Here is a 57,671-nt window from a genome sequence, read left to right on the forward strand (position 1 = left end):
GGGTATAGAAGCTTTCGGAAACACCCAAGCATGACCGCGGCCTACTGCAAGTTCCAATCTCCCACCTGTTAAGATGTCTGTAACCGCCACTTGTCCGGCCAATACCATCGGATTATGGAGCGGAAGCACGTGAGAGCAAGTTCGAAAACGTATATTTTCAGTACGCTGTGCTGCCGCAGCATACAGTGCCATCGGGTTAGCAGAAATGGAAAACTCTTCAAACCAGTGATGTTCTAACGTGTTAAACGTACTAAATCCTCTTTTATCTGCATGTTCAATTTGCTCAAGAATTTCCTGGTAAACTTGCGCATGAGTTTTTTTATTACGTTCTGGGTTTTGTAATTCTGCATATATTCCGAAATTCAACAATATCCCCCTTTCAGAAAACAGTTGAAAATGGACGAATATAACGAAAGAAATTTTTGAATATTTTATTTATACTCACAGTTTATTGGAGACGTTCTTTCTAAACAATAAACGTTTATGTTTAAAAATTTATAATTTTTAAACCTATCCATACTAAATGTTGCTTGACGCTGCTTTCTTATTGAAAACGTGTGCTAAGATAAACTTGATATTTTACTATTATCTTCAGAAAGGATGTTTTTTTGTGATAAGTAAAATGGAACACGTCGCAATTATCGTGACGGATATCGACCGCTCTATTGATTTCTACACAAACTTATTTGGCTTCAGGTTACGGTTGCGTGGCAAAAACCCAAATCGAGAGATGGCGTTTCTGTATTTAGAGTCCCAAAAAGACATGGAAATTGAACTGATTCGGGATATTCAACCACTTGATGAATATAGTAAAGATGGAAACGTCAACCATCTCGCTTTTACTGTTGAAGACATAGATAAAGCGATACTTTATTATAAAGAAAAAGGGATTGAATTTTTATCAGGAGAGCCGAAACCAACACTGGAAGGGGGAAGGATGATACTATTTCGCGGGCCTGATGAAGAACTGCTTCAATTTGTGGAAAGGCTTTAAAAAATAGATTCTTTATGCTCATATGATCGTATACACAATAAATTTTTACTTTATTTAGCTATCGATCATACGAGCATAATCAAACTCCTGCTGCTTTGCTCATATCTAGATAAACTATTACTCCATAGCAACAAAGGTAGCTGTTGTTACACTTAACAACTCCTGTCTATCATTTTCCACCGTACCTTCTGTAAACAATACCTTCTTTCCATCTTTAACAAAGCGAGCTTTCGCTGCTAAGCAACCTTGTGTTTCAGCTTTTAAAAATGACGTTTTAAATTCTACAGAAACGTAGAATTTTTCTTTATATTTTGATACTAGATATCCGAATGCAGTATCCACCAAATAGGCATGAACCCCGCCATGAACAATCCCTGCAGGATTTAACATCGTATGCTTAACGGGACAGTGTATGATACTTTTCTTAGCGTCTTCATCAAAAGAAACCTGAAATTCGAGTTGCTGAAACAAGGAATTATTCTCATATTCATTTATATCTATGTTCAAGTAGAATACCTCCTAATTTAATAAGTTAGGAATAAATAAGCTTATGGAAGTAATGTAAGTTACAAGTAACAATACCAGCAGCATAGCTAGTATAAAATATTTTAAAAATGGCAGCGTCTCAACCAGCCTTGTATTACCCACTTGACAAGCTGTCAACAATACTGACGCAACCGGAGGTGTCTGCTGTCCAATAGCAAGATTGACAGTTAAGATAATCCCAAAATGCACGGGATCTATCCCGATCTGGTTAACTAGTGGCATTAAGATAGGCACTAACATGATAACCGCAGCGGAGGCATGCAAGATCATCCCCACCATCAAGAAAAGGATATTGATTATGATCAATATAAGTTGTTTGTTCTCAGTTATAGCAAGTACCGACGCTGCCACTTCCTGAGCAAGTTGAGCATTAGTAATATACCAACCCAGAAGAGCGGATCCTGAAATAATCATCATTATTACTGCTGTATGCTTGGCAGAGCCGAGTAAAATAGATGGCAAATCACGCCATTTCAACTTTTTGTAAATAAATACCCCTATAAGTAAGGCTGTAATTACTGCAACCCCTGCCGCTTCCGTAGGAGTAAAAATACCGCCTAGGATCCCCCCTAAAATTATTATAGGAAGCAATAAAGCCCAAAATGCTTCTTTAAAAGATTGCCACACATTTTTTAAAGAAAAAGGTGCTTCCGATCCAAAATTATATTTCTTAGCGTAAAAGTAGGATAATACCATAAGGGTAAGCCCTACTAAAATGCCGGGTATTATACCCGCCATAAACATTTGGCCAATATCTACTCCGGCAATCACACCGTACAATATTAGATTCATACTAGGGGGTATTAATATCGCCATTGTCGAAGCACAAGCAACAAGCGTAACTGCAAAACCCGCTGGATAATTTTTCTTTCTCATCTCTGGTATCAAAACGCTTCCCAGTGCTGCTGCGTCAGCAGTTGCCGATCCGGAAATCTCAGCAAAAAACAAGGATGTCAATACAGTAACATGTGCAAGAGCCCCTCTCATAAACCCAATCATACTAGTAGCAAAATTTATCAAGCGCCGTGTCAAATCACAAGCATTCATCAACTCTCCTGCAATCATAAACAAGGGAATCGCAAGAAGAGGGAAGCTGTTAACCCCATCGAACATGACAACAGGGATAATCTCTAGTGAAACGGTACTGAAAAACAGTAAAAAAATTAAACCAGTAATCGCTAATGCAAACCCTATAGGCATACTCATTAGCACCATAGCAAACAAAACTGTAACCACTATGATTATCATTTGCTCACCTCCTATCTCCATCCCTTAATCTAATGAACAGAATCCGCTCTTTCAGTGAATAATTGAATGGCCTGCTTAGCAAAGCCGCTAAACATAATAAGACCGCTAATAGGTATAACACAGTACACCAAACCCATAGTGATCGGTAACGTTAATGCCTTGTTGTCTAGATTATCAATCGATACAATCGTTCCAAAATATACAAGTAAACAAGAAAAAATTAATAAACTTACATGTACGCCAACTTTAATTATCAGTTGAAGAGAAAATGGGATAGTTTTTGTTAAAATATCTACATTAATGTGCTTTTTCTCGATTACAGCCCATGAAGAACCAAGAAACGTGACCCAAACGAGAATATAACTGGATAACTCTCCTGTCCATGAAGCAGCATTATCTAACACATATCTAGTAAACACACCGTAACCAACTGAGAACACCATCATAACCATTAATAAAATTAATGTTCCTTTTATCAGACGAGAAAATAATGTAATCATAGCCATTACCTCCATTGGAGATGGTAACCTTCCCGGAAACGAAAACCGGGCCGTCCGGGAAGGTTAAATATAAAAAACAAACAACTACTTCTCCATTTACTTTGCTGCCTCAACGACTTTATCAACAAATTCAGGGTCTATTTTATTTTTTATAATATCTATAACAGGATCCATTTCTGATTGAAATGCTTCCACATTGGCTTGATTCACTTCCATTCCCTCCTGTTCAAAATAATCCAATAATTCTCCATCTAATTCTTCGGCCTGTTTTCTAATCTCGTCACCAGCATAACGCCCAGCTTCAAGAATGATCTTCTGATGTTCACCGGATAAGCTGTCAAACCACTTTTTGCTTGCTATCATATAAGCAGGAGAATATACATGATTTGTTACGGAAAGATATTTTTGAACTTCTTCCATTCGAGCACCTTTCGTATTAGATAATGGACCCTCTTGACCATCAATGACACCTTGCTGCAATCCTGTAAACACTTCGCCGAAGTCCATAGCTATAGGATTAGCGCCAAAATGAGAAAACAATGCCATGCGGATTTCACTCTCAGGCACCCTTATTGATAAGCCTTCTAAATCCTCCGGTTCTGTAATGGGTTTTTCATTGTTCGTTACTTGCCTGAAACCTGCCTCCCAGAAGCCGATCCCAACTAAATCCTTTTGCGGTAACATTCCCCTCAAATCTTCTTCCCAAATTTCTCCGTGAGCAATTTGCTCTACCTTCTCACGATTAGCAAACAAAAAAGGGATATCGAAAACACCAAATTCAGGCACTAAACTCGTTAAGGCAGTAGATAATAATGTGCTTTCAATGTTTCCTTGTCGCAAAGCATTTAATACCGAAGTGTCAGAGCCAAGTTGGCTATCTGGAAACAACTCAACTTCAATTTCTCCGTCTGAATGCTCTTCCACATAATCTTTAAACAAAACTACCGTATCATAAGGTAAAGAACCTTCTCCAGGTCCGAACGCAACTTTCATCGTTGTTGTTTCCTCCGCGGTCGCTGTTTTTTCTCCTTTTTCATCACCATTACCGCCACTGTCTGCTGTGGAAGTCGTTTCGTCTTGTCCCCCGCAAGCACTAATAACGAACATCATGGCCACAATCAGAGTAACCAAAAATAAAAACTGTTGAGATTTCTTCACTTGAATCCCCCCTATAGATTTTAAGAGACAATTATCTATTAAAATTCGGCTTTCTTTTATTTAAAAAAGCAGTAATTCCTTCTTGATAATCTTCACTATCAAAAGAATCATATATTCGTCGGTTCATTTCATCGGTTTCATCCTGCACTCCATCACAAACATCTTGAACAATCTTTTTAGAACCTTGTATGGAAGTCAAAGAATTAGCGGCAATTCTTTCAGCATACTTGTAAACCTCTAATTTTAAATCCTCAGGGGGATATATTTGATTTACCAGTCCCATGTTTTTTGCTTCTTCAGCTAGTATTTTTCTCCCTGAATACAATATGTCTTTCGTGTGAGCTGGCCCTACAAGATCAACAAGCTGCTTAATACCGAATAAGTTATATACCATCCCTAATTTTGCAGGAGTTATGGCAAATATAGAATCACTTGATGCAAAACGTAAGTCACATGTGAGCGCAATTTCACATCCTGCCCCTATGCAATAACCTTGAATCATAGCGATTGTCGGTTTATTTAAATGGAGGAGAGCCTGTTCAACCTTTTCTGCAAAAGTATTGTATTCTTTGGCTAATTGCGAGGATGCACGCACAGAGTTAAACTCACCGATATCGGCACCTGCAGAAAATGACCTTTCGCCTTGTCCTCTAATTACTACAGCTCTCACCTTGGAGTTATTTCGCAGTTCCTCTACAATTTCTCCGAGACCTTCCCACATTTCTATCGATATGGCATTACGTTTTCCGGGTCGGTTCAAATAAATTGTAGCTATTGATCCCTCTGTCTGTGCATAAATACAGTCCCCCATCAATTTACCTCCTTATATTATTCCTTTTTCCTGAAGATTTTGAATCTCATCGTCATGCATCTGTGTGTGTTCTCGTAGTATTTCAAAATTGTGTTCTCCTAACATGGGAGCAGCCATTCCAACACCACCCGGGGTTTCTGACATTTTTGCTGGAATCCCAAGTACGTCCAGTTTACCTATAGTGGGATGATCAATTTCTTGTACCATGTCCCTAGCTAACACATGCGGATCGGACAAAGCTTGATCATACGTGTTGATCGGGCCACCTGGAACACCTGCTTCGTCTAACTTTTCCACCCAAAAATCAGTACCTTCCGTAACAAGTATCTCTTCAATAAGCTTTTCTAGAATATCTACATTTTTTATACGATCATTTGGCGATGCAAATCTTGGGTCTTGCACCCACTCTGACCTATTGACAACATGGTAACAAAAACGTTCCCAGTTGCTTTGATTGGCGCCTCCCACAAGGACATACCCATCTTTTGTTTTGTAAGCTTGATATGGAGCACTTATCCGATGTCTTGAGCCGGTTGGTTTCGGTACGGTTCCTTCAGCAAAATAAGAAGCTGCTTCCCATATCGTCCAGGCTAATCCTGCCTCCATGATGGAAACATCAATATATTGACCCACACCAGATTTAAGTTTGTAAATATACGCAGCTAATATAGAGTATAAAGCTGTTACCCCCCCTGCTAAATCGTTAATGGCTATTCCTACTTTCACCGGCCTCCCTCCCGGTTCACCTGTCATACTCATTAACCCCGTCATTCCTTGTGCCATAATGTCAAACCCTCTTTTATCCCGATATGGGCCTGTCTGCCCAAACCCAGAAATGGAGCAGTAAATAATTTCTGAATTCACTTTTTTAACATCTTCATATCCTAAACCTAGCTTAGACATAACTCCGGGACGAAAGTTCTCCACTATTACATCTGCTCCTTTTGCCAACTCCAAAAAAATCTCTTGTCCCTTCTTTTCTTTCAAATTTAATGTTAAACTTTTTTTGTTACGATTAATTTGCATAAAGTTAGCGCTTTCCCCTTTAATAAATGGTGCAGTTGACCTTGTATCATCACCTTTTTGTTTTTTTTCGATTTTAATTACTTCTGCACCTAAATCACCCAGCACCATTGTACAGTAGGGGCCTGCCATTACTCTGGTTAAATCAAGAACTTTCATACCCTCTAATGCCTTCATGTTTTACGCTCCCCTCCATATTTTAAACTTCTTATTACTGAATAGTTGAAATTCTTTAATTTATGATATAATTAAAAACAATCTTTCTGTTATGAAAAAATGGAATCGCTAAATTAAACATACCCGAGAGGAGTCTGCTATGAACATACATGACTTAGAGATTTTATTAGCTGTTTCAAAAGAGAAGAGTTTAAGATCAGCAGCTGAATCTTTGAATTTAACGCAATCAGCCATTAGCAAAAAGATCAAATCTATAGAAAAAGATCTGGAAGTTACCTTATATAATAGAAATAACCGAGGAATTACCCTTACTGATGAAGGCCGTGAGTTTTTACAATATGCTAATCGGGCTTTAGATATATTAAAGGAAGGCATACATACAGTAAAGTTAAAACATGGGCATAACAAAATAATAAAAGTAGGAGTAGCTCCACCATTGATTTCAATGGTAGAGAAATTCTGTCACTTTTTCTTAAGCAAGCAAAACACAGTTGAAATTGTCACTTCAAATTCACCTAATATCATTAAAAAACTCCATGAAGGGGCATTTGACTATGGCCTATTCGGATCCCACTTAACACCCGGAAAACTTAATGCAGTACGGGTTCATCAACAATACTTTTACTTGGTCGGAAAACGTATTTTTTTGAAGGATTTTGAGAAGTTTAATGACCTAACATTAACATTCATTCGTGCCGATTTTATTAAAGCTTTATCAACACTTCCGATGGTTTTACCCCAAAGAGGAATAAATGTAAGAGAAATTATAGATGATATGTATGACCATGAACTGATACAGAATCCTTACGTTGTTGCGGAAGCAGACACATTAGATTTAATTGAGTACTTTGTAAAACACCAATATGGCTGTGCGTTTGTTCCCCAAACAAAATTCAACCCATTAAACGATTGCCTCCCCACTGATGATGCCTCCACGAGGCTACGTATACAATCAAACAGCAAAAACGATTTATATCGAGTGCCTGTTGATTTTCTTTTCCCAACACGATACGTTTATTTTGCCCAGGCACCCCATATTAAAGAAGACATCGTAACAAAAGTGCGTCTGACTTACAAACATAGCTACATAAAAGATAACCGTCTCTGGAAGGATTTACAAAATGAGAACATACCCTAACAAAGAATCTTTTTTGTTGAAAAGTGTTTTTAAATGTTTGGCTGTGAATCAAGCTGGAAATAAGCACATATAAGAGCAGCATGAGGGAATAATAAAATTGTCTGTTCAAGGAGGGAAGGAGCTTTATCATGGAACATGTAAAAGCATTGCTCTTTAAAGGAGTTATGACTTTCTTCGCATTGTGGCTTATTTTGACGGTCGGCTTTGGTGTTACGGTAGGAAACGTTCTCATTCTCACGGTTATAATCGGTGCCATTTCTTATCCTTTCGATTTGTTTATTTTGCCGAGAATTTTAAATTTCCCGGCGACAGTTACTGATTTCGTCGTTTCCTTGTTTATTATCTGGTTATTTGGCCTCGCCTTTTTCACACCAGACATTCCTACTATATATGCTTCCTTACTTGTAGCTCTTGTCCTGGCGTTTGGCGAGTATTATTTTCACACGTATCTTGCTACACACTTGCTGCCGTCCAACAACCGTCTGCGCATGGATACCCAATAGCGCGATCAAAAAAATGAGTTTTCCTTCTAGATGCACAGGGTATTGCATGAAAGAAAGCTCATTCCTTGTTAAGGAGGTTCGCCAGCCATGCAAAAGAAAATTATCGGCGGTGTATTCCAAGATCAGCAAGACGCCATCAATGCAATTGAGGCTTTGAAAATGGATGGTTATGCGACGGAAGACATTTCGGTCTTTTCAAAAAATGACAATGATTTGGATGCACTTCGTAATAAAACAGAAGCGGAATCTTTAAACCGGTCCACTGAAACTGGAAAAGGCAAAAACGTCGGTAAAGGTGCAGGTATTGGGGCTGGCAGCGGTGGTATCCTTGGCGCCATTGTCGGTCTGGGGTTAATCGCTATCCCAGGCTTCGGACAAATTGCTGCTGCAGGACCGATAGCGGCTGCCCTTGGCGGTGCAGGAGTTGGTGTCGGCGGCGGCGGAATTGTCGGTGCTCTCGTCGGGGCCGGCATACCGGAAGAGCACGCAAAAGACTATGAAAGCTATTTAAAACGAAATTATATTGTAGTGCTTGTGGAAGCTGATACGGAGAATGAATCCGGTGTTTATGATACCTTTGCAACCCACCGTACAGCGAACACCCATATGTACCCACAAGATTATCACGGCGGCGGGCATATGCGTTAATCCCCCTCCCCTAGTTGACCAGGCTTGATTCACGCCTGGTCATTTTTAATGATTTAGCTCATATTGTTTTCACTGTTTCTTTATCATTGCTACACTAGATGGGAAATCTAAATTACTATATCAATGAAGGAAGTGGCAAGACCATGGCTCGAATCAGAAGCGAGAAACGACTTCAAGATATTCGTTTTTCGGTCCTTGACCTGTCGTCCATTAAGGAAAACAGCACGATCTCCGAATCGTTTCAGCATACGCTTGAATTAGCACGCCATACGGAGAAGCTTGGTTATCACCGCTTTTGGATGGCTGAACATCATAATATGCCATTTATCGGTAGTTCAGCCACCTCTGTTCTTATTGGCCATGTCGCAGGCGGTACTTCCACCATCCGGGTAGGTTCAGGTGGCATCATGCTCCCCAATCATGCCCCGCTCGTAATTGCAGAACAGTTTGGAACACTCGAGTCACTCTACCCCGGCCGTATTGATCTTGGGCTCGGGCGCGCCCCTGGCACGGATCAGCTGACAGCTCAGGCGCTTCGCCGCAATAGCAATAGTGGCGGTCATGATTTCCCGCAACAGCTGGAAGAACTGCGTACCTATTTTGATCCATCCCGCTCCTCTCAACCAATGCCAATCCGGGCTTTTCCCGTGAAAGACATTGATATTCCAATTTGGCTGCTCGGATCAAGCGGCTTCAGTGCCCAGCTAGCTGGCCAGCTCGGCCTGCCGTATGCGTATGCGAGTCATTTTTCACCTGACAATACTTTGCCGGCTCTGGACCTATACCATCGCACCTTTCAGCCATCAGACGTGCTTTCTGAACCGTATGCGATGGTCTGCGTGAATGTAGTGGCAGCTGAAACGGACGAAGAAGCAGCCTTTCTCAGTACTTCCTTGCAGCAGCAATTTCTAAATCTAATTCGGCGTACCGAAAAACCCTTGCAACCACCCGTTGAAAACATGGAAGAAATGTGGAATGAACAGGAAAAAGCAGCACTCCATCATCAACTTGGAACCTCTATTATTGGCAGTCCTGAAACAACCGCACAAAAATTGCAGGATTTCGCAGATGACACCTTGGCAAATGAATTAATGATTCATTCACAAATCTACGACCATCAGGCGCGGCTGCGTTCTTACGAAATTGTCGCGAACATTTTTCACGAATAAGTTACTTCTGTAAAAAGGAGAGCGGTACGCATGCCATTTACAAAAATAGTAGACCTTTCCATTCCACTAACGAGTGACACTATTGTCTATCCCGGAGACCCGGAACCTGATATTTCACAGGCCGCCTCTATTGAAATAGACGGATACAATGTCAGCAAACTCATTATTGGATCTCATACTGGTACCCACGTTGATGCCCCGTACCATATTAATCCAACGGGGCACCGAATTGATGAATCACCTTTAGAGCAATTTATCGGGGAAGGGGTGCTGATCGATGTCACACATAAAGCACCGGAGTCAGGGATTTCCTTTAAGGATGTAGAAACATATTTACCACTGTTGCATGCAGGGAAAATAGCTCTTTTCCACACAGGCTGGTCTCAGCACCTTGGTACGAAACACTATTATAATCATCCCTACATTACAAAGGAGGTAGTAGAAGCGTTCTTGAAGCGGGGCATTCGTACTTTTTTTATCGACGCTTTAAACATTGACCCACCAGATGGGAGTTCATTTGCTGCCCACGACGCCATTACGAAAGCGAATGGCATCATTGGAGAGAACTTTACTAATTTTGCTGAAATCGACTTTGACAAACCGCTCATCATCGCTCTTCCTTTAAAGCTAACAGGTTTGGATGGTTCACCTGTTCGCGCAATAGCGGCCAAAACTAAATAAAGGGTCTAACGTCACAGATGGCCCTTAACTGAAAATAGTTCCAAATATTCAAAATAGTATGTTGACAAATCTAATGTAAGCGCTTTATAATGAAATCAACAATTTGAATACTGAATACTTTCTCTAGGGTTCCGTTCTATCACTTCAGATGAAGTCTGGTCCGAGGGGGAATGTTATGACACTTGGAAGGAAAAGTCCGGTGAAGAATATTTATTCTTGCCGGGCTTTTCCTTTTTCTAAGGGGGTGAAATCTAATTTCTGTTGCAGTGGCTATTTGGTTCACCTTTATTCAGAATAATCAAAATAAGGAGGAGTTACTATGGGTTTGAAAGATAAAGAGTTTTCTTTGGAACCTGTCCCTCAGTCGCACCGTAATGGTTTTTGGAAAATGCTGGTCGTCATGCTTGGTTTGACGTTTTTTTCCGCTAGTATGTGGTCAGGAGGAACACTTGGCGTTGGTTTAACCTTCACGCAATTCATCTTGGTCGTATTGGCCGGAAATCTTGTGCTTGGCCTATATACAGGCTCACTTGCATATATCGCTGCCAAAACAGGCCTTTCCACCCATCTGCTCGCCCGCTACGCTTTCGGCGAAAAAGGTTCTTATCTTTCCTCGTTTATGTTAGGCGCGACTCAAGTCGGCTGGTTCGGAGTCGGCGCTGCCATGTTTGCCCTACCCGTTCAAATTGTGACCGGCATCAATGAATACGCTCTTATCTTTATAAGCGGAATACTCATGACGGCCACTGCCTACTTTGGAATGCAAGCTTTAGCGATTCTCAGCTTTATTGCCGTTCCTTCCATTGCAATTTTAGGCAGCTTCTCTGTATTCAAGGCAACGGATAACGTCGGTGGCTTTCAAGGCCTTATTGATTATCAGCCTGCTGAATTTATGGGACTGGCTGCAGCTGTAACTGTCTGTATCGGTTCATTTATCAGTGCAGGCACCTTAACCCCTGACTTCACCCGTTTCGCAAAAAACAAAACATCAGGTGTGGTAACAACACTCATCGCCTTTTTTATCGGTAACTCCCTTATGTTTGTCTTCGGTGCAATAGGGGCTATTTCCACCGGTGAATCAGACATTTCAGAGGTAATGTTTACACAAGGTTTAATTATCCCCGCGATTATCGTATTAGGTTTTAACATTTGGACGACAAATGATAATGCCCTTTACGCCTCCAGCCTCGGCTTTTCCAACATCACGAAAATCTCTAAAAACAAAATTGTTATTTTTAACGGGCTTATCGGAACTGTGTTTGCGATGTGGCTCTATAACAACTTTACAGGTTGGTTGGACTTCTTAGGTACCTTCCTGCCACCAATTGGCGCGATTATTTTGGCAGACTTTTTCATTGTCAATAAGAGAGCCTACAAAGCATACCAAGCGATGCAGTTTAAAGCAGTCCGCTGGTCGGCGCTTTCCGCTTGGGCTATTGGAATCCTAGCCGCCCATTTTATACCGGGGATTGCGCCAATTAATGCCTTAATTGCATCAGCCCTCTCATACGTTATCATTGTAAAAATAACAGAACGTAACACAAAAATACCGGAAGAGGTACACCCTCCTACTACAGAAAAAGATAAGGTGATGTAAAAAATGATCATTACGAATGCCAAGCTTCCACAAACAGAGCAATTGGTAGATATTTATATGGAAGACGGTATAATCGAAAAAATAACAACAGCGGGTAAAACTAATAGAGATAATACACTGGATGCAGACGGGAGATTAGTGCTTCCGCCATTTGTCGATCCACATATTCATCTCGACTCCACATTAACAGCCGGACAGCCAAAATGGAATAAAAGCGGCACCTTATTTGAAGGAATTGAGAGATGGTCCGAACGCCGTCAGTTACTGACAAAGAAGGACGTGAAGGAACGTGCAAAAAGAGCGCTGGAAATGGAAATTTCATATGGCGTCCAACATGTACGAACTCATGTGGATACGACAGATCCTGAACTAACGGGGCTTCACGCTTTATTAGAGCTAAAAGAAGAACTTGCTTCTTGTATCGACTTACAACTAGTTGCGTTCCCGCAAGAAGGTATTCTTTCTTCGGAGCAGGGGCAAGATCTTTTAGAAGAGGCACTTCGGTTAGGTGCTGACGGTGTAGGTGGGATTCCGCATTTTGAGTATACGCGGGAGTACGGTGTTGAATCAGTAAAAATTGCCTTTCAATTAGCCGAAAAGTACGATCGTTTTGTGGATATTCATTGTGACGAAACGGATGACGAGCAGTCTCGCTTTATCGAAGTAGTGGCCGCTGAAGCATTGCGAACAGGCTTAGGAAAGCGCGTCACGGCAAGCCACACAACCGCTATGCATTCGTATAACAATGCCTATACAGCTAAACTTTTTAAACTACTGGAAAAAGCGGACATGAACATAATCGCGAATCCTTTAATAAACATCCACTTGCAGGGTCGTTTTGACTCTTACCCAAAACGACGAGGAATTACGAGAGTAAAAGAGCTGATGGAGTCTGGTATTAACGTAGCATTTGGCCATGATAATATCTTTGATCCGTGGTACCCGTTAGGAACGGGGAACATGCTGCAAGTCCTTCATATGGGCGTGCATATTTGTCAATTGCTCGGCTATGATGAGATTAGCAAATCCTTCGATTTAATTACAACAAATAGTGCGCGTACCTTGAATATAGAGGATAATTACGGGATTACAGAAGGTAAACCTGCCAATCTTATTATCCTCGATGCGGGCGACGAATTCGAGACACTACGCCGCCAAGCCGCCGTCGTGTATTCAATCCGCCGCGGAGAAATCATCTCCGAAACAACACCAAGTAAATCCTCTATCATACTAAGAAAAGAGGACGAAAGCAGTTCACACTAGTTTCTATTTTATAAGAAGAGGCAGGGTCAAATCTAAAAATGGTTATTGAAAAGTCGAACAACGTGATGAAAGTATATTCTACGTGTAGTCAAAATCCTGTGGGAACAGCATGAGCCGAAGACTATCTAACCAAGGCGATGGAACAAAGGCTAAGATCGCCACGTCCTGTGGCAACGCCTTTGTGACCCACATCCTGTTGGCCCGAGGCCGTGACCGCGGAAAGCGAAGTATGTTGACGGAACGACATTAGCTTACTGCCTTAACCAAATAATCCGACCGTACTGTATTCAACCGTTCGGATTATAAGTATGGTAAAATGTTGTACAGATCTTCTGTCGAGAGTCTGAACAAAACACGGAAAATCAAACTCATATAGAGGGGAATATCTTCATGAATGGTCAAAAACGAGAACGTATCCGCCCCGGTATTACAGTAGACATCGTACTAAAACAAGACCAACGTTCCGGGAAATTAACGCGCGGTGTTGTAAAAGACTTGTTAACAAAATCCGCTCATCACCCACATGGCATTAAGGTAAGATTAGAAGACGGAAACGTAGGACGAATCAAACACATCGTGGAATAATTAATAAAGCAAGGCGCAGGGCTCGTTAAAATGTACCCTATAGAGTAGACAGTTAAAAAAAGTCTGCCTATAGGGTGCTTTTTTATTCCTCCCAGAAGAGGTCATCCAATGTTTTGGAGAGCGTTTTGCAAATAGCTACACAGAGCTTAAGGCTAGGGTTATACTTCCCTAATTCAATCAGCCCAATCGTCTGCCTCGACACGCCGACATGCTTCGCTAACTCTTCTTGAGACAAATCTTTCTCGACTCGTGCTGTTTTTAATTTTAAATTTTTCATGCGTCCTCACCACGTCTCATCGCAGTCGTCCAGCTCTTTTTTCATGGCTTTATCGCTCTGCCTCTTGGCCGTATAATAACTAATCCCCATTACTGCTGCCAGAAACGGTACATAGATCAAAAGAGCTACCCCAAAAACCGAAATAAAATAATAGAAGGACTGCCGTGTGCCATCCGCATACATGACCGCACTATGAATTCCCATGTAGAGCGCCATTCCGACTCCAAGGAAAAGGCCAATCAAGAGCTGCTTTTTCCACATTGGTATTTTCTTCTTCCGGTCATGCATCTCCACCTCTGCCGAGAACAATCCCAATTGTGAGGAGCGAACACTGTAATAAATACCTTGCGCAATCAGAATGACAAATTCTGTGGCCACGTTACGGAACTCCACTCCGTAAAGGATAAACTTTATTACTGCTGAAGCTGTTACTACCGCGAATACAACCCAATACATTTCACGGTAGATTTGATTCTGCATGTTTGTAACCCTTTCATCTCTTTCTTTCATTTTTTCTCCCCCAGTCTTCCTTTTTCCTGTTGTTATGTCCATTATACAAAATAGTTAACTTTTTGCAATATATATGTTGCATTTTAACAAATAAATTTAACACTAGCGGACCGACATTCTTTTCCTGTAAAATGGAATTAATCATATAATGGAGGAATTTGTTATGGATTCCATAATCGAGCGTTTTCATCTTTTAAACTCTGAAATTGACATATACAAGCGTCTGCAGGATATAGATAAAGTGGTGGAGCTGTGTGAAAAAGGGATGAAAGAACTGCCCGCCGTGATCAGCCGCTTCCAAGACGATGTCCCCCGCTTCATCCCGTGTCGCGATGTACTCATTCAATCATTTGCGATGCTTGACCAGTTTAAAAAAGCACGGGATGTGGTGCTTCGCGCTTACCAGGCTGGGGCTTATACGGCTGCGCAAAATCAAGCAGTACTTACACGTATTGATGAAATGGAACGGGCACACAACTGTCTAATGGCATGTGTTGCTGACAATCCCGGCATTTCCAAAGACCTTGTTCAGCAGCGGCTCCGTTGTGAACCGAAAGCATTGACGTGGTATATACATAACAGCCAAACAATCCGTAGAGAAACCGATTTTACCGGCGTCGAACGTCTGTGGCTCGCTCATGAACAGGATGCGAATTTATATCAAGGCAAGAAAGTGGCTATTGTCGACGTGGAGACAACCGGCCTCTCTAAAACAAGAGATGAGATCGTTGAAATCGGAGCGTTACTTGTCCGTGTCCACGAAAAGAGCGGGGCTGTTATGGAGGTGATGGAGGAAGCGAATGAACTGAACGAGCCGACTTTTTCCATTCCTGAACGTGTATCGAGAATTCACGGTATCCGGGATCACGACGTTCGCGGGAAGTCACTCGATCGTCCGCGTTTTGAACGTATTTTCTCAGAGTCAGACTTGATTACCGCACATAATGCTGGATTTGACAGCAGCTTTATTCAGCGTTATTTCCCACGTACGAAGCAAATCCCCTGGCATTGCTCAGTACGTGGTATTGACTGGAAACAATACGGGTTTCAAACGAGGAAATTACTTGATCTCTGCCGCTGGCACCGTATCAGTGATGAACAAAATCACCGTGCCCTGGACGATGTAAAACTAACACTTGCCCTATTGCAGAAAAAGAATCCGAAGGGGGATTATTACTTAAAAGAATTGCTACGGCATCCCTTTTACGTACCGGACAAGACGCACAAAGAGCATGTTATCAGTGAAACGTGAAAAAAGCTTCCCGTCTTTGGGAAGCTTTTTTCTCGCTTTATTCTGCTGCGCCGACTGAGGGCTGGCTCATTACTTCCACGAGCCGCTCCATTCCTTTTTCAATTAATTCCGGCTCGGCATTTGTAAAGTTGAGACGCATCGTATTCTGGGCGGGCTCGGTGACATAGAATGGCGCACCTGGCACGAATGCGACTCCGTTATCCACCGCATGGTTTAACAACTCGGTCGTATTTACATGTTCGGGCATGGCTACCCAGAAGAACATGCCGCCTTTTGGCATTTTGTAGCGAATCGGAAGCGCATCCCCGCCGCGATCAAAAATATCCTTCATCACATGCATTCTTTCTTTATATGCTTTGCGGAGCGTCCGAATGTGCTCGTCCAAATCCATCTCATTCAATAAGTGAACGAGCGCATGCTGAGCAAGCGAATTCGTGTGCAGATCGGTCGCCTGCTTCGCTTGGGCCATCATACGAATTATTTGGTAAGGGCCGGTAATCCAGCCTGTCCGCATCGCCGGCACGACCGTTTTTGAAAAGGTGCTCGTGTACAGGACGTATTGATTATCGTCCAAGGAGGCGATCGGTACGACTGTTTCTTCTTCTTCAAACTGAATATCACCGTAAGGATCGTCCTCGAAAATAAGGGTATGATATTTTTCAGCCAAACGCAATAAATGTTTACGACGTTCGAGCGACCACACTTTTCCGTCTGGATTCGAGTACGTCGGCACGACATAAATGCACTTTGGCTTCAGTTTTTGGATTTTTTCTTCTAAATCTTCTTTCAGCATGCCTTCTTCATCCGACTCGACGGGTACGATATTCACCTCGTAGGACTGGAACACTTGAAGTGCTGCCAGGTACGTAGGATTTTCCGTTAAAACGATGTCCCCCTCATCAAACATCACCCGCGCAAATAAATCAATGGCTTGCTGCGATCCAGAGGTAATCAATATATTGTCCGGACTGCGGTGAATATTTTTCTCGGCCATCCGCGCCGCAAGCTGTTCACGTAATGCAGGCACCCCTTCCGTTTCCCCATATTGAAAAACTTTAGGATTAGAGGACAGCGCCTTGTTGAAAGCCGTTTTCATCTCTTCAACTGGGAAGAGCTTCTCATCAGGAAGTCCTCCAGCAAATGAAATAACATCCCCTCTGTTAACTACTTTCAAAATATCCCGCACTGCTGATGACTGCATATGATTCACACGATTGGCAAACCCGTACTTCATCTTTATTTCCCCACCTAACTATTTCACACAAAATTTTGATAGATTGATTATAACATATTTTAGAGAATTATAGGGTACGAGCGAGCTAAAAGCATGTTTTTGACCGTTTTTCACGTGATATGGACTATTTTTGAAAGAAAACATGCCGAGCCTGCATTTCTTCGCCCAGATGAAGGATACCGAATGAATAGTGAGGCAGCTTTCGTTTTGCTGTCGGTGACCCTGGATTAAACAACATCGTTTTTCCTTTATAACGAAGCAACGGTAAGTGAGAATGCCCGAAAATAATGATATCTAGGGGTTCTGTAAATGCCTCTACTGCACGTTGTTCGGTTGTTTTTTTATTCCCGTGACCGTGAACAATGCCTATTTTCCAACCATTTACTTCCATTATTCTTTTTTCCGGTAAAAGGCTTTTCATTTCTTCACCATCAACATTTCCAAACACCCCGGTTACTTCCCCGTACTTCTTTAATTCTGCATACACAAAGGTACTCTGCCAATCACCTGCATGGATAATGACATCCGCCGTCTGTAATTCTTCAATCAAGCGAGACGGTAGTTTCTGCTCTCGTTTTCGCATATGTGTATCTGCTATCACAACTGCTTTCATCGTCTCCCTCCTTTACACTTGAGTTGGAGTCTATGTCCTTTGTCCCTTATTTTATCCTCTCTAACCTACATTCCCTTAGATGGCATTATACCTCGATGTTTTTTATCTGAAATAGGCGAGAAAACCCCCCATCTTCAAGGAATGTGAAGGGCGAAGTCCAATGAGTAAGTGGGGGATGAATCGCCTTCGGACAAGGGATAGCTTCAGCTATCTCGATTGTCCGACTGTTCGAGAGCGTATTGAATGAGGTAGATAATTGTTTGGGTACGAGTCGTAAAACCCTTTTTTTCTTTAAAATCATCAATTCGTTTCAATAGTTCTTTTGGATAACGCATATTTAAAACCTGTGACATTTTAGACCTCCTATGTTGTGTATTAAAATAACATATAGTATAATTATTGTATATTAAAATAATACATGAAAGGGAGGTGAAAATCAATGTTAGCAAAAAAAGCGTACAAATTCCGCATCTATCCAAACAAAAAACAAATTGAACTGATTAACAAAACGATTGGATGTTCTCGCTTTGTATACAATTATTTTGTCGGAAAACAAAAAGAGAAAGATGCGTATTGGTATATCGTGAATGAAATGGTGCAGAATGGTCAACTTACTGAAAACAGTTGGAAGAGTGAATTCTTTAATAAAAATCAATCCATTAAGGCGGTTCGTGAACTAAAGAAGCACTATTCCTTTTTAAAAGAAGTTGATAGTATCGCCCTACAAAAATCCGTTGAAATTGTAAATGATTCTTACACTCGATATTATAAAAAACAAAATGGTGAACCACATTTTAAATCAAAAAAGAATCCTATTCAATCCTATACAACAAAGTGTGTAAACGGGAATATTGGTGTTTTGGATAAGCATATTAAATTACCAAAACTCGGTCTTGTTTGTTTTGCTAAAAGTCGTGAAGTGGAAGGGCGTATCATGAATGCAACGATTCGACGTAACCCTTCGGGTAAATACTTCATTTCAATTTTAGCTGAAACAGAAGTTGAACCATTAAAAAAGACAGGTTCATCCATCGGGATTGATGTAGGATTGAAAGACTTTGCCACGCTTTCAAATGGAACGGTATATGCTAACCCAAAATTCTTTCGTACATTAGAAGAAAAATTAGCAAAAGCTCAACGTATCCTTTCAAGACGACAAATAGGCTCTTCTAATTGGAACAAGCAAAAAATAAAAGTGGCTCGCCTTCACGAAAAAATTTCAAACGCAAGAAAAGATATGTTAGATAAAATCTCTACCGATATTGTCAAAAACCACGACATCATTGGGATTGAAGATTTGTCTATTAAACATATGTTAAAAAATCATAATCTTGCAAAGGCGATTAGTGAAGTCGCATGGTCAGAGTTTAGAACAATGCTCGAATATAAAGCGAAATGGTACGGAAAACAAGTCGTGACCGTAGCTAAGAATTTTGCTTCAAGTCAGTTGTGTTCGAATTGTGGTCACAAGCATAAAGACGTTAAAAATCTTGCTTTGCGTGAATGGGAATGTCCTATGTGCAAAACGCATCACCAAAGAGATATTAACGCAAGTATGAATCTTCGTAACGAGGCATTACGATTAACCGCAGGAACTGCGGGGATAGCCTAATCCATAACTAACCGTTAGGTTGGTGTTCTTAGGAATCCCCCACTTCAATCAGACCGTAAGGTCGATAAGTGGTGGGTAGTTCAAAATAATTGTAATAGACAAAAACAGGAGGCGTTCCGATTGTCCAAAGACCATCAGCTTAAGACGAATTGTATCCAGCTGGTCCCTATTTTCCAAAATTTGGATAAAGAAGAGATGGTGCGAATTGCTGCTCTCAGTCATGTGAAAGATTTTCAAAAAGGAGAAATGGTCTTCCACGCCGGCGATGAAGAGGAATTTCTTTATATCGTTCATAAAGGGAAAGTAAAAGTCACCCATCTAACGGATAACGGAAAAGAACAACTTCTCCGAATCCTTGAGTCAGGTGATTTCATGGGAGAATTATCTTTATTTGCGAAAAACATTCACGATAGTTACGCACAAGCCTCCTCTGCTGCTGAAATTTGCGTGATTCCTCGGCGTACTTTTCAGGACGTTCTTATCAAGCATCCTGAAACAGCAATGAAGGTGTTGGAAGAAGTCAGTCGCCGCCTGAGTCAGACTGAAAGATTAATTACTCAATTCAGTTCACAGGACACAGAACACCGTGTCGCTTATTATTTACTGGAAACAGCGGAAGAACAGAAGACGACTAACCTTACCCTGCCAATGAGCAAAAAGGATATTGCCTCTTATCTCGGGACGACCCAAGAAACACTCAGTCGTAAGCTGACCGATTTCCAAAAACAAGGCTGGATTGAACAACACGGCCACCGGCGCATTCGCCTGCTGGACAAAATTTCATTACGGCAAATTACAAATACATGATAGGCGCTATGGAATCCTGAAAACAGTGAAACGGAGAAACCACGACATCATAGTACTTGTATGAGGCCTTGAAAACAACGATTTGTTAAAAAAACGACCTCATAGGGGTACTATGGAGTCGTGAAAACGTATAGTCAGGAAAATAGCAGCACTATAGCACGTGTATGAGGTTCTAAAAGCCGCGAATCATTATAATAACAACGTCATAGAACCCGTATGCAGTTGTTAAAACAGCAAACACCCGAAATAACAGCTTCAAAACGGTTCTATGATGTTGTGAAAACGGAGACCAGCAAAATAGCAACATTAAGATTCCAACGATGCTGAAAAAAGCGAACTCTCAAGGAAGGGTTCGCTTTTAACTAGTTTTTTATTTTGTCAGCTGCAATAAAATGAAGTACGTTCTCTGCAAATTTCAAGCACTTCTCCTTCTGATCTTCATCATGAGGAGAAAGTTCCACCTTCAAGACAGGCTCCATGATTTTACCACCTTGCTCTTGAACCCGTTCTTCAAATAAAACAGCCGCATTACAAAAATCCACATACAACGTATCACCGCTTCCGAAACAAGCAAAATTTTTCCCTGTCAAATCCATATTTTCCAGTTCCTCGTAAAAATCTTCCGCCTCAAATGGGATGTCGCCGTCATCATACGTATACGAACCGAGAAGGATATAATCATAGTCTTCTATAATCTCCGCTTCGGTATTGTCCATCATATACACATCTGCTTCGGCGGCTGTGTTTAACGTGCTTGCTAATATATCCTTAATTTCTTCTGTGTTTCCGGTCATACTTGCGTACACGATACATATGTTTCCCATTCCCTCCGCCTCACTTTCTTTCCATTTTTACTCATCTCCATTATGTGTAATCCCCCCGACCCTTTCCTTGACGTACGTCAAAAAACGAAAGATTTTTATTTGACGCATGTCAAGGTATATTCACCCGCTTCTTCTTATAATAAAGATAGCAGCCCAGCAAAGGGGGAATGGTTCGTGAGATTACTTATTTTTCAACTTATACTTTTTATTCATATATTTCTTGGCATAACATGGGTGGGAGGGGTGATGTTTGTCGGATGGGGAGTGTTCCCTGCTATTTCTAGCCTGACATTTTCCGAACAACGAAATGTCCTCGCAACCGTCATGAAGAAAGCGCACCCATTATTTATCTTGGCTGGAATTGGTGTGATAGTAAGTGGCCTCGTTCTTGGGACTATACTAGGCCCACTTCATCAGTGGGGCGATATTTGGAATACTTTATACGGGAAGCGTTGGGCTGTTGCCTTTATTACTGCCAGTCTTTCATTAATTTGGGGAGCTTCTATCAGTTTCAAAAGTATGATGGCTGTTTTAGCAAATAATACCCTGTGGCAACTTGCCGATAAAGGGATTACTACCCCATTAAATAGATCGCTGCGCTTTGCTAAATTTCTTGCCTCATTCGAAGTCGCGGGTTTTATCGTGGTAATCATGGTAATGGTCCTATTGTGACGACCAATTACGAAAGGAGGTCATCATTATGAGCCAACCACACGCTAACACATTTGTATATCGTTATTCTTGGATCCGCCTTATTCGGCCACTCACTTTCACGGGTTCTATTATGCCTGTTCTAGCTGCTACTGGGCTGGCTTTTCGAAAAGGATCTATCGATTTTGTAAATTTTGCTGCTTTTCTATGTGCCCTCTTGCTCATTCAAGCAGCTGTCAATATATTTAACGACTACTATGATTTTCTGCATGGTCAGGATGCCGAAAAATGGCTTGTACAATCAGCGAACGAACAAACCCACGGCCTAGCGCCGGCTACTGTACGAAATACAGCGTTGTTATTACTTGTAGCAGCAGCCACGATCGGTATTTGGCTCGCATGGCAAACTGGTTGGTGGATATTGGGGGCTGGAGCTGTCGGCGTACTGGCAGGTTACTGTTACTCTGCAGGTGCTCCCTTGTCAGCTCTCGGCCTTGGGGAAGGAACAGCTGCCCTTTTCCTTGGCATTGTTCCGTTTTCCCTCGCTTATATCGTGCAGGGACTTGTCCCCAACCTACAAATTTTGTTTGTTTCGCTTCCTTTTGCGGTACTGATCGCCACGATGATTCTTACAAATAACATAAGAGACATTGATAAGGATCTTCCCTTTCGAAGCACCTTACCAATCAAGATTGGAAAAAGAAACGCTATTATACTATTAATGGTGCTGTTAACCCTATCTTATCTGCTTATTTTTATCATGATCGCTGGGGGTATACTTCCTCTCCTTACCTTGATAACGATTCTTGCCGTGCCCCTCGCTGTACGACTTGTTTATTTTTTTTCGCAAAGAGAATTCCCGTGATGAAGAGATGCGAGCAATGAAATGGGTCGCCTTACACCATTGGACATTCGGCTTCCTGCTCACTATTGGAATTTGGCTTTCTCGCTTATGGATGTAATTGTCCTGATGAACCAAAGGAAGTTATGAAAATATCGTTTATCCGATCACAATTTCCGGGAATGAGGAAATTAATATTGAAACAAGGAGGCTATTAGTCATTATGGCTGGGATTAAAGCGTTATTTTTAAACACGTCACTGAAAGCATCTTCGGATACGTCCAATACAAGTGCCCTCCTCCAAAAAGCCGGGGAGTGGCTGCAGAAAGAAAATGTGTCCGTTGAAGAAGTGCGGATTGCTGACTACGAGATAAAGCCGGGGATCGAGCCGGATATGGGAAGCGGAGATGAGTGGCCCTCTATCCTGGATAAGGTGAAACAGGCAGATATCATCGTGATTGGAACGCCGATCTGGTTGGGCGAGTTAAGTAGTATCGCCAAGCGAGTGATCGAACGTCTCAGTGCCTCAAGCGATGAAACAAATGAGAAAGATCAAAGCATTTACTACAACAAAGTAGCCGGCGTTGTCATCACTGGAAATGAAGACGGCGCAAAAGATTCAGCCCGTTCGATTTTGTATGCCCTCCAGCACATTGGATTCATGATCCCGCCAAATGCCGACACGTACTGGGTCGGGGAGGCTGGGCCTGGTCCTTCTTATATTGAGGCCGGGCAAGACAGCGAGTTCACAAAGAAAAACACGAGAACGATGGCGTATAATTTAGCGCACTTTGCCCGCATGCTAAAAGATCACCCGATCCCGGCAGAAGGTAACACCGTAAACAGCTAACGGAACAAATAAAAGAAACACATCCTCTCTGTTCAACCAGATGGGATGTGTTTGCTATAATGACGTCGCTGTTTCGCGGATCAACCATTTTCATGACTTCATTGAACGGCTATGACGTCGTTATTGTCGAGGGGAACACTTTTCACGACTTCATTCACCCCTTATGACGTCACTATTTTTGCGGTTTTGTATCTTCACGACGCCGTACGATCATTATGATGTCGCTGTTTTGGCACTTTCTTCCTTTCACAACTTCATACGACTTCTATGAGGTTGTTATTTCTGCATTCTCTGTCGTTATCAGCGAAGCCAACAATCAGCTTATAAGCGGCCTACTGTCCCAAGGGGTGATCACTGCTTTTTTCTCCCCGTTTTCTTCTTCATATACATAACGTGTTAATTCCCCTACATTGCCGCCATAGATGTGAACGGCAACACACGGGATGTCAGAAGCGCAGCTTACTTCGTGGATATCCTGGTCGGAACTGCAACATACTTTTACATCCCCCGATCCCAGGTGGTATTCTCCAGTTTGTTCAAGTCGATGCGTATGCTTCTGATACTGGATTTCGCGTTCGCTTCCTTCGACAATTCCGATCACACCCCATACTCCGTGATCATGAATAGGAGTCGACTGACCGACATCCCAGACAGCAACAGAGATTGAAAAGTTATCAGTGTCCGAAACAAATAAAGGATAAAGTACATATTTATCAGGGTTGGCGCGTTTGTATGACACTGGTATCTCGTGTGGATATTTTTTTATAAATGCGGCTAAGCGATTCGATACTTGTTCTGTGATGGATTTTTCTTCTTCATACTCTTTGATAATTTCGTTGACCTCTTTAATAAGCGTTGCTAATCCGGGATAGTTTTCTGCTGTAATCACCGCTCCCACCCTTTCGCCGTTACTTTTTCTTCAGCCGTTCCAGGTAACCTGCAAACCGCTCTTGGAAATCCCCTGTTACTATGGAGTCTCTTGTCAAATCAGGTGGTGATCCCGCTTTCTGCCCGTTAGTGAGGCTCTTTATCGTACCTGTCGTATGTTCAGGCACACGGGTGATGGCGTCTGCTACTTGACATGCGTACTCCGTCAGGCTTTCCTCCGCGACCTTTTCTTGAATGATTCCTAACTGAAGTGCTCTATTTGCATCGATCAGCTGATTCGTCAGTGCTAAAAAACGGGCCTGCGCGGGACCAATTTCATCCATAAGACGCTGCGTACCGAGGACTACTCCGAACTGGGGTCCTGGAAAACGAAAAGAGGCTCTCGTTGCACCAATTCGTATATCGCAAGCTAAAGCAAGATCCGCCCCGGCACCGAACGCATAACCATCCACCGCGGCAATGGTCGGGAACGGACAGTGAATCAACCATTCAAAAAATTCCGCCAGCTCAAAGAAAAAATTTCCCGCCTGTTCATTCGATAATCCCCGAACATAAGATACATGAATTCCGGCGCAGAACGCTTTCTTAGCAGTGCTTGTAATAACCAAAGCTTTTATATCAGAAGCATCCATTACATTCTGATAAGCTTCCCTCAGCTCCGCTAGTAACCTATCATCCATTGCATTTAGTTTATTAGGATTGTTTAGTGTTAAAACGGCTACTTTCTCCCTTTTTTCTAATAAAATATAAGAAAAATTAAAATCATCCCAAAGCGTATTAGCGTTCACGTTAGCCTCCCATGAAAGATTCAAAAACTTCTATTAAATATACGCTCATTTTAGTATTGATTACTGATCATGTCAAAAATGTCTTCTTCACATTCTAAACAGGGTAAACAGCATGCTTTCTCTCGGAAAATTTCATGTATTTACTTTTATATACAGCAAGACGGTTTATGAGCTCTTGCCGTAGGTCATTGCCGTTTACTATATCATCGATCACCATTTCCGAAGCGAGCCGGTAAATATTGATGTTTTCTTTATATTCGCGACGCTTTTCTTCAACAAAAGCTTGTCTTTTGTCCTCTGGGAGAGCAGCAATCTTGTTGGCGTACACAGCGTTGACTGCTGCTTCCGGCCCCATTACGGCTATCTGTGCACTTGGAAGCGCAAGACAGCAGTCCGGTTCAAAAGCAGGCCCCGCCATCGCATAAAGCCCAGCCCCATATGCCTTACGAACAATAACCGATAACTTTGGCACGGTGGCTTCAGACATCGCGGCAATCATTTTTGCACCATGCCGGATAATGCCAGCTCTTTCAACGTGGGTGCCGATCATAAATCCAGGTATGTCTGCTAAAAAAAGCAGCGGAATATGGAAGGCATCGCACAGCGTAATAAAACGGGCTGCTTTGTCAGCAGAATCAGGAAATAACACGCCGCCCTTTACTTTCGGCTGATTGGCAATAACTCCGATTGCTTGTCCGTTTAGTCTCGCAAAACCAGTAATTAACTCTGGGGCAAACAATTCCTTCATTTCAAAAAAGCTATTATTATCTATAATTCTTTCAATAAGCTGGTACATATTAAAAGGAACATTTTGATTGTGTGGGAGGATTTCTTCTACGGATGTTTCAAAAGCTGCCGGTTCATGAGCAGTCGATTCGGGAGGCTGTTTCTTATAGTTCAGTGGCATATACGACAAATAAGAACGTGCTTTCTCAATTGCAGATGTCTCATCACTTACGAGGATATCCCCACACCCCGATACCGAACAATGCATGTCAGCTCCGCCCATTTCTTCAAGAGACACTTTTTCCCCAATTACCATCTCTGCCATCCGCGGTGAACCTAAATACATAGAAGAGTTGCCCTTCACCATGATGACCACGTCACAAAAAGCCGGGATATAAGCACCACCTGCAGCCGAGGGGCCAAATAAGATACACACTTGTGGAATTCGCCCGGATAACTTTACTTCATTGTAAAAAATTCGACCTGCACCGCGCCTCCCGGGAAACATTTCCACCTGGTCTGTGATGCGGGCGCCCGCGGAATCAACAAGATATAGAAGTGGAACATTTAATTTTTCTGCGGTTTCCTGGATACGAATGATTTTCTCTACCGTCCTCGCTCCCCAAGATCCTGCTTTAACTGTAGAATCATTTGCCATAAAACAGACCGTGCGACCGTTCACTTTCCCTGTCCCGGTAATGACTCCGTCAGCCGGCAGCCCTTCCGCGTCTTCATTCGCAAATTTCCCGTCCTCGAACTCTATGCCGTTGTCTAAAAGAAGGGCTAAGCGATCGCGCACAAATAATTTTCCCTTCTCTTTGTTTTTCTCGTGATACTTAAAGTGACCACCTTTTTCAATTTGTGTCACTCTATCTTTTAGTTCCTTTTCCCAACTCATAAGTAGAACCCCCGTTTTCCTTAAGCTTTGTTCTTTCAACCTGAAGCACTTTGCTGGCTAAAGGTTTTCCTATTTTCCGCTCGATAAACAAAGCCGCATCAAAAACAGATTTTTCATCCACGTCCGTCTGAATTCCCATGCTGTGAACTAAATATAAAAGTTCTTCCGTAGCAATGTTACCGGAGGCACCTGGTGCATAAGGGCAACCGCCAATCCCGCCACATGAGCTGTCAAGCTTAGCAATTCCCATCTGCAAGGAAGCAAAACAGTTTGCAGATGCTACCCCGCGTGTATCGTGAAAATGCATCGCGATTTTTTCCGAAGGGATGCTGTTCAATACGACGGCAAGCATTTCTCGAACCTGCTGTGGGCCTGCAACACCGATTGTATCCCCTAGCGACAATTCGTCTACTCCCATCTCGAGGAGCTTATAAAGAGACTTTTCTACTTGTTGAATTTCTACCTTTCCTTCATAGGGACAGCCAAAAACCATCGAGAGGTATCCTCTGACTGTCTTACCGGCTGCCTTCCCTTCTTTGACAATTTCCCTTAATAAGGGATACGTCTCGTCTATTGATTTATTTATATTTTTACGGTTATGCGTTTCCGTGGCAGACATGAAAACGGAAATTTCATCGACATCGGCTGCAAGCGCCTCCGAAAGTCCTTGAAGGTTCGGTACCAGCGCCGCGTACGTCACCCCTTTTTTCCGACGGATTCCCCGCGCTACGGTCCGTGCGTCTGCAAGTGCGGGGACCCATTTCGGCGATACAAAAGAGGTAATCTCTACATATGAAAGCCCACTGTCTGCTAAACGATTAATCCAGTCTATTTTATCTTCTGTCGTTAACCGAACGTTCTCATTCTGGAGACCGTCGCGTGGTCCCACTTCTCTGATCCGCACCCGGTCAGGCAGCTGCACGTTCATATCTCCCCTTTTATCAATGTTCACTATCGTAACTTGATTAAGATATCGCCGCTGTTAACGAATTCTCCTTGTTTTTTTACTACTTCGGCAACGAACCCATTTTGCTCAGCGGTTATGGGGATCTCCATTTTCATAGATTCCAAAATGGCCACCTCGTCATCTGCATGTACCTCATCACCCTCGTTTACGAGCATCTTCCAGATAACACCAGCAATCGGAGCCGGTATATGACTCATCAGACTGCCTCCTTTTGTATTAAGCTATTTTAAAATGACTCGCGGGGTAGTATTCTCATTTCTGGACGGCTAGCACGAATATTGCGGTCTCCCCTCAAGTATGGATACCTGCGACTGAAGTATGGATTCGGAAACTTCATGGATGGATACCTGCACCCGCAGTATGGATTCCACCTCTTCAAGTATGGATATCTGCACACGAAGTATGGATTCCGCCCTTTATAAACTGTCACAACCAATCTGCCTGGCGATGACGAGTCTTTGAATCTCCGATGTTCCTTCACCGATTTCCATTAATTTCGCATCGCGAAGCATCCGTTCTACTCCATACTCCCTCATGTATCCGTACCCACCGTGTATCTGGATCGCTTGATTACACGTACGCGTTGCCATTTCAGAAGCAAAAAGCTTTGCATAGGCCGATTCTTTCGTAAAAGGCTTACGGTTATCCTTTAGCCAAGCCGCTTTTAATACCATGTTGAGAGCTAGCTCTATTTCCATCGCCATGTCGGCGAGTTTAAATTGTATCGCTTGGAAATTAACAATGCGTTTCCCGAACTGTTTTCTTTCTTGAGCATATCTTTTCGCTTTTTCATAAGCTCCCTCTGCAATACCGATAGCAAGCGCCGCAATCGAAATCCTCCCGCCATCAAGCGTAAAAAGAAATTGCTTGAAACCGGATTTCGGATCACCGAGTAGATTTTCCGCAGGCACTCTGACATTTTCTAAGATAAGCTCACACGTATTGGAAGCACGCACCCCCATTTTGTCGTAGGGGTTTCTTATGGTGAAACCTTTCGCGTCTGTCGGAACAATAAGCGCCGAAATAATGTTTTTCCCTTGACTGTCCCTTCCTGTCACAGCAGTAACAATGACCGTCTTTGAGTACTGAGCATTCGTTGTCCAGCATTTTTCACCATTTATGACATAATGACCGTCTTTTAAAATCGCTTTTGTCTCGGTTCCACCAGCGTCCGAGCCAGCATTCGGTTCCGTTAGGGCGAATGCACCGAGCGTTTCTCCCGAGGTAATCGGGACGAGGTATTTTTCCTTTTGTGCTTCTGTTCCGTAATAATAGATCGGACTTGCACCGAGCGAAACAGCCGCAGCATAGCTTAATCCTGTGCCGCCGCATGCCCTGCCTATTTCTTTGACTGCCAGCATATAAGAAATGTTATCAGCGCCAGCACCACCGTATTTTTCAGGGAATGGTATGCCAAGGAGTCCCATTTCCCCCATTTTATGAAACGTCTCCTCTGGAAAATGGGCGCTACGGTCCAGCTCTTGAGCTTTTGGTGCGACTTCCTGTTGCGCAAAGTCTCGTACCATATCACGGACCATTGTTTGTTCATTCGTCAACTCAAAATTCACTCTCTATCACCTCGGCTCGTCTCTTTAAGATGCAGCACAGAACGTGTCTTATTCATTTATATTCCTGACAAGTAGTTTCTAGCACTTCTAACATGCAAAAAGAGCAGCTAGAACCTATATCGTTCTAGCTGCTCTTTCTAGTTTGCACTCCCAGATTCAGAGACTTGTAGCTGCTTGTTCGTTCTCTTATACCAACCAGCTGCCAAAAGCACAATGAGGAGCAAAAACAGCTGCGGTAGAATGGTTTCGAGAGTCGGGAAAAAGCCGATTGCATTAATAATAGGCAGCTGTTGTACCTGGGTCGTGCTGATATGTTTGGTTAACTGGAGTGCATGAATGCTTACTCCAAGAATTTTAAATGCTAAAAGGTAAATAAGTACGGTCGCAATTTTAAAGAAAGGCGCAATAGCAATTTTTGTGCTGTAGCGAATAAACAAAAAGGCAAAGATGCCTAATAGCCCGATCGCAACTAAAATCCCGAGAAGGAGTTTCGCTGTACTGATGGAAGGTGCCATCCCTGCGTAAAAAATGATCGTCTCGGCTCCTTCTCGAAATATCGATAAGAAGCTGACAAATGACATCGCCACGATGCTTCCAGTAGATAAAGCTGTTCCCATTTGTTTTTGGATGTAATGGTTCCATGCCTTCATATTTGACTTCTGATGAAGCCAAACGCCGACACCAAGCATCATCACCACTGCCACAAGCCCGGTCACTCCTTCGATCGCTTCCCGATTCGCTCCGGCTGTTGCAAGCGAGAACACCTTGCTGATGACAACCGCAGCTGCCACACTCATTAAGACACCAACTGCCGCCCCCACCCATATCCACTTCTGTTGTTCAAGGGCGTTTGCTTTTCGCAAAAACGCAATCAAAGCGGCGACGATCAGCAATGCTTCCAAGCCTTCACGAAGCATTACTAAGGCAGCGTCCCAAACAGAATAAGACGTTTTCTCTTGCAGGAGTTCAAGCGATTGTTTGTATTTACTGAGTTGACTCTTCTGTTCTTCCATATTCGTTCCCGAGGAGGATAATTTACCAGCAATAACAGGGATCTCACTTTCAAGCTCTGTATACAAGCTGCCGTTTTTTGTCCGGACTTCCCCTTCTACAGATGGCCAGACTGTCAAAAATTCCTGCAATACAGGAACCGCCGCCTCAGGGTTTTGTTCACCGATATCCTGCTCTGCTTTGTCCAACAAATCAATCAAGGTTGCGAGCGAGTAGTCTTGATTATCAGTTTTCACTTCTTTACCAGCAAGAAAAGACGCAACTGCGTCAGCAAGAGTCTGGTGAATGGTTGCTATTTGAGTATAGTCCTTTTCTTCCTGACTCAGGCCCATTCGTAAAAAACCCATTTGTGTTTCAATTTGTCCATAATGAGGGATACTCTGGGCGCGTACTATGCTTTCTTTCTTATTCCATGCTGCCAAAAACTGATCATAGGTGCTTTCGATTTCTGAAGCGTTCTCACTCTCAATCGCCGTTTTCATTTTTTCGAGAATAGGAGTGAGAGCAGTCTTTACTTCTTGGCGCTGGGCTTCTTCATCGACAGGATTTTGTTCCTTTTCAAATGCGACCAGTGCGTGTGAGACAGCTGACAAGTTATCAAGCATTGTTTCTTTTTCATGATCTGCTAAAACTTGCTGTATGTTCGCTAATGCTTTATCCACCTTCGCCGCCTCACTGCTGTCCTTCTTGTCTACTTGTTTCCAATCTTCCTGTAATTGTGTAACTAGGCCATCCACTGCCTGCCAGTCTTCAGCTTTAGTCTTCATCATCGCGTCACCGACAGAGATAAACAAATTTTGGTAATCTTCTTCAGCAGCTGCGAATTGCAAAGGAGACAGGAAGTAAAGTAAAAAACAGAGCACAATCCCAACTTTCTTCATTTTCTATCCTCTCCTTTACTGAAACAATTCCGCCCCTAAGTAACTGCCCTTTTTCACCCCGGGAAAGCAAGCAAACAGAGCACTGCCCCGATGCGTGATGTACTCATTTAGTTTATCTTCCTTTCCGAAACTGTTTTGAATGTTGATAAACTGTTTCGGATGCTTTTGAAAAGATAAGAACAGAAGCCCTGCATCGAAAGCTCCCGTCTTTGGGTTAATGCCGTCTGAATAGGAAAAAGAGCGCCGCAAAATGCGGTCTTTCACTTGCTTAGCTAGAAAAACATGGGAGTCTTCCGGTACGACTAACTCATCGTTTTCTTTTCGGTCAAGCTCCATCGCTTCGAATTCCCCTGTCTTCCCAAGCGGGGCACCGCTGTCACGGTGACGGCCAAACGTTGCTTCTTGTTCTTGTAAAGCAGTACGATCCCAGGTTTCCAAATGCATCTGAATCCGTCGGGCAACCAGATAGGTACCGCCCGCAAGCCAGCCTTTTGATTCGCCCGGCTGGATCCAGACGACATCATTCATGTCCTGCGGCTTATCCACGTGTGGATTTTCCGTTCCGTCTTTAAAAGCGAATAAATTACGCGGCGTTTCTTTTTTCTTGTTCTTACTTTTGGGGTAGGAATTAAAACCGGTCTGCGCCCAAAGCATTGTAACTTTACCGCGGGCCGAACGAATCAAATTACGAACAGCATGGAAAGCGACCTGGGGATCATCCGCACATGACTGAATACAAATATCGCCGCCGACATATTGTGGATCCAGTTGATCCATAGGAAAATGTGGTAAGTCTTTTAATTCCTTTGGCTTTTTATGCGCAAGTCCGTATGCTTCGTTCTCAAACAAACTGGGACCAACCCCAAAGGTGAGCGTCAAATGAGAGGCATCCAATCCTTTCGCTTCCCCTGTATCTGCAGGCGGCATTAACTTATTGTCGCTGAGTGGCTCTACAAAACGTCCATTCATTAATTCTGCACTTTGATTTGTCCATAATTGAAACATTTCTTTTAATTCTTGTTTTGTCTTTGCTTTACATTTTAATGAAACGAAATAAACATGCTCGGGAATTGGTGTTGCAATCCCAGATTGATGACCTCCGTAGAATTTGATTTTATTGACAGCCGTATCGTCATCATCGACAAACGGATTCGCTCCAAACGCGTTTAAAATACCAGGAAGCCCAGAGGCACCGATCACAATGCCGGCGCTTCCGATCCCCGTAATTTTCAACATTTCCCGACGAGAAATTTTCTTACCTAACATATTTTTTTCATTTTGTTCGCTCATTTATATCACTCCACAACTACAGCCATTTGACTAAGTGGTTCTCCGAGTTCATCAACAGCCGTTGACAATGCCTTTGTATCTTCATCTGTAAGCTCTTCATAAGATACATAACCGCCGTTACCGTCTTCATACTGAGCAAGCAAATCATTTAGCGTTGCAAAATTCTCCTCCAAGGTTCCGACAAGTTCTGTGTCTTTTTCCTGAAGCTTTGCTTTGAAAATCTCAAAGATTTTTTCTGCCCCTTCCACGTTTGCCTTGAAATCATATAAGTCTGTATGGGAGAAGATTTCCTCTTCGCCCGTAATTTTTGAAGTAGATACTTCATTTAACAAATCAACCGCACCTGTGATCATGAGATCAGGACTTACTTCTACCGTTTCCACTTTTGCACGCAGCTCTTTCACATCGTTCAACAGTTGATCGGCTGTCTCGTCGTACCCTTCCGTCGTTCCTTCTTCCCAAAGTCCGTATTCAATTTTGTGGTAACCTGACCAGTTTTCTTCTTGCCCTTCTGCCTCTAAGTCGGCAAGGCGCGCGTCAATTCGTGGATCGAGATCGCCAAAGCTTTCAGCAATTGGCTCTGATCGTTCAAAGTACATCCGCGCCGGAGCATAAAGCTCTTTCGCTTTTTCAACATCCCCTGCTTTTACAGCTTCCACAAACTGTTCCGTTTCCAGAACAAATTGATCAAGCTGTTCCATCGCAAATTCCTTATATGTATTTGCTTCTTCCTCTAGTATGGCAGCCTGCTGTGTTTCTGTTCCTTCTGTCTGTTGACTCTCTTCTGTAGCAGCTGCTTCATCCGTTGACTCATTTCCCCCGCAACCGACCAGTAGACTGCTAGATAAAAGTACTAAACTCGTAATCTTCACTACTTTCTTCATGGTAAAAACCCCCTGCTGTTTATGATTATTAATGATAATCATTATCAACCTTCGCGTCAATAATTTATTTCAAAAAAAAGTAAAAAAATAATAAAAACATGACCCACTAATCGCTGAGTCATGTCTTTTATCTTATATCTTTATTCATTTGGACCAAATATTCGCCTACGTATATCAGGGTTTTCTCCTTTTTCGACACGGTTTCTCAGGGTAACCCGCCAGTTTGCGGCAAGCATTTCACACGCCGCCAGCTCGCGCGCCGCCTCGAGATTCTCTTTTTCTTCATGCATAACTTGATTGCAGCGTGCGATGGTCCACTCTGGATACGGTCGCTCCACGAGTGTAAGCGGCTGTTCCGCCTCAATAAAGCCTTCTTCTAATACCCGGAAATACCAGCCGGTTCTGCCTGAATTTTGGATGAGCCAGGCCAACTGTTTCACTTGGTGGCGGCGGGCAGGCTTCCAGCATGGCTGCCGGGGCTGGGACACTTGTATTACCGCTTCTCCAATATGATATGTATCCCCTATGGCAACTTCTTGTTCTGTTTGATTAACTAATGAAAAATTTTCCCCCATGCCGCCAACAGTTAGACCAGCCGCTGGGAGTTCATTTTTCCAACGGTCATAATGTTCAGACGGGTAAGCGAAAACCGCTTTTTCCAATCCACCGTGATGTTTCAAATCCGCCTGCCCATCGCCGTTAATATTCAATCTGCTCAACCAAACCCGTTCATGAACCGGTTCTTTATAAATGGCACTCCGCCACTCTCGTTCCATGGGGTTTTTAGCGTCTTTGTCTCCCATTGTTTGCGGTTTCCCCGCAAATATTTTGGTTAAATAGGGCACCATCTGCATTCCTCCCCGTAAAATAAAGTATACTAGCATTTTACAGAACTCCCACTCATTCCACTACTATTTAAGCGAAAAACGGCTTCAGCTTTTTTTACAAGCGCAAAAAATGTTCGTGAGAAGTGGCGTTGGTTCCGTTAATAACCGCTTTCGATCCTCATAACTTCTTCGTAAAACGACCTGTTAACTGGCGTGGGAATGTTATGCTTGGACGCAAGTCTCAGCACAGTCCCAGCGAACAATTCCACTTCACTGAAACGTTTGGCTTCCAAATCCTGTGCCATTGATGGTTTTCCCTCGGGATTCAATGTTCCGAGAACGGCAAGCCAATAGTGGAGATCTTCGTCTGTTAGCGTAGCACCTTCCCATTCAGAAAGAGCAATCACTTCTTTCATGGCACGTACCATCCTATCACGCGCTTCCCCGTCTTTTTGGATCGTGCCGTAGTTCCCTCGGTAAACCGCAACTGTCTGGTTCACCCCGACGTTCACCATAAATTTCCCCCACATCCTTTTTTTCATATTGGTATCTATTTCATAAGGGAAGTCTGTTTCGTCAAAAAAACGCGCAATGCGCTTTACCTGGTCCGATACACCGTCAGGATCAATATCTCCGAAAGCGAGCTTTCCCATGTTAGCATACGTGAGCTCGTTCCCCTCTTTTACCGCATCCATCCCATAGGCAATGCAATATAAAACTTTGTCCCATCCATACCTTTCCGCAACTCTTTCCTCACTGGTTATTCCATTCAAGGCAGATAGAATCACAGTGTCTTCTCCAACGTGACGGTGTATTGCATGGAGTGCGTCTTTCAACCCCGATTCTTTCACAGCAATAATGATGAGATCAGCCGGCTCAACGGCTTCTTCTGGAGTCACATACTGGAAGTGACAACGCTCTCCGTTGCTGTACACTTGCTCTGTTTCATACCTTTTAATCCGCTCTTGATCTGCAATGATTCGTAGATTTTGAGGAGGCATTTTCTTGGACAAATGTTGACCGAACAAAATTCCTAATGCTCCTAACCCAATAATTGATACTTTCTCCCCTGCCATACACGCCCCTACCTTTCTTTTGAAATGCTGAAAGTGTCTTGGATTATTATACCACTCACGGCAAGACAAACGTCATTTAGTATTCTTTTCTGAATAAAAGAGGATACCTATTATAACGGCACCCCCTCTTTTTTCCTGCATCTTATTTTGTTTTATTTTACATCAAACGTAAGGTCTGGATTGTTGGCGGCTACTCCTGATAGTTGCCTAAATAATCGCAACTCAGAGCTTCATTCCCCACAGCTAATAGGAATTACATCCAAAAATCGTGATCCCAAAGCGGACTACACCCACTGGACGACGTCATCACGTTCTCTTCTTGTTTTCCCTCGTTTCGGGTCTTCCTTACGATATCCAAAGGCAGCGAGGACAGACGGGGCAAATTGGCCGTTGTCGAGAAGTCCTTCTTCAGCAAGCAATTCCTCCAGCTTTTCCGCATGGAAGCCCTCCATCGGGGTGGAATCAATTCCGATTAGAGCTGCAGCTGTCAACATATTGCCAAGCGCAATGTATGTCTGCTTGGACGACCAGTCGAACAACGTCCTTTCATTATCAAGAATATTTTTTTGTTCTTGGAATCGTTTGTACTGACCGGTTACTTCCTTTACCACTTCTTCAGGCATCTTTTGCACATCTCTCATCTGACTGATGAGATAATCAGAGTCATACCTTACCCCTTTGCGAGCGAGCAAAATGACAAAGTGGCTGGCCGTTTTCAGTTTTTCAACAGCACCTGGGGCCACTTCCATCAGTCGTTCTCTAAGTTCAGGATCCTGTACGACTAAAAATTTCCAAGGCTCTGACCCCAACGAACTTGGGGACAGGCGTCCTGCTTCCAAGATAAACTCAAAATCTTCATCAGAAATCTTCTTCTTTTCATCGTACACCTTCGTCGCATGTCGAAAGCGGAATGCCTCTACTATTTCTTCCTTTTTTGTAGTTGTCGTTTGATTGGTCATGGTGCTACCATCCTTTGTTTCTTCTATTTTTCCAATGAGAAAGTATACTATCCTTTTTCGGCAGAAGCTAGCAACGCGGCTTTAACTGGACTATTTTTAGAGAAGCTCCCTTAGTTTCTCAAGACTCGGGATATCGTTGTAATGATGCACTTGTATTTCTCCCTTAGCCCCGATATAGGAAGGGATTGTCCATATTTTATTTTTGTCAGCATTGGTAAGATCGTCATCCACAAGCATATCGTACTCAGGATTCCCCAAGGCATTTAAAAACCCTTCACGGTCTAAACCCACTTCCTCGGCAATACCAGCCAATACATGGCGATCTCCGATATCTTCATCTTTCTCCCAGACCGCTTGAAATATACGGAGATGGTAGGGACTGAACTTGCCTTTAGACCGGGCATATTTTCCTCCGGTGTGCGCCAGCCGTGTGCTTCTTTTTTCAGTTGGCGGCTGGATACTTAAACCCATTTCACTCACTAATTCCTTGAGGAAGCGCTGTGCCCCTTCCCCGTATCCTTCTGGTTTAGCCGGCGGGTTCGCATCAGCCGGCATCCGCCAGGCTGACCAATCGATCCTGACCTCTTCTTCTTCCAATGATTTCAGAGACACCGTCTCCGTATAACAAAACGGTCAGGTGTAATCAAAATAAACTTTCAATTTTTCCATTGTTCACGCCTCCCTTTCAGCTGCTTATTTGGTAGCAGGCTTACATGTATGATAGGCCAATTTCTTACAATTTCTCCACCTATCCGCTCAAGAAAATGTCTGGACTCTTTACCATCAATGATAAGAATACAGAAAAGTATCCTAAACACCGAAAAAAATGAATATGAATATAACCGGACGAATTATCTATGGGAGGATGGATAAAGAATGGATGAGGAAAGAAACAAAAAGCCTTTTACTAACAAAAAAGAACAACTGGAGCAATACTACGAAAAAAACACCGGACCCGGAGAAAAAATGACAAGTGATTCTGGATTTAAGATTTCTAATGATCGGTGGAGCTTAAGAGCAGGAAGGCGCGGACCGACTTTACTTCAAGATGTCCATTTTTATAGAAAACAATCGCGTTTCAACCGAGAACGGATACCAGAAAAAGTAGTGCATGCTAGAGGATTTGGACTATATGGTGATTTTGAATTATATAAATCTATGAAACACTATACCGTCGCTGACTTTCTACAAAAACCCGGTTCAAAAACACCTGTTTTCTGTCGATTCTCTAACTTTGTTGGAAGTAAGGGGTCAAAAGATACAGCAGTAGATATACGCGGCTTTGCGGTTAAGTTTTATACACAAGAAGGAAATTATGATATGTTGTCCCTCCAATTTCCTGTCTTCATTCTCGCAGATGCGATGAAATTTATGGATGTCACGCATGCGGTTAAACCGAGCGCCATTACCGATGTTCCGCAAGCTACTGTCGCACACGATAAGTTTTGGGACTATGTCGCAAATAACCAAGAATCAGCACATATGGTAATGTGGCTGATGTCTATGCGGGGGCGTCCACGAAGCTGGCGCATGATGGCAGGATGGCCGATTAATACTTTTCGATTTATTAACGAGCATGGTAAGTCAACCTTCTTCCGATTTGTCTGGAAACCTTTACTTGGCGTGCATTCATTATTACTTGACGAAGCAAATATTATCGGCGGAGTAGACCCGGACTTCCATCGCCGTGATATGATAGAAGCGGTTGAAAGAGGTGCCTATCCGGAGTATGAACTAGGTGTGCAGTTAATTGCGGAAGAAGATGAATACAAGTACGATTTCGATGTATTGGATGATACTAAACTATGGCCGGAAGAAGTTGTTCCTGTTGAAACAATCGGTAAGTTGACGTTGAATCGTTTAGTAGACAATTTCTTTGCAGAAGAAGAGCAATCATCCTTTGACCCTGCCAGTGTTGTTCCAGGGATTGCTTTCTCCAATGACCCAGTTTTACAGGGAAGGACTTTCGCCTATCGGGACACAGATTATCACCGACTTGGAAGTACAGGTAACATTAACGAAATACCTGTGAATAAGCCTATCTCAGAAGTGAACACCAATCATCGCGACAGCTATTCAAAATACCGAATTGATACTGATTACGTAACTTACCATAATAATTCATTAGCGGGAAACACACCGGCAGAGACCCCTTTTGAAGAAGGCGGTTACACGCATTATCCGGGAAGAGTAGAGGGACACGTGACGAGAGAACGTCCCAGTGAATCGTTCTATGATCACTTTTCGCAGGCACGACTATTCTGGAACAGCTTAACGACGGTTGAGAAACAAGACCTTGTGGATACGTTCATTTATCACCTTCAGTATGTAAAAAGCAAATCCGTCCGCCAGCAAAACGTTGATATGTGGGTGAACGTTGACAGAGAGCTGGCATGTATCATTGCCGACAATATTGGGGTTGATCGTCCGGAAGGTTCGCACGTTCCCGTATCAGCGAGTTCTTCTGCCATCAGCCAAATGAACACACCGCATTATGCCTATACACAAAAAGTTGCTGTGTTGATTGGCAATGGATTTAACGGCGAAGAGGTAAGAGCTGCACTGAATACCCTGCAGCAGCATGGGGTGTTTATAGACGTCATCAGTGAAAAGCTTGGTAATGTTGTCGGGGATGATGGCACCGTGTTGAAAGTCGAAGATACGTTCACTACTAAATACCCGGTCTTATATGATTCACTCTATGTCGTTGGGGGAACGGCCGGGAATCAAGCTAAATTCAACCAAGGCATTACGGAGTTTATCCATGAAGCATATAAACACTATAAACCAATTGGTGTAGCAACGACTGGAAGTTCCTATTTTTATGTATCCAATGATAATAACTTAGAAGGGGTCGTGTTTGCTGCGAACAACCCTGACTTCGGAAAAGATTTTGTGATGGCTATTGCTAAGCAACGTTTTTGGAATCGAACCTAACATGTCATTACTACAATAGGGAGCTTTATAACTGTGCTGTATTTATCCTTAATAAAACACCCCAAAAGTTAATTGCGGCTTTAACTTTTGGGGTGTCCTAAAATTATTGTGGAGAATGGTAGGTCCCATTTGCCATACAGTCAGAGTGGGGCGTACCTGTGCAGCAAACTGTTCCGAATTCAATGTTGCACAGGCACCTATGAATTCCTTGGGATGGGTGATCACCACTGTGATCTGATTAGTAAAAGTTCAAGCTTATAGGGGAGATATTCATGATCGGTGCTTTTAAAAATATTTTTTCGCTAATAATTCTGCTGTCCTCGTTGCCAATGCTTGCGTTGTCAACGTAGGATTAGGCCCACCAAGGGCATTGTAATCGGCACTGTTGTCTGCTATAAAGAGACGGTCTACTTGATAGGCCTCACATGATGTGTCGACGACAAAACCCATTCGCATGGTACTTTGTAAATGAATAAAAAGATTCGGTGGAAGGTCCGCACGATGTACCTTTTTTGCACCTGCTTTTCGTAATATATCTGTCGCAATATGAACCAACTGTTCTCTTCTCTCTTTTGACTTCTTACTCGGAGTATAGTGTACAAGTGGTACCGCCCCGTGTTCATCTTTCATATGGGGATCTAGCTCAACACGGTTGTGATATTGTACCTCATCATCTGTAACGATTAAAAGTGTAAGTGTCCTACTGTAGTCTTTCATAGCTTCATCCAGCTTGGCACCGACAAGTCTTCCTCGCTGATCCCATATGTCTGAATGAGATTCATGAAGGCTGTTATAGCCGTATTGACTAAACCCGAACAGCAACTGAGCTGTGAGTCCCGGGCTTTCCCCCATATTTTCAATCATGCCAAGACCAGGGTAGTCAAGTCGTGCTGCTGATGTATGACCAACAAATGGATTAACAGCTGGACTTCCTAAGATCTGCATTAACGTTTGCTCATCAAATGTCCCAGTGACCGTATCCATATAATGATTTGTCAATCCCCGGCCTACCCAAGCGTTATATGGCAATTCAGAGTTCAGCCAAAGACGAGGCGTTTCCACACAACCAGCCGCCATCACGACAACTTTTGCATACAACTCTTCCACTTCACCTGTCCACGTATCTCGTACTTTAACTCCAATTGCGCATTCCTTGCCGTTAGCATGACTCTCTGTTAAAACCTTTGTAACAAACGTATTCGGCCTGACCGTCACATTTCCTGTTTTCATTGCCAGAGGAACATAACTCACAGCTGTCGTCCGTTTCGCCATCTTTTCAAGTTTTGGACCATATGGACATCCTTGCCCACAATGCCCACTTAACGTGCAACCCTCCATATGACTTAATTGTTCTAAAGAATAATTTGGATCCATCAAATGCTCATTGGGTGGTAAAATGGCATTCGGTTGAGGACGGTATCCACTTGTTGTTACATCTAGTGTTTTATTAAGAGAAAAGCCTGCTTTTTCTGCTCCGTAATAGAAAAGTGCTTCTTTCGATGTGGTTGGTGCAAATTCAACCGGCAAAGTAGCTTCCACTTTTTCATAATATGGAATTAACTCTTTGTAAAGAATCGGCCACTCGTTATCGATAGCATGCGGAAACGCACGTGGACAGTTGGCATAATAATGGAGTGTGGACCCTCCAACCCCAGCAGTTTGCCAAACAAGAGCAGGATCAGGGACGTTTCTAAACCAGGGCGTGCGTCTCCGGTCAGCAGTTCCAAAGCGGAATTTACCAGTAACGGGATCATTCATATCATCTTCAAGTCTCGTCAATTGACTACGGTAAAGTGTGCCATCCAAATCTTCAGGATCGGAACTTTCCTTTGCAAGCCCTCTATTCTTATTAGGCTCAGGCCACTTCTTATTTCCGTACCACGGGCCGGCTTCAAGCACATGCACATGAATTCCTAATTCCCCAAGTTCTTTGGCGATAACAGGACCGCCCCCACCTGCCCCAATAACAATGACATCAGGACTCGTTTTCATATTTCCCCTCGCTTCTATTCATTCGTAATAAAAATCCGCGAAAATCACGATAACCCAAAGATACGCCTGGGTAACCGGCTCGCTGCCAATTCATAGGGAAAAACTCAAGACGTCGTTCATTTGGCGAACACAACCGTGAAGAACCGTAAGCCGGCCATTCTGAATAATAACCGAGCATGGAGAATCGGTTAAGAGCGTCTGTCACATTTTTAACCAATCCTGCATGATTCCGAAATGGAGATGGCAAAGCATAAAGATCAATATCTAGATTTTCAAGTGCAGATAACGTTCGTAATCGATCTCGCCGAGAAAGACAGGAAAACGTTCCGCCCCCTCGAAAGTGACTTTGCGGATATGGCAGTGCCTGATACGCGGTCACAAGTTGAGTTGCTGCTCTATCTAACATTATAGCTGTAGGGTACGAAAGGGGGACGACAGTGTTGTGCAATTGTTGCTGAATAGAAAGGTAGTGATCCAAAGAATAAATGATGTATTCATGAACCTTCCTATTCGAAATACAAGTAGTAGATTCATAATTGGATTGCGCGTGGTAGGATGGAAGTAATGCGTCTGTAAGAGCTCGAAAACTTGCTTGTATATACACTTGGGTTTGTGTATTAAAGCTAATGATCATCCCCTCTTTCTTCAAACTTATTTTATTGTATGGCACTATGCCATTTTATGACTGTAAACAGATTCGTTTGTGCGCCTTTGCACCAAATATCTCGGACATTATTCTGAGTTGTTTTTGAGTTCTGTTCCACTCTATCAACACATCGGATTCCACGTGTTGATAGAATGTTGATACACCTCACTAATATTCTTATTTCTCTTAATTGTATTTCACCAGGGATACGTTGGCGTGTGCCAACTATTTTTCTAGCTGTGACCTAATAAAGGCACTATCATCTTCTATCCCAAAATCGTTGTTGTTCAATTGCAGAGACGAAATTCATGCCGAAGTCAGGGTTGTTTGCAGCGTAAACGACCCCGGCTAAGTTATTATTCGCAGATGCATCAATATAGATTTGTCCGCTTGATGCGACTCCAATTGGTTTGTAGTGTTTATACGCTACGTTTATATACTCGTTTACTTCGTAATCAAATTTTTCTTGATTTTTAGATCTGCCACCAACGATATAGAGTGAATCTAATAAATACGGACTGGTTGTAAGAAACGTCTCATCAACTTTTAGTTTTGTACCATTATCCCCTGTAACCGTTCCAAGGGTGTTGCTTACGATGATAATAAACACGCCGTATTCTTCTAATACTTTTAGTGTGTTCATTACCTCATTTGCATTAAATCCGTCGCCAATCAATACTCCGACTTTTAAAGAATATGCGTACTTAGGTGTACTTGTTTGGCTAAGGGATGGATAACTTGTTGATACCGGGATGTTTGTTCCGCTTGGGCGATTGACCCCGACGTTATCTGCTACAATGGCAGCCATATCTTTATCAACGTTTACTAATAAATCTACGACTTGCTGACGCACTGACTCACTATCCACACTACCAACTTGAAAATTCAGCGCTTCAATCAAATGCTGCTTCTCGATAGCCGTTAAACTGTTCCAAAAAATTCTTGGCTGTGTGAAGATATCATCGAAACTTTCCGGTCGCTCGCGCGTAAGGTGGCCTGATACTTTCGTTGGATAATGCTCATACCCGCCTTTTTCGGGTGGTGTGGTGTATGGCGTATTATTTAAAAGTGAGTTTTCATGATAATTCGTCTGATCCACATCGATTTCATATTTCATAAATCCTTCTTGCTGGTTATTATGGATCGGACAAATAGGTCGATTGATCGGCAAGTGCTGGAAGTTTTTCCCGCCTAACCGGTGGTATTGGGTAGGTTGATAGGCAATTAACCTTCCCTGCAGGACGGGGTCGTTAGAGAAACCGATTCCCGGAACAACATTCGCAGGATTGAATGCGACCTGTTCATTTTCAGCAAAATCATTTTCTACATTTCGGTTCAGCGTCATTTTACCGATCATCTGCACAGGAATGAGTTCTTCTGGCCAGAACTTCGTAGAGTCAAGGATATCAAAATCATATTTAAATTCATCTTCCTCTGAAAGGAGTTGAACACCTAGTTCATACTCAGGATAGGCCCCACGGTCAATCGCTTCTCTTAAATCTCGACGATGATAATCCGGATCGATGCCGCCAATTTTTTGTGCCTCATCCATCAGCAAAGAATGAGATCCGAGAACCGGTTTCCACACAAACCGGACAAACGTCCTCTTTCCTTGCTCATTCACAAACAAATACGTATTGACTGACCAGGATTCCATCATCCGGTAACTTCGGAGCACGCCTCGGTCTGACATTACCCAGAGCGTCATATGCAATGCTTCAGGGTTATTTGCCACGTAATCCCAAAAATTATCATGGGCACCTGCGGCTTGCGGCATGCCAGTGCGTGGTTCAGGCTGGTAAGCGTGGATCATATCAGGAAACTTCAACGGGTCTTGGTTGATTAACACAGGGAAAGCGATCGTCGTCAGGTCATAGTTCCCTTCCTCCGTGTAAAACTTAGCACCTAAACAACGTAAATCTCTCGCTGTGTCTTTTGAGCCTTTGTTTCCTTGTACTGTTGAAAAGCGAACAAATAAGGGGGTCTTTTTTCCAGCTTCTTGCAGGAAACCAGCTTTTGTCAAATGCTTCAGCGATTGGTAGCATTCAAACTCGCCATGTGCCCCGTATCCTCTGGCGTGAAGCCTTCTTGCTGGTATCGTTTCATGCCCAAAAGATGTCATCTTTTCAAAAAAATGAACATTCTCTAATACGCCCGGCCCTCGCACCCCGGCAGTTAAAATCCTTTTATCATTCGAGACCTTTCTTCCTTGATTCGTCGTCATTGGCTTTCCAGCATCGCTAACACGAAATTCTTCTAATTGTTCATTCTTGCTATTTGCATTCACTCTTTCTTGATTATTCGAAGATGAATATTCAGTCAAACAAATCACCTCATTCGTCTTTTTACCTTTTTTCGCCTCTGTACATCTTACGTTTCACCCACCAGTTTATACCTTGAAAGAATCTTAAAGTGTGCATTAAATGCTATTCGAAATCGATAATCAGTTTTAGCAGGACAAAAAAGCCTCATTCTCTAAAGAATAAGGCTTTTAATACGACTTTATGTACCCCTCCGAGTACTGTATATACTTGCAAGTATCATAGTGCTATAAATTATTGCCTATTAATCAAAATTACTATTAATGACACTATTGATACCCCTAAAAACATTGTTGCTACCCCCGCACCCTTTTTATCATCATTCCAAATTTCACGACCTTTCCATAATGAAAGGATTGAAATACTAAATGCGAAAATATAAATCAACCACTTCATCATTTACCTTCATCCTTTTCATCAACTTTAGGAGGGCCTAACTGCTTTCCAAATCCAGTGAATTTCACTTCTACCTTTATATTCACATCAGCGTTAGTATATTTATCATCCCAATCATATTCTTCATACTCTTGCATTGTAAGGAAGTTTTTTCTTGCGACGCGAGACCAATTAAACGGATTAATTTTATATTCTTCCTGTGTTATTTTTACCAACTCATTATACTTCTTCTTTAATGTATCCTCCACATGTCTTCTTAATAGCTCTTGATTTTCCAAGTTCGTAACATAGTTTTCTCCGCTAGGAATTGCTAAAATTTTAAAACTCAAAGGTATCGTTACATTTACTTTCGGCGTCACTTCTTGCGTTAATATTTCAATTTTGTTACTTCTAGGCTTGGTCAATAAAGCAGCCACTCTATATTTTTTGTTAAAGGGATCCTTGTAAGTGACTCTCATATATTTAGCTATTGATTTCGATCTTAAATTAAGAGCCGAGCGAGTTTCTTCCCCTGTTAAAGTACCAATCATTACACCATCTTTTAATAGTGCACTGCCAATTAGCTGGGTCCTACTGCTACCTTTTTGATCAATTTGACCAGGTAAATAATCATCTTCATTTCCATACTTATCATCATCACTTTTTTCTGTTGTTGCGTAAATGGCTAAATAGGCATCATTCTTGCTCTCAATCCTCTGAAAATAACGTTGAAGATCAGATAAAGGGACGAGACCCGTTTCCGCCCATCTACCTGTCATTAAGTCATAAAATTTATGCGGCCTCGTTTCTAAATTTGGATTGTTATTTTTAATAAAGTCAGCTGCTTTTTCTTTAGAGACAACCACCTGTATGTCTCTTCTAATTTCTCTGTCTCTTATCCCAGACGTTAGGAATTTTTTTGCCTTCTCTGTTCTTATAAAATCCTCACCTATAACCATGGCTTTTGTATGGGCAAAGTTTACCTTACGAGCAACAGTTGCATTAGCTAAATCCCTAGCTGTTATAAAGTCAGGAGCAGTAAAAGTAATGATTTCAGATGCCACTTCTTTTTCCCCTCCAGTATTGGGAATACCAACTTGAGGATTTGCAATTTGATAAGTAACGGAAACCCCGTCCTCCTTTTCAGAATCATCTAAACCAATTACGACAACAAATGCTTGTTCTTCTATTTCGTGTTTATCCCAACAGCCGGTTAATATAAAGATGGAAAGCGGTATAATGAACATAATTTTCTTCATGGTGATGCACTCGCTTTTTTACGCAATGATAGAATCCATAATAAAAACGGAAGTATGAAAAAAAAGAAAGAACCTATATGAAGAACCGTATTTCTATACAAGAAAGAAGATGAAATCAAATTGTCTGGGTACATCCCAATTAAAACCATTAAGGTAGTGATTGGGATCAAGTGAAACCGAGTTGATTTCACATTAAATGTTTGAGTGAATAAATGAGCAGTCACAAATAGATATACTGTATACTTTACTATTGAAGCAATTAGCCAAAATACTAAAAAGTATCCTTCAAAGTTAGAAATAAACCTTCCAAGTTCAACTACTCTGGTTAAATGTTGAAACGGTAAAAGCATGTCCTCTAATGAATAGGCATCAAAAATCGTTACATAGAACATAAAAAAGAAAGACATCTCAATTGCCAAAATACTTAACCCTATTATTGCAGCTTTAGAATATTGTTTTACTTTTGTCATAAAAGGGATAAATGTAGCCATTGTTATAGTTTCAACGTAAATAGAATTTTTTAAAAAACTTTCTTTGACTACAACATCCAACCCTTTACCGAATATAGGGAAAAGGTATGCAGTATCCATTTCCTCAACCATTGCTAGGATTAACAAAAGAGCAAGGGCTATCATAACGTAAGGTAATACAATCCACGCTGTTCTGCCTATCATATATGGTCCTCCAGAAGCAATTCCAAAACATACAACAGCAAGGACAACGAGAATGACGTAATCTGGAGTCTGAGGAAAGTACAAGGTCGATAATATAAATACATAATCACTCATTAAAAAGGCAGTTCCAACTAAATAAAAGATAAAAATAAACGAACTAAAAACTGTACCAACAAACTTACCTGAAAGCTTTTTAACCAGGTCAACCAAACCAAGTTCATATTTATTTAATAAGTGTAAAAATATGGCGAGAGGTATGGCAATCATGCCTGCAGCAAATAAAGGAACCATCCATGTTGCCATGTAGGTTTTAGGAAACAGCAGGTTTGGAGTAGCATCCGTAAACTTTGTACCGATTGTTATCAAAAGAATGGCTACCATTTCTCTAGTTCCTAATTTGTATTTATTCATGCACTTCCTCCCAACCCCATTATTTCCGAGTGCTATCTTGTGGATTAATATTAGTTGGTCTAATTCGTTGCTTTCGAATCGTCCTTCTAAAAATTAAATCTTTTGAAGATGGATTGTATGGTGTCTTTGGCGATAAAAAAGGTACTCCAAAGGAATGTAAAGTTGTTAAATATGCAACTGATAAGGTTAGACAAATAACAATGCCGAATAGGCCAAATATAGCAGCAGATAATAAAAATCCAAACCTTATCACACGAATCATAAAACTGAAACTAATGTCCGGTATAGCAAATGATGATAATCCAGTAATCGCAACGACGATAACCATGATTGGACTAATAATATTCGCTTCAACTGCTGCTTGACCAAGAATAAGGGTTCCAACAATCCCTATAGTCGGCCCTATTGGAGAAGGAACACGTATTCCAGCTTCCCTTAGTATTTCAAAGGCGACTTCCATTATTAATACTTCAACGATTACGGGAAACGGGATGGTCTCTCTTTTAGCAGCAATTGCTAGAGCTAAATCTGTTGGAAGCATTTCTATATGAAACGTTGTAACTGCTACATAGAATGATGGAGTAACAATTGCTATAAGGAAACAGAGGAGACGGATAATTCGTATGAAGTTTCCATATGCCCATCTTTGGTAATTATCTTCCGCCGTATGAAAAAATGACCAAAATGTAACTGGTACAACTAAACATGCAGGAGAATTCTCAGCAAGTATAACTACATGTCCTTCTAGCATATAAGAAACAACCCTATCAGGTCTTTCTGTGTATAAAATAGTCGGAACTAAAGAGTAGGGCCGCTCCTCTAGATATTGTTCTAAGAGAGCAATATTCTGAATGGTATCTACATCAATATCCCTAAGACGCTTTTTTACATCCTCTACAACATCCTTATCCACTAGGTCATTAACATACATCAAAGACACGGAATCTGCTGCGCGGTTATGTAATTCAACATTATCTGAAACAAGCTTTTCATATCTCAGCTGTTTGCGAATAAGGGCTTTGTTTATTGCTACAGATTCTACAAATCCTTCGTTTGAGCCCTTTATCACTAACTCATTTTGAGGAGTTTCCACACCTCGATGTTCAATTTTAGTCGTATCTAATAAAAAGCCATTTTCAATTCCTTCCACTAATAAAAGTGTTTGTCCATTGTTCAACCCTTGAACACACTCAGAAATCATTGAAACAGCTTTTATGTTTTTAATAGGAATAATATCGTTTACTAGTTGTTCTATGTCCATATTCTTATTTACGTTCTCTTCTGAATTGGTTAATGCATTTATAATAAACTCTTCAATTTCTTTAGGATCTACAAGTCCATTTAAGAAAAAAGTACTCGCTTTTTTCTCTAAAGATAGGACATCACACTGTCTTATAACAAAGTCACTATTAATACTACTTTCGAAAATACTACTGAGTGTAGATATGTTATGTTCTAAGTTATCCTTTATTTTCTCTTCTTTGCTTGAATTTCTAGTAACTTCGAACTTTTTCCTATTACTAAAAAGCTTTTTAATATTCAAGTCAGTTTCACCCTTAGTTAGATCTTACTGTCATTATCGCCAAAAGTAATCATTTGTATAAGACTCTATAAAATACTTCCTCCGCTAAGTCTCTTTTGAGATGTCCAGAAGATGAATAAAAATAAAAAAATTAACTCCTATCCCCTTCTTATAATCAAAATTAAGTGTTCCGCAAACAAGTAAAAGCGTAAAATCCCCCGAACCATTCGTCCGAGGGATCATAAAATACACTGCAATATTGATACAAGCTATTTCAACTCTATCGACGCCACGAAATTGACGTGTGTTTTGATTGAATGTTGGATGATACTGATACAAATACGTAGTAGTTTTGCGTGGGTAAGCGGCCTCCTTAGAGATGTATATGTTAGTTACCAATTACTCTTATGGCTGTTTCTTCTGATTAGTATATGCGTACTGTGCAGCATTGGTGACCTTTGTTTTCCCAATGACGTTCTACTGTTGCATTTGCTTCCTCTAAAAACGATTGAATCTTAGTTGATCCCATAGGTGAACAAATTGAGTCATCGGTTCCTCAGCGATAAATAATGCTTTACCAGAAAAATCTGTTGTTCATCAAATTAACCTAATTCAGTAAAGATAGTTACTATTTTTATATTCATCTAACCTTTTAATAAATGCAATCAAACCTCTAATTGTAAACAATGTGAAGCTTACACTTGCAAAGGTATGAAAAGGGGACCATCTTCTCCATTTGAATAGTCTTGTGTTTTTTTCAAAAAACCACTGCCCCAAGCTCATCGGAATACTAAATATCAAACTTTTTAAAATAATATATAGAAAGTTGTCATTATATGTGATTTTTACCCACAAAACACTTAGTAACGGGAAAAACAAGAGATCATAAATAATATTTGTTTTAAATAACTTCTTAAATGGACGCTCAGGATATGCTACTCGTTTCGTTCCAACAACATAAGCGTCAAGAAAGGTTGATAAAACTCCCTTTGAAAAGAAAATGACAAGATTTTCTCGCATTTTTGGTCCTCTAAATATTAGCGGTAAGCCTGCAACACAGAAAGCTGTTAATAGAATTAATAGCTTTTTTTCCAACGTTAAAAACTCCTTAAAGACATGAATTTCATGCCCGCAAAATTTCCCTAAAAGAAACTCATCTGGATTAGTTCCCTTGTTTAAAGTTATTTTCCCCGAGTTAGATGAAAATATCCATTGTTTTACTAAAGTTGAATTCCTCCATGAGCTTTTCTGTTTAATTTGAATACAATCAATATCAAGCGGCGTCTTTATTTTCGTATCAATTGCTTGGTATTGAATAAAATAAGTAATGAAAATCATTTTAAAAATTCTTCACGTAAAAATTTTTTACACTAAAAAACCCCCGAACCATTCGTCCGAGGGAACATAAAATACACTTCAATTTTCAACTAAAAGGTGCTAAACCTATTGACACCAAGCTATTTTAAATCTATCAACGCCACGCACTCCACATGATTTGTCTGAGGAAACATGTCAACTGGCTGCACTTCTTTTGTTTCGTAGCCTCCCTCTGTTAGTATGCTCAGGTCGCGGGCGAGGGTGGCCGGGTTGCAGGAGACGTAGACGATGCGCTCTGGTTTCATTTCGATCATCGTCTGCAGCAGTTTTTCGTCGCAACCCTTTCGCGGCGGGTCGACGACGATGACATTCGGTTTAATACCGTGCGCTTTGTGCCACCATGGGATCACGTCTTCGGCTTGTCCAACAGCAAAATCGACGATGTCTTCCATATGATTGAGCTGGGCATTTCGTTTCGCATCAGCTATTGCCTCCGGGACTACTTCCACACCGTATACGTGGCGCGCTTTTTCGGCGAGAAATAAAGAGATCGTCCCGATGCCGCAATATGCATCGATCACGGTTTCGTGGCCGCGCAGATCGGCATACTCAAGTGCTTTATCGTACAACATTTTTGTTTGCTCCGGGTTCACTTGATAAAACGAGCGTGCTGAGATTGCAAATTTGACTGTTCCAATCATGTCATAAATATATTCTTCGCCCCAAAGCACCTTCGTTTCCTCTCCAAAAATAACATTCGTCCGCTTTGCATTCACATTTTGGACGATGGAGGCAACGTTCGGAATCGTGTCTCGGATGGCGGTAATCAGTTCCTTCTTCTTTGGTAGATCAGGGCCGTTGGTAATGAGAATAACCATGAGTTTATTCGTACTGTGCGCATGGCGGGTAACGACGTGGCGTAGTGTGCCTTTACGCGTTTTCTCATCGTATGCCTTGATTCCAAGCTTATCTGCCACCTCTTTTACCGCCTGGACCGCATCATCATTCTCTTTCTGTTGGATAATACAGGCCTCCATATCGATAATGCGGTGGCTTCGTTTTTGATAGAAGCCGGCTTTTAAATGGCCGTCTTCCTTTGTACCGATCGGAACTTGTGCTTTGTTGCGGTAGCGCCATGGATCTTCCATGCCGATCGTCGGGTGGACGGTCACGTTTTCTAAACCGCCGAGACGGGCCAGGACGTCTTTTACCTGCTTCTGTTTAAAACGAAGCTGTGCGTCATAGGTCATATGCTGAAGCTGACAGCCGCCGCATGGATAATAAATCGGACAAGGCGGGGACGTTCGGTCGCCACCCCCTTCTATTATGTCAATGAGGCGTCCGAATCCGTAGCCTTTTTTTGTTTTGATTACTTTAATTTTAGCAGTTTCACCGGGAAGCCCGTACGGGACAAAAAGTGCGTAACCATTTATTTTAGCCACTCCTGCACCTTCGTGGGTTAAGTCCTCGAACGTTACCGTGATTTCTTCATTTTTTTTAACAGGTACCTCGGCCGTTTGTTTCTTTTTCGTCATGGTGTGAATCCTTTCCCTTCCGTTCACTTGCTTGTGCTACGTGTCATTTTAACACAAAAACGGCATATTTAAACGGACAACGGGCTTCATCGTCCATGCGCCAACATCAGACACCATTCCGAATATATAGACAATTTAAAATTTACAGTTCAAAAAAGACACATCTAATGGTAAAATATAGACGTGCTAGGAAACACATATAGAGGAGGGATGTAGGACGGCGCATTTGTATAGTCAGGTGTTGTCATATTCAAGATTCTAGTCTTCATACATGAAAGGGGATAGTAAAGTATGCGTTACGATGCTCCAAATACGTCCGGAAGTATTTTAAACTTTAAAGACCGTTACGATAATTTCATTGGTGGAGAATATAAAGCACCTGCGAAAGGTGAATATTTTGATAATGTGACACCTGTCACCGGCGAAGTGTTTTGTCAAATTGCCCGTTCAACCTCAGAAGATGTGGACGATGCGGTAGAAGCTGCCCACCGAGCAAAAGATGCCTGGGGAAAAACTCCTCCGGCAAAACGAGCGAAAATATTAAATAAAATTGCCGATCGCATTGAGGAAAACAAAGAAATGTTAGCACTTGCAGAAACATGGGATAACGGGAAAGCAATCCGTGAACCGTTAAACGCTGACATTCCGCTGGCTGCTGATCATTTTCGTTATTTTGCTGGTGTCATCCGCGCACAGGAAGGTACGCTCAGCCAGATAAATAATGATACAGTCGCTTATCACTTTCATGAACCACTCGGGGTAGTTGGCCAGATTATCCCGTGGAACTTCCCGATCTTAATGGCAACGTGGAAGCTTGCACCCGCACTCGCAACAGGTAACTGCGTCGTCCTGAAACCAGCCGAACAGACCCCGGCTTCCATTCATGTCCTTCTCGAGTTGATCCATGACTTACTCCCAGCTGGGGTATTGAACGTAGTCAATGGTTTTGGTGTGGAAGCTGGTAAGCCGCTCGCTTCTCACAGCGGCATTTCGAAAATAGCGTTCACCGGAGAAACAACCACCGGGCGCATGATTATGCAATATGCTTCTGAAAATATTATTCCAGTTACTTTGGAACTTGGTGGTAAATCCCCTAATATATTCTTTAAAGACGTTATGGCGGAAGATGACAAGTTTTTAAACAAAGCTATCGAAGGAATGGTCATGTTTGCTCTAAACCAGGGTGAAGTGTGTACTTGCCCGTCGCGCGCGCTCATTCATGAGTCCATTTATGACGACTTTATGGAGCGTGCCTTAAAACGGGTAGAAGCGATTAACATTGGCAGCCCGCTTGATACCGATACGATGATGGGAGCGCAGGCTTCCCAGGAACAAATGGAAAAAATCACGTCCTACCTCGATATCGGAAAACAAGAAGGGGCAGAAGTCCTCGCTGGCGGAAATAAAAACAGCCTTGGCGGCGAACTTGCGAATGGCTACTATGTCGAACCGACAATTTTCAAAGGAAACAATAAAATGCGCATTTTCCAAGAAGAAATCTTCGGCCCGGTGCTTGCTGTGACCACTTTCAGCTCTGATGAAGAAGCGTTATCCGTTGCCAATGACACACTCTATGGCCTCGGTGCGGGCGTGTGGACACGTAATATTAATACAGCTTACCGGTTTGGTCGTGAAATTGAAGCGGGGCGTGTTTGGACGAATTGCTACCATGATTATCCGGCGCACGCAGCTTTTGGCGGCTACAAGAAATCCGGTATCGGCCGCGAAAATCATAAGATGATGCTCGAACATTACCAGCAAACAAAGAACCTCTTAGTCAGCTACAGCGATGACGCCCTGGGATTCTTTTAAGAGAAAATAAATAAGCTGCTGCGGTCAACAAACCTGCAGCAGCTCTTTTGATGGCTAGTTCTGTTGTTATCATTTTTCTCTAATTGGGTATATATTAATAGTAAGTATACGTGAAGGAAGGGTGGATCCAAATGGAAGTGAAGAAAGTGACAGCCACCGACGCAGCCCTTGAATTAATCAATAAGTTAAAAGAGCGGCATGGACCGCTGATGTTTCATCAATCAGGCGGCTGCTGTGACGGCAGCTCCCCTATGTGTTTTCCGGATGGTGAATTCCGGGTAGGCAGCAGCGATATGTATCTCGGAGACATCGGCGGCTCACCTTTCTATATGGCGAAAGATCAGTATGAGTATTGGAAACACACCCAACTGATTATTGACGTCGTGGATGGCCGCGGTGGTATGTTCTCCCTTGAAGGTCCAGAAGGAAAACGCTTTTTAACCCGCTCACGAGTATACTCAGAAGAAGAACGACAAGCGCTCCAAGAAGAAACACAGGCATAAGTTGCCGTGGAAACCTCCACCCTGGAGGTTTCCTCAGCTTTCCAACTTTTTTCACAATCCCCTTATTTTTAGAAAGCATATGATCCGTGAATTATGGTAAAATAAAAGTAAGTAGCTTATAGAAAGGGGTTTGCAAGATGCATTGGTTTATTATTCTTACGATCATTTTCTCTGTCATTACAGGTATTTGGTCTTTATTTAATGTCAAGAAAGGCTATTAAACCTGCGAGCTCCGATACATAGGAATAAAAAAGTGCTGATAACAGGATCATTCCTTGCTATCAGCACTTTTTTCATTTGTTGCAACACCCGCTTAAGGACAAAACAATTCCAAATGATGATGCAGATTGACAAATTCAGCAGGCAGTTTACCTCCGTATTCGCCATCTAAGTTCAGCTGCATATCTCCCGCCACCTCGATCTTGACCCGGTTTGCCTGAAAGCATAGGACATTTTCGTTATGAAGGTGCTCGCCGTTGAGCGCCTGGGTGCCAATCCGGATGATTTCCGGGATATGAGCTTTCGTTATAATCATCATATCAAACATACCGTCATTGAATTTGGCATTGGGAAATAGTTTCTCAAAACCGCCGACCGAGTTTGTATTAGAGATGAGAAACATCATAATTTCCCCTTCAAAAAGCTTGCCGTCATATTCAATCCGGACCTGTATCGGTTTTAACAGGCGCAGTTTTTCAAAACCTTTTATATAGTATGCGAGCTGGCCAAGCATCGTCTTTAACCGACTCGGCGTATCGTAAGTGAGCTCCGTCAGTTTCCCGCCTGCTGCTATGTTAATAAAATATTGATCGTTCACTTTCCCGATATCAATCGGCTGGAGGTTGCCGCCGCATAGTACATCGCACACCTTTTCAATATTGTTACCACGGATACCAAGAGCTCTTGCTACGTCATTCGTTGTTCCGGCAGGGATGATCCCAAGCTTCGGACGTCTTTCGAGCTCAGCAATCCCATTTACAACCTCGAAAATGGTGCCGTCCCCACCTGCAGCTACCACTACATCAAATCCATTTTCACCTGCTCGTTTCGCGGCTGCTTCTGCATCATTCTCGCATTTTGTCATGTGAGCCGATGTCTCATACCCTGCTTCCTCCAAACGGTTTAAAATGTACGGAAGGTTTTTTTTCATTTGTTCCCGTCCGGATGTTGGATTGTAAATGACGCGTGCTCTTTTCATATGGCTTACTCCTATTTTAAAACCCCCTCTGGATATCATACTAACCAGAGGGGGAATATATTATCGTGCTTCCATGCCATCCAAAATCAATTTATTCACCATTTGCGGATTCGCTTTCCCTTTGGTTTCTTTCATTACTTGTCCGACAAGAAAACCGAGCGCTTTATCCTTTCCGTTCTTATAGTCTTCAATTGATTGTGGATTGTTATCCAATATCTCGTCTACAATCTTTTTCAATTCCCCTTCATCGGAGATCTGGACGAGTCCCTTTTCTTTGACAATTTGTTCCGGATCTCCGCCTTTTTCCATGAGTTCCGTGAAGACTTTTTTAGCAATTTTGCTGGATATCGTTCCTTTTTCTATAAGTTGGATAAGCTTCGCCAAGCTGTCCGGTGTTAGGGCAATATCCTTCATTTCCTGGGCATTGGCATTCATATAGGCATTCACTTCACCCATGAGCCAGTTGGCTGCCTGCTTTGGATCTGCTCCTTGGTTAATACTTTCCTGGAAAAAGTCTGACATATCCTTCGATTGGGTGATGACACCGGCATCGTATTCCGATAAATCATAATCTGCCATGTAACGGGCTTTGCGCGCGTCTGGAAGCTCCGGGATCTGTTCCTTGATCTTCTGTTTCCAGCTATCATCAATATAAAGGGAAACAAGGTCTGGCTCTGGGAAGTAGCGGTAGTCATCTGAACCCTCTTTTACACGCATCAGGATTGTTTCTTTTTTCGCATCGTCCCAGCGCCGGGTCTCTTGAAGAATTTCACCGCCTGAGAGTAATTCTTGTTCCTGGCGCTTTTCTTCAAACTCCAAGCCTTTTTGGACATTTGCGAAAGAGTTTAAGTTTTTCAGCTCGGCTTTCGTGCCAAATTCTTCTTGACCCGCTGGCTTCAATGAAATGTTGGCATCACAACGCAGCGATCCTTCTTCCATCTTACAATCTGATACTTCCGTGTACTGCAGAATTGCCTTTAGTTTCTCTAAATACGCATATGCTTCGTCCGGAGTAGAAATATCAGGCTCAGAAACGATCTCAATCAGCGGCGTACCGGCACGGTTGAAATCAACGAGGGAATGCTCCCCGTATTCATCATGAGTTAACTTACCCGCATCTTCTTCCATATGTATGCGGGTAATCCCGATTTTTTTCTTATAGCCATTCACTTCTATTTCAATCCAGCCATTCTCACCGATTGGCTTGTCAAATTGCGAGATTTGGTAAGCTTTCGGGTTGTCTGGATAAAAATAGTTTTTACGGTCAAATTTCGTCTCTTCCGCTACCTCACAATTCAAGGCGAGCGCTGCTTTCATGGCATAGTTAACAGCTTGTTCATTCAGAACTGGCAGCACACCAGGGTGACCTAGACAAATCGGGCATGTGTGTGTGTTTGGCGGGGCTCCGAATTCGGTGGAACAGCCGCAGAAGATCTTCGTGTTTGTTTTTAGTTCAGAGTGCACTTCTAATCCGATTACCGTATCAAATTTCACTTTCTTTTCCCCCCTTACAATTCCGGTTTTTCTTTGTGATGATCAGTCGCCTGTTCATAGGCGTGCGCCGTACGGTAAATGGTACCTTCCGCAAACGGTTTCGCGATAATTTGCAATCCAACCGGAAGTCCTCCTGAAAATCCACATGGTACCGAGATTGCCGGGACTCCAGCTAAGTTCACCGGTATTGTCAAAATATCATTGGCATACATCGTGAGTGGATCGTCCAGTTTCTCACCGACTTTAAAGGCGGTCGTCGGTGCGGTTGGTCCGATTACAACGTCATAGTTTTCCCAAATTTTATCAAAATCCTGTTTGATTAATGTTCTTACTTTTTGGGCCTTTTTGTAATACGCGTCATAATAACCGGAGCTTAGCGCGAAAGTCCCAAGCATAATACGCCGCTTTACTTCATCACCGAATCCTTGGCTGCGTGTTTCTTTGTACATATCAATAAGATTCGTTGCACTTTCTGCACGCACACCGTAACGAACGCCGTCAAAGCGCGCCAAGTTCGCGGATGCTTCCGAAGAGGCGAGCAAATAATAGGCAGCCACTGCGTACTGGGAATGCGGGAGTGACACTTCTTCCCAAACCGCTCCTTGGTCTTCCAGTACTTTTAACGCATCAAGTACTCGGCTTTTTACATCTTCCGCTACGCCTTCGCCTAAGTATTCTTTCGGAACGGCAATGCGGAGGCCTTTCACGTCACCCGTCAAGGAAGCTAGATAATCAGGTACCTCGACATTCGCAGAAGTGGAATCAAGCTCTGAATGGCCGGCTATTTCACCGAGAACGAGTGCATTATCCTCGACAGTTCGTGTTAATGGCCCGATTTGGTCAAGCGAAGAAGCAAACGCCACAAGACCAAACCGGGAAACACGTCCGTATGTCGGTTTCAAACCGACGACGCCACAGTATGACGCCGGTTGGCGAATCGAACCGCCTGTATCAGAGCCAAGCGCAAAAGCGACTTCACCCGCGGCTACTGCTGCGGCCGAACCGCCGCTTGAACCGCCAGGCACATGATCCAAGCTCCAAGGGTTTTTCGTCGTTTGGAAGCTGGAATTCTCATTCGAGGATCCCATGGCAAATTCGTCCATGTTTAACTTCCCGATTGTAATGGACTCAGCATGCTGTAACTTGTCAATCACTGTCGCATCATGAAGCGGTTCAAAATTTGATAGAAGCTGGCTGGCGCAAGTTGTCGTGAGACCGCGTGTCACTATATTATCTTTGATTCCGGCAGGCAGACCAAACAGCATTCCTCTTGTGTCTTCTTGTTCGAGCGCTTCATCCAGCTTTTTCGCATGGGCTTTGGCTGCTTCTTCATTCAAGGTAAGAAACGCCTGCACCTTATCATCTACCTCTTGAATCCGCGTATAAGAAGCGTCTACTAG

The 57,671-nt window shown here is 42.5% G+C and carries 55 protein-coding genes and 1 pseudogene (2 of these 56 running past the window's edge); 18 read left to right on the top strand and 38 right to left on the bottom strand.

The features are described from left to right. Positions 1–366 carry the 5' portion of an LLM class flavin-dependent oxidoreductase gene (locus tag LOR49_RS08340; protein WP_240375971.1) on the bottom strand. It extends 714 nt beyond the left edge of the window, so 366 of the gene's 1,080 nt are visible here — the first part of the coding sequence; the start codon lies at positions 364–366; the stop codon falls past the left edge of the window. A gap of 244 nt (positions 367–610) precedes the next feature. Between LOR49_RS08340 and LOR49_RS08345 the strand changes: the two genes are divergently transcribed. Continuing rightward, positions 611–994 carry a VOC family protein gene (locus tag LOR49_RS08345; RefSeq protein ID WP_240375973.1) on the top strand — a complete coding sequence of 128 codons (384 nt, stop codon included), beginning with the start codon at positions 611–613 and terminating at the stop codon, positions 992–994. A 117-nt stretch (positions 995–1,111) separates the two neighbouring features. Here LOR49_RS08345 and LOR49_RS08350 read toward each other — a convergent pair whose 3' ends face one another. From LOR49_RS08350 to LOR49_RS08375, 6 genes are all read right to left on the bottom strand, one after another. Next, entirely contained in the window at positions 1,112–1,501 is a 390-nt protein-coding gene (locus LOR49_RS08350; RefSeq protein ID WP_240375974.1) for a PaaI family thioesterase, read from the bottom strand. A gap of 12 nt (positions 1,502–1,513) precedes the next feature. After that, entirely contained in the window at positions 1,514–2,788 is a 1,275-nt protein-coding gene (locus LOR49_RS08355) for a TRAP transporter large permease (protein ID WP_240375975.1), read from the bottom strand. 29 nt (positions 2,789–2,817) lie between these two features. After that, complete coding sequence (locus LOR49_RS08360) at positions 2,818–3,288, bottom strand: TRAP transporter small permease (protein WP_240375976.1); 471 nt, start codon at positions 3,286–3,288, stop codon at positions 2,818–2,820. Between the two features lie 96 nt (positions 3,289–3,384). Further along, positions 3,385–4,446 (bottom strand): TRAP transporter substrate-binding protein, encoded by a 1,062-nt coding sequence (locus LOR49_RS08365; protein WP_240375977.1) that lies wholly within the window; start codon positions 4,444–4,446, stop codon positions 3,385–3,387. A 31-nt stretch (positions 4,447–4,477) separates the two neighbouring features. After that, positions 4,478–5,257, bottom strand: coding sequence for an enoyl-CoA hydratase-related protein (locus LOR49_RS08370; RefSeq protein WP_240375978.1), 780 nt, complete (start codon positions 5,255–5,257; stop codon positions 4,478–4,480). A 12-nt stretch (positions 5,258–5,269) separates the two neighbouring features. Beyond that, a complete protein-coding gene (locus LOR49_RS08375; RefSeq protein ID WP_240375979.1) occupies positions 5,270–6,457 on the bottom strand; it encodes a CaiB/BaiF CoA transferase family protein in 1,188 nt (395 codons plus the stop codon). A 139-nt stretch (positions 6,458–6,596) separates the two neighbouring features. Here LOR49_RS08375 and LOR49_RS08380 point away from each other — a divergent pair, with 139 nt between their 5' ends. From LOR49_RS08380 to LOR49_RS08415, 8 genes are all read left to right on the top strand, one after another. Beyond that, complete coding sequence (locus LOR49_RS08380) at positions 6,597–7,595, top strand: LysR family transcriptional regulator (protein ID WP_240375980.1); 999 nt, start codon at positions 6,597–6,599, stop codon at positions 7,593–7,595. 128 nt (positions 7,596–7,723) lie between these two features. Further along, positions 7,724–8,098 carry a DUF2512 family protein gene (locus LOR49_RS08385; protein WP_240375981.1) on the top strand — a complete coding sequence of 125 codons (375 nt, stop codon included), beginning with the start codon at positions 7,724–7,726 and terminating at the stop codon, positions 8,096–8,098. Between the two features lie 87 nt (positions 8,099–8,185). Then, positions 8,186–8,746 carry a general stress protein gene (locus LOR49_RS08390; RefSeq protein WP_240375983.1) on the top strand — a complete coding sequence of 187 codons (561 nt, stop codon included), beginning with the start codon at positions 8,186–8,188 and terminating at the stop codon, positions 8,744–8,746. A gap of 143 nt (positions 8,747–8,889) precedes the next feature. Beyond that, positions 8,890–9,915 (top strand): LLM class flavin-dependent oxidoreductase, encoded by a 1,026-nt coding sequence (locus tag LOR49_RS08395; protein WP_240375985.1) that lies wholly within the window; start codon positions 8,890–8,892, stop codon positions 9,913–9,915. Positions 9,916–9,945: 30 nt separating this feature from the next. Next, positions 9,946–10,596 carry a cyclase family protein gene (locus tag LOR49_RS08400; RefSeq protein ID WP_240375987.1) on the top strand — a complete coding sequence of 217 codons (651 nt, stop codon included), beginning with the start codon at positions 9,946–9,948 and terminating at the stop codon, positions 10,594–10,596. A 319-nt stretch (positions 10,597–10,915) separates the two neighbouring features. Continuing rightward, positions 10,916–12,193 (top strand): cytosine permease, encoded by a 1,278-nt coding sequence (gene codB / locus LOR49_RS08405; protein ID WP_240375989.1) that lies wholly within the window; start codon positions 10,916–10,918, stop codon positions 12,191–12,193. A gap of 3 nt (positions 12,194–12,196) precedes the next feature. After that, on the top strand, positions 12,197–13,456 hold the full coding sequence (gene codA, locus LOR49_RS08410) for a cytosine deaminase (protein WP_240375991.1): 1,260 nt from the start codon (positions 12,197–12,199) through the stop codon (positions 13,454–13,456). Between the two features lie 390 nt (positions 13,457–13,846). After that, complete coding sequence (locus LOR49_RS08415) at positions 13,847–14,041, top strand: YwbE family protein (protein WP_240375992.1); 195 nt, start codon at positions 13,847–13,849, stop codon at positions 14,039–14,041. A gap of 82 nt (positions 14,042–14,123) precedes the next feature. Here the strand turns inward: LOR49_RS08415 and LOR49_RS08420 are convergent, their stop codons facing one another. Together LOR49_RS08420 and LOR49_RS08425 are read right to left on the bottom strand one after the other, a co-directional pair. Further along, a complete protein-coding gene (locus LOR49_RS08420; protein ID WP_240375993.1) occupies positions 14,124–14,318 on the bottom strand; it encodes a helix-turn-helix transcriptional regulator in 195 nt (64 codons plus the stop codon). 6 nt (positions 14,319–14,324) lie between these two features. Continuing rightward, positions 14,325–14,828 (bottom strand): DUF6773 family protein, encoded by a 504-nt coding sequence (locus tag LOR49_RS08425; protein WP_240375994.1) that lies wholly within the window; start codon positions 14,826–14,828, stop codon positions 14,325–14,327. A gap of 163 nt (positions 14,829–14,991) precedes the next feature. Here LOR49_RS08425 and LOR49_RS08430 point away from each other — a divergent pair, with 163 nt between their 5' ends. After that, a complete protein-coding gene (locus LOR49_RS08430) occupies positions 14,992–16,080 on the top strand; it encodes an exonuclease domain-containing protein (protein WP_240375995.1) in 1,089 nt (362 codons plus the stop codon). 37 nt (positions 16,081–16,117) lie between these two features. Here LOR49_RS08430 and LOR49_RS08435 read toward each other — a convergent pair whose 3' ends face one another. From LOR49_RS08435 to LOR49_RS08445, 3 genes are all read right to left on the bottom strand, one after another. Beyond that, complete coding sequence (locus LOR49_RS08435) at positions 16,118–17,314, bottom strand: aminotransferase-like domain-containing protein (RefSeq protein WP_240375996.1); 1,197 nt, start codon at positions 17,312–17,314, stop codon at positions 16,118–16,120. Between the two features lie 124 nt (positions 17,315–17,438). Beyond that, positions 17,439–17,927 (bottom strand): metallophosphoesterase family protein, encoded by a 489-nt coding sequence (locus tag LOR49_RS08440; protein ID WP_240375997.1) that lies wholly within the window; start codon positions 17,925–17,927, stop codon positions 17,439–17,441. Positions 17,928–18,130: 203 nt separating this feature from the next. Continuing rightward, positions 18,131–18,280 carry a ribbon-helix-helix domain-containing protein gene (locus LOR49_RS08445; RefSeq protein ID WP_240375998.1) on the bottom strand — a complete coding sequence of 50 codons (150 nt, stop codon included), beginning with the start codon at positions 18,278–18,280 and terminating at the stop codon, positions 18,131–18,133. A gap of 86 nt (positions 18,281–18,366) precedes the next feature. Here LOR49_RS08445 and tnpB point away from each other — a divergent pair, with 86 nt between their 5' ends. After that, complete coding sequence (gene tnpB, locus LOR49_RS08450) at positions 18,367–19,539, top strand: IS200/IS605 family element RNA-guided endonuclease TnpB (RefSeq protein WP_240375999.1); 1,173 nt, start codon at positions 18,367–18,369, stop codon at positions 19,537–19,539. A 120-nt stretch (positions 19,540–19,659) separates the two neighbouring features. Next, positions 19,660–20,346, top strand: coding sequence for a Crp/Fnr family transcriptional regulator (locus tag LOR49_RS08455; protein WP_240376000.1), 687 nt, complete (start codon positions 19,660–19,662; stop codon positions 20,344–20,346). A gap of 362 nt (positions 20,347–20,708) precedes the next feature. Here LOR49_RS08455 and LOR49_RS08460 read toward each other — a convergent pair whose 3' ends face one another. Then, the gene (locus tag LOR49_RS08460; protein WP_240376002.1) at positions 20,709–21,170 is read right to left on the bottom strand and encodes a flavodoxin; all 462 of its coding nucleotides are present in this window, start codon (positions 21,168–21,170) and stop codon (positions 20,709–20,711) included. A 174-nt stretch (positions 21,171–21,344) separates the two neighbouring features. Between LOR49_RS08460 and LOR49_RS08465 the strand changes: the two genes are divergently transcribed. The 3 genes from LOR49_RS08465 to LOR49_RS08475 all read left to right on the top strand — a co-directional run bounded on the left by LOR49_RS08465 (position 21,345) and on the right by LOR49_RS08475 (position 23,512). Next, the gene (locus LOR49_RS08465; protein WP_240376003.1) at positions 21,345–21,842 is read left to right on the top strand and encodes a hypothetical protein; all 498 of its coding nucleotides are present in this window, start codon (positions 21,345–21,347) and stop codon (positions 21,840–21,842) included. Positions 21,843–21,870: 28 nt separating this feature from the next. After that, entirely contained in the window at positions 21,871–22,686 is an 816-nt protein-coding gene (locus tag LOR49_RS08470) for a prenyltransferase (protein WP_240376004.1), read from the top strand. Between the two features lie 199 nt (positions 22,687–22,885). After that, entirely contained in the window at positions 22,886–23,512 is a 627-nt protein-coding gene (locus LOR49_RS08475) for a flavodoxin family protein (protein ID WP_275899574.1), read from the top strand. 316 nt (positions 23,513–23,828) lie between these two features. Here the strand turns inward: LOR49_RS08475 and LOR49_RS08480 are convergent, their stop codons facing one another. From LOR49_RS08480 to LOR49_RS08540, 13 genes and pseudogenes are all read right to left on the bottom strand, one after another. Beyond that, positions 23,829–24,401 carry a cysteine dioxygenase family protein gene (locus LOR49_RS08480; protein WP_240376006.1) on the bottom strand — a complete coding sequence of 191 codons (573 nt, stop codon included), beginning with the start codon at positions 24,399–24,401 and terminating at the stop codon, positions 23,829–23,831. Between the two features lie 19 nt (positions 24,402–24,420). Beyond that, positions 24,421–25,188: an enoyl-CoA hydratase/isomerase family protein gene (locus LOR49_RS08485; protein ID WP_240376008.1), complete on the bottom strand. Its 768-nt coding sequence runs from the start codon at positions 25,186–25,188 to the stop codon at positions 24,421–24,423. Positions 25,189–25,282: 94 nt separating this feature from the next. Beyond that, on the bottom strand, positions 25,283–26,812 hold the full coding sequence (locus tag LOR49_RS08490; protein ID WP_240376009.1) for an acyl-CoA carboxylase subunit beta: 1,530 nt from the start codon (positions 26,810–26,812) through the stop codon (positions 25,283–25,285). Further along, a complete protein-coding gene (locus LOR49_RS08495; protein WP_240376010.1) occupies positions 26,784–27,734 on the bottom strand; it encodes a hydroxymethylglutaryl-CoA lyase in 951 nt (316 codons plus the stop codon). Before LOR49_RS08495 ends, LOR49_RS08490 begins: the two co-directional genes overlap by 29 nt. Positions 27,735–27,763: 29 nt before the next feature. Then, on the bottom strand, positions 27,764–27,976 hold the full coding sequence (locus LOR49_RS08500; protein ID WP_240376011.1) for an acetyl-CoA carboxylase biotin carboxyl carrier protein subunit: 213 nt from the start codon (positions 27,974–27,976) through the stop codon (positions 27,764–27,766). Positions 27,977–28,195: 219 nt separating this feature from the next. Then, on the bottom strand, positions 28,196–29,347 hold the full coding sequence (locus tag LOR49_RS08505; RefSeq protein WP_240376012.1) for an acyl-CoA dehydrogenase family protein: 1,152 nt from the start codon (positions 29,345–29,347) through the stop codon (positions 28,196–28,198). Between the two features lie 137 nt (positions 29,348–29,484). After that, positions 29,485–31,239: an FTR1 family iron permease gene (locus tag LOR49_RS08510; protein ID WP_240376013.1), complete on the bottom strand. Its 1,755-nt coding sequence runs from the start codon at positions 31,237–31,239 to the stop codon at positions 29,485–29,487. Between the two features lie 15 nt (positions 31,240–31,254). Continuing rightward, positions 31,255–32,529, bottom strand: coding sequence for an iron uptake transporter deferrochelatase/peroxidase subunit (gene efeB / locus LOR49_RS08515; RefSeq protein ID WP_240376014.1), 1,275 nt, complete (start codon positions 32,527–32,529; stop codon positions 31,255–31,257). 5 nt (positions 32,530–32,534) lie between these two features. Next, positions 32,535–33,413 (bottom strand): iron uptake system protein EfeO, encoded by an 879-nt coding sequence (gene efeO / locus LOR49_RS08520; protein WP_240376016.1) that lies wholly within the window; start codon positions 33,411–33,413, stop codon positions 32,535–32,537. A 140-nt stretch (positions 33,414–33,553) separates the two neighbouring features. Further along, positions 33,554–34,297 carry an MOSC domain-containing protein gene (locus LOR49_RS08525; protein WP_240376017.1) on the bottom strand — a complete coding sequence of 248 codons (744 nt, stop codon included), beginning with the start codon at positions 34,295–34,297 and terminating at the stop codon, positions 33,554–33,556. Positions 34,298–34,398: 101 nt separating this feature from the next. Further along, positions 34,399–35,316 (bottom strand): ketopantoate reductase family protein, encoded by a 918-nt coding sequence (locus LOR49_RS08530; RefSeq protein WP_240376018.1) that lies wholly within the window; start codon positions 35,314–35,316, stop codon positions 34,399–34,401. A gap of 284 nt (positions 35,317–35,600) precedes the next feature. Then, on the bottom strand, positions 35,601–36,275 hold the full coding sequence (locus LOR49_RS08535) for an NAD(P)H-dependent oxidoreductase (protein ID WP_240376019.1): 675 nt from the start codon (positions 36,273–36,275) through the stop codon (positions 35,601–35,603). A gap of 96 nt (positions 36,276–36,371) precedes the next feature. Next, positions 36,372–36,896: pseudogene (locus tag LOR49_RS08540) on the bottom strand (DsbA family oxidoreductase); the annotation flags it as partial. Between the two features lie 255 nt (positions 36,897–37,151). On the opposite strand from LOR49_RS08540, the gene LOR49_RS08545 reads away from it, so the two are divergent. Beyond that, positions 37,152–39,212, top strand: coding sequence for a catalase (locus LOR49_RS08545; RefSeq protein ID WP_240376021.1), 2,061 nt, complete (start codon positions 37,152–37,154; stop codon positions 39,210–39,212). Positions 39,213–39,497: 285 nt separating this feature from the next. Here LOR49_RS08545 and LOR49_RS08550 read toward each other — a convergent pair whose 3' ends face one another. From LOR49_RS08550 to rlmD, 9 genes are all read right to left on the bottom strand, one after another. Further along, a complete protein-coding gene (locus LOR49_RS08550; RefSeq protein ID WP_240376022.1) occupies positions 39,498–41,204 on the bottom strand; it encodes a GMC family oxidoreductase N-terminal domain-containing protein in 1,707 nt (568 codons plus the stop codon). Beyond that, entirely contained in the window at positions 41,188–41,838 is a 651-nt protein-coding gene (locus LOR49_RS08555; RefSeq protein ID WP_240376024.1) for a hypothetical protein, read from the bottom strand. The genes LOR49_RS08550 and LOR49_RS08555 overlap by 17 nt, the downstream gene beginning before the upstream one ends. 271 nt (positions 41,839–42,109) lie before the next feature. Further along, positions 42,110–44,173 (bottom strand): catalase, encoded by a 2,064-nt coding sequence (locus LOR49_RS08560; RefSeq protein WP_240376026.1) that lies wholly within the window; start codon positions 44,171–44,173, stop codon positions 42,110–42,112. A gap of 232 nt (positions 44,174–44,405) precedes the next feature. After that, positions 44,406–44,570: a hypothetical protein gene (locus LOR49_RS08565; protein WP_240376028.1), complete on the bottom strand. Its 165-nt coding sequence runs from the start codon at positions 44,568–44,570 to the stop codon at positions 44,406–44,408. Beyond that, complete coding sequence (locus LOR49_RS08570; RefSeq protein WP_240376029.1) at positions 44,567–45,805, bottom strand: Ger(x)C family spore germination protein; 1,239 nt, start codon at positions 45,803–45,805, stop codon at positions 44,567–44,569. Before LOR49_RS08570 ends, LOR49_RS08565 begins: the two co-directional genes overlap by 4 nt. Further along, entirely contained in the window at positions 45,802–46,890 is a 1,089-nt protein-coding gene (locus LOR49_RS08575) for a GerAB/ArcD/ProY family transporter (RefSeq protein WP_240376030.1), read from the bottom strand. The genes LOR49_RS08570 and LOR49_RS08575 overlap by 4 nt, the downstream gene beginning before the upstream one ends. Positions 46,891–46,909: 19 nt before the next feature. Next, positions 46,910–48,433, bottom strand: coding sequence for a spore germination protein (locus tag LOR49_RS08580; RefSeq protein ID WP_240376031.1), 1,524 nt, complete (start codon positions 48,431–48,433; stop codon positions 46,910–46,912). Between the two features lie 591 nt (positions 48,434–49,024). Beyond that, complete coding sequence (locus LOR49_RS08585; protein WP_240376032.1) at positions 49,025–49,750, bottom strand: CBO0543 family protein; 726 nt, start codon at positions 49,748–49,750, stop codon at positions 49,025–49,027. A 119-nt stretch (positions 49,751–49,869) separates the two neighbouring features. Next, positions 49,870–51,264 (bottom strand): 23S rRNA (uracil(1939)-C(5))-methyltransferase RlmD, encoded by a 1,395-nt coding sequence (gene rlmD, locus LOR49_RS08590; RefSeq protein ID WP_240376033.1) that lies wholly within the window; start codon positions 51,262–51,264, stop codon positions 49,870–49,872. Positions 51,265–51,555: 291 nt separating this feature from the next. On the opposite strand from rlmD, the gene exaC reads away from it, so the two are divergent. Beyond that, positions 51,556–53,076: an acetaldehyde dehydrogenase ExaC gene (gene exaC / locus LOR49_RS08595; protein WP_240376034.1), complete on the top strand. Its 1,521-nt coding sequence runs from the start codon at positions 51,556–51,558 to the stop codon at positions 53,074–53,076. A 131-nt stretch (positions 53,077–53,207) separates the two neighbouring features. Next, on the top strand, positions 53,208–53,579 hold the full coding sequence (locus LOR49_RS08600) for a DUF779 domain-containing protein (protein ID WP_240376035.1): 372 nt from the start codon (positions 53,208–53,210) through the stop codon (positions 53,577–53,579). Between the two features lie 313 nt (positions 53,580–53,892). On the opposite strand, the gene LOR49_RS08605 is transcribed toward LOR49_RS08600, so the two are convergent. The 3 genes in view from LOR49_RS08605 to gatA are tightly spaced (at most 60 nt apart) and all read right to left on the bottom strand, a layout consistent with a single transcriptional unit that may run on beyond the window. After that, the gene (locus LOR49_RS08605; RefSeq protein ID WP_240376036.1) at positions 53,893–54,777 is read right to left on the bottom strand and encodes a diacylglycerol kinase; all 885 of its coding nucleotides are present in this window, start codon (positions 54,775–54,777) and stop codon (positions 53,893–53,895) included. 60 nt (positions 54,778–54,837) lie between these two features. Next, entirely contained in the window at positions 54,838–56,271 is a 1,434-nt protein-coding gene (gatB, locus tag LOR49_RS08610; RefSeq protein WP_240376038.1) for an Asp-tRNA(Asn)/Glu-tRNA(Gln) amidotransferase subunit GatB, read from the bottom strand. Positions 56,272–56,285: 14 nt separating this feature from the next. Further along, positions 56,286–57,671, bottom strand: the 3' portion of a protein-coding gene (gene gatA, locus LOR49_RS08615) for an Asp-tRNA(Asn)/Glu-tRNA(Gln) amidotransferase subunit GatA (RefSeq protein WP_240376040.1). The gene runs 72 nt beyond the window's last position; the window shows 1,386 of its 1,458 coding nt (coding positions 73–1,458); its start codon lies off the right edge, out of view; its stop codon occupies positions 56,286–56,288.

Origin of the sequence: Bacillus piscicola, from assembly GCF_022458745.1 — a bacterium.
GTDB classification, from domain to species: domain Bacteria; phylum Bacillota; class Bacilli; order Bacillales; family Marinococcaceae; genus Alteribacillus_A; species Alteribacillus_A piscicola.

Coding starts and splice junctions, on each gene's coding strand:
- LOR49_RS08355 (WP_240375975.1), bottom strand. CDS start 2,788: ATGATAATCATAGTGGTTACAGTTTTGTTTGCTATGGTGCTAATGAGT.
- LOR49_RS08360 (WP_240375976.1), bottom strand. CDS start 3,288: ATGATTACATTATTTTCTCGTCTGATAAAAGGAACATTAATTTTATTA.
- LOR49_RS08370 (WP_240375978.1), bottom strand. CDS start 5,257: ATGGGGGACTGTATTTATGCACAGACAGAGGGATCAATAGCTACAATT.
- LOR49_RS08375 (WP_240375979.1), bottom strand. CDS start 6,457: ATGAAGGCATTAGAGGGTATGAAAGTTCTTGATTTAACCAGAGTAATG.
- LOR49_RS08380 (WP_240375980.1), top strand. CDS start 6,597: ATGAACATACATGACTTAGAGATTTTATTAGCTGTTTCAAAAGAGAAG.
- LOR49_RS08385 (WP_240375981.1), top strand. CDS start 7,724: ATGGAACATGTAAAAGCATTGCTCTTTAAAGGAGTTATGACTTTCTTC.
- LOR49_RS08390 (WP_240375983.1), top strand. CDS start 8,186: ATGCAAAAGAAAATTATCGGCGGTGTATTCCAAGATCAGCAAGACGCC.
- LOR49_RS08395 (WP_240375985.1), top strand. CDS start 8,890: ATGGCTCGAATCAGAAGCGAGAAACGACTTCAAGATATTCGTTTTTCG.
- LOR49_RS08400 (WP_240375987.1), top strand. CDS start 9,946: ATGCCATTTACAAAAATAGTAGACCTTTCCATTCCACTAACGAGTGAC.
- codB (WP_240375989.1), top strand. CDS start 10,916: ATGGGTTTGAAAGATAAAGAGTTTTCTTTGGAACCTGTCCCTCAGTCG.
- codA (WP_240375991.1), top strand. CDS start 12,197: ATGATCATTACGAATGCCAAGCTTCCACAAACAGAGCAATTGGTAGAT.
- LOR49_RS08415 (WP_240375992.1), top strand. CDS start 13,847: ATGAATGGTCAAAAACGAGAACGTATCCGCCCCGGTATTACAGTAGAC.
- LOR49_RS08420 (WP_240375993.1), bottom strand. CDS start 14,318: ATGAAAAATTTAAAATTAAAAACAGCACGAGTCGAGAAAGATTTGTCT.
- LOR49_RS08425 (WP_240375994.1), bottom strand. CDS start 14,828: ATGAAAGAAAGAGATGAAAGGGTTACAAACATGCAGAATCAAATCTAC.
- LOR49_RS08430 (WP_240375995.1), top strand. CDS start 14,992: ATGGATTCCATAATCGAGCGTTTTCATCTTTTAAACTCTGAAATTGAC.
- LOR49_RS08435 (WP_240375996.1), bottom strand. CDS start 17,314: ATGAAGTACGGGTTTGCCAATCGTGTGAATCATATGCAGTCATCAGCA.
- LOR49_RS08440 (WP_240375997.1), bottom strand. CDS start 17,927: ATGAAAGCAGTTGTGATAGCAGATACACATATGCGAAAACGAGAGCAG.
- LOR49_RS08445 (WP_240375998.1), bottom strand. CDS start 18,280: ATGTCACAGGTTTTAAATATGCGTTATCCAAAAGAACTATTGAAACGA.
- tnpB (WP_240375999.1), top strand. CDS start 18,367: ATGTTAGCAAAAAAAGCGTACAAATTCCGCATCTATCCAAACAAAAAA.
- LOR49_RS08460 (WP_240376002.1), bottom strand. CDS start 21,170: ATGGGAAACATATGTATCGTGTACGCAAGTATGACCGGAAACACAGAA.
- LOR49_RS08470 (WP_240376004.1), top strand. CDS start 21,871: ATGAGCCAACCACACGCTAACACATTTGTATATCGTTATTCTTGGATC.
- LOR49_RS08475 (WP_275899574.1), top strand. CDS start 22,886: ATGGCTGGGATTAAAGCGTTATTTTTAAACACGTCACTGAAAGCATCT.
- LOR49_RS08490 (WP_240376009.1), bottom strand. CDS start 26,812: ATGAGTTGGGAAAAGGAACTAAAAGATAGAGTGACACAAATTGAAAAA.
- LOR49_RS08500 (WP_240376011.1), bottom strand. CDS start 27,976: ATGAGTCATATACCGGCTCCGATTGCTGGTGTTATCTGGAAGATGCTC.
- LOR49_RS08510 (WP_240376013.1), bottom strand. CDS start 31,239: ATGAAGAAAGTTGGGATTGTGCTCTGTTTTTTACTTTACTTCCTGTCT.
- efeB (WP_240376014.1), bottom strand. CDS start 32,529: ATGAGCGAACAAAATGAAAAAAATATGTTAGGTAAGAAAATTTCTCGT.
- efeO (WP_240376016.1), bottom strand. CDS start 33,413: ATGAAGAAAGTAGTGAAGATTACGAGTTTAGTACTTTTATCTAGCAGT.
- LOR49_RS08525 (WP_240376017.1), bottom strand. CDS start 34,297: ATGCTAGTATACTTTATTTTACGGGGAGGAATGCAGATGGTGCCCTAT.
- LOR49_RS08530 (WP_240376018.1), bottom strand. CDS start 35,316: ATGGCAGGGGAGAAAGTATCAATTATTGGGTTAGGAGCATTAGGAATT.
- LOR49_RS08535 (WP_240376019.1), bottom strand. CDS start 36,275: ATGACCAATCAAACGACAACTACAAAAAAGGAAGAAATAGTAGAGGCA.
- LOR49_RS08545 (WP_240376021.1), top strand. CDS start 37,152: ATGGATGAGGAAAGAAACAAAAAGCCTTTTACTAACAAAAAAGAACAA.
- LOR49_RS08550 (WP_240376022.1), bottom strand. CDS start 41,204: ATGAAAACGAGTCCTGATGTCATTGTTATTGGGGCAGGTGGGGGCGGT.
- LOR49_RS08555 (WP_240376024.1), bottom strand. CDS start 41,838: ATGATCATTAGCTTTAATACACAAACCCAAGTGTATATACAAGCAAGT.
- LOR49_RS08565 (WP_240376028.1), bottom strand. CDS start 44,570: ATGATGAAGTGGTTGATTTATATTTTCGCATTTAGTATTTCAATCCTT.
- LOR49_RS08570 (WP_240376029.1), bottom strand. CDS start 45,805: ATGAAGAAAATTATGTTCATTATACCGCTTTCCATCTTTATATTAACC.
- LOR49_RS08575 (WP_240376030.1), bottom strand. CDS start 46,890: ATGAATAAATACAAATTAGGAACTAGAGAAATGGTAGCCATTCTTTTG.
- LOR49_RS08585 (WP_240376032.1), bottom strand. CDS start 49,750: ATGATTTTCATTACTTATTTTATTCAATACCAAGCAATTGATACGAAA.
- rlmD (WP_240376033.1), bottom strand. CDS start 51,264: ATGACGAAAAAGAAACAAACGGCCGAGGTACCTGTTAAAAAAAATGAA.
- exaC (WP_240376034.1), top strand. CDS start 51,556: ATGCGTTACGATGCTCCAAATACGTCCGGAAGTATTTTAAACTTTAAA.
- LOR49_RS08600 (WP_240376035.1), top strand. CDS start 53,208: ATGGAAGTGAAGAAAGTGACAGCCACCGACGCAGCCCTTGAATTAATC.
- LOR49_RS08605 (WP_240376036.1), bottom strand. CDS start 54,777: ATGAAAAGAGCACGCGTCATTTACAATCCAACATCCGGACGGGAACAA.